This window comes from Ectothiorhodospira mobilis, assembly GCF_016584115.1.
Classification (GTDB): Bacteria; Pseudomonadota; Gammaproteobacteria; order Ectothiorhodospirales; family Ectothiorhodospiraceae; genus Ectothiorhodospira; species Ectothiorhodospira mobilis.
Genome location: NZ_NRSK01000009.1, coordinates 55,796 through 101,328 on the forward strand (window position 1 = coordinate 55,796; position 45,533 = coordinate 101,328).

35 protein-coding genes (1 of these 35 cut by a window edge) are annotated in these 45,533 nt (G+C 68.7%); 28 read left to right on the forward strand and 7 right to left on the reverse strand.

Annotated features, from left to right (window positions below; all coding sequences use genetic code 11):
* A protein-coding gene (gene gshA / locus CKO33_RS05680; RefSeq protein WP_200180184.1) for a glutamate--cysteine ligase crosses the window boundary here: on the forward strand, window positions 1-502 show its 3' end. The gene continues 1,073 nt to the left of window position 1, outside the view; 502 of the gene's 1,575 nt are visible here — the last part of the coding sequence; the start codon falls outside the window, past its left edge; its stop codon occupies window positions 500-502.
* A 66-nt stretch (window positions 503-568) separates the two neighbouring features.
* On the opposite strand, the gene CKO33_RS05685 is transcribed toward gshA, so the two are convergent.
* Both CKO33_RS05685 and kaiC read right to left on the reverse strand, forming a co-directional pair.
* Complete coding sequence (locus CKO33_RS05685) at window positions 569-850, reverse strand: circadian clock KaiB family protein (protein ID WP_200180186.1); 282 nt, start codon at window positions 848-850, stop codon at window positions 569-571.
* A complete protein-coding gene (kaiC, locus tag CKO33_RS05690) occupies window positions 847-2,520 on the reverse strand; it encodes a circadian clock protein KaiC (protein ID WP_338081735.1) in 1,674 nt (557 codons plus the stop codon). The genes CKO33_RS05685 and kaiC overlap by 4 nt, the downstream gene beginning before the upstream one ends.
* A gap of 197 nt (window positions 2,521-2,717) precedes the next feature.
* Between kaiC and CKO33_RS05695 the strand changes: the two genes are divergently transcribed.
* Genes CKO33_RS05695 through CKO33_RS05705 form a run of 3 tightly spaced genes read left to right on the forward strand, consistent with a single transcriptional unit; the run spans window position 2,718 to window position 6,978 of the window.
* The gene (locus CKO33_RS05695) at window positions 2,718-3,377 is read left to right on the forward strand and encodes an ABC transporter ATP-binding protein (RefSeq protein ID WP_200180241.1); all 660 of its coding nucleotides are present in this window, start codon (window positions 2,718-2,720) and stop codon (window positions 3,375-3,377) included.
* Window positions 3,377-5,740: an ABC transporter permease gene (locus tag CKO33_RS05700; RefSeq protein ID WP_200180190.1), complete on the forward strand. Its 2,364-nt coding sequence runs from the start codon at window positions 3,377-3,379 to the stop codon at window positions 5,738-5,740. Before CKO33_RS05695 ends, CKO33_RS05700 begins: the two co-directional genes overlap by 1 nt.
* 47 nt (window positions 5,741-5,787) lie before the next feature.
* Window positions 5,788-6,978: an efflux RND transporter periplasmic adaptor subunit gene (locus CKO33_RS05705; protein ID WP_200180192.1), complete on the forward strand. Its 1,191-nt coding sequence runs from the start codon at window positions 5,788-5,790 to the stop codon at window positions 6,976-6,978.
* 4 nt (window positions 6,979-6,982) lie between these two features.
* On the opposite strand, the gene CKO33_RS05710 is transcribed toward CKO33_RS05705, so the two are convergent.
* Window positions 6,983-8,209 (reverse strand): SAM-dependent methyltransferase, encoded by a 1,227-nt coding sequence (locus CKO33_RS05710; protein WP_242472484.1) that lies wholly within the window; start codon window positions 8,207-8,209, stop codon window positions 6,983-6,985.
* Window positions 8,210-8,366: 157 nt separating this feature from the next.
* On the opposite strand from CKO33_RS05710, the gene CKO33_RS05715 reads away from it, so the two are divergent.
* A complete protein-coding gene (locus tag CKO33_RS05715; RefSeq protein ID WP_200180194.1) occupies window positions 8,367-9,374 on the forward strand; it encodes a glutathione S-transferase family protein in 1,008 nt (335 codons plus the stop codon).
* Here the strand turns inward: CKO33_RS05715 and msrB are convergent.
* A complete protein-coding gene (msrB, locus tag CKO33_RS05720; RefSeq protein ID WP_200180195.1) occupies window positions 9,313-9,735 on the reverse strand; it encodes a peptide-methionine (R)-S-oxide reductase MsrB in 423 nt (140 codons plus the stop codon). The two genes, CKO33_RS05715 and msrB, sit on opposite strands and share 62 nt — an antisense overlap.
* A 128-nt stretch (window positions 9,736-9,863) precedes the next feature.
* Here msrB and CKO33_RS05725 point away from each other — a divergent pair, with 128 nt between their 5' ends.
* Genes CKO33_RS05725 through CKO33_RS05735 form a run of 3 tightly spaced genes read left to right on the forward strand, consistent with a single transcriptional unit; the run spans window position 9,864 to window position 14,533 of the window.
* Window positions 9,864-10,949, forward strand: coding sequence for an EAL domain-containing protein (locus CKO33_RS05725; protein WP_200180196.1), 1,086 nt, complete (start codon window positions 9,864-9,866; stop codon window positions 10,947-10,949).
* Window positions 10,950-10,983: 34 nt separating this feature from the next.
* On the forward strand, window positions 10,984-12,390 hold the full coding sequence (locus tag CKO33_RS05730; RefSeq protein WP_439099422.1) for a glycoside hydrolase 100 family protein: 1,407 nt from the start codon (window positions 10,984-10,986) through the stop codon (window positions 12,388-12,390).
* Window positions 12,356-14,533, forward strand: a complete 2,178-nt coding sequence (locus CKO33_RS05735) for an HAD-IIB family hydrolase (RefSeq protein WP_200180198.1) — start codon at window positions 12,356-12,358, stop codon at window positions 14,531-14,533. The genes CKO33_RS05730 and CKO33_RS05735 overlap by 35 nt, the downstream gene beginning before the upstream one ends.
* Window positions 14,534-14,767: 234 nt before the next feature.
* On the opposite strand, the gene CKO33_RS05740 is transcribed toward CKO33_RS05735, so the two are convergent.
* Window positions 14,768-15,784, reverse strand: a complete 1,017-nt coding sequence (locus CKO33_RS05740) for a CobW family GTP-binding protein (RefSeq protein WP_200180199.1) — start codon at window positions 15,782-15,784, stop codon at window positions 14,768-14,770.
* Between the two features lie 123 nt (window positions 15,785-15,907).
* Between CKO33_RS05740 and pepN the strand changes: the two genes are divergently transcribed.
* The 3 genes from pepN (at window position 15,908) to recQ (ending at window position 20,809) form a co-directional block, all read left to right on the forward strand.
* Complete coding sequence (gene pepN / locus CKO33_RS05745) at window positions 15,908-18,544, forward strand: aminopeptidase N (protein WP_200180245.1); 2,637 nt, start codon at window positions 15,908-15,910, stop codon at window positions 18,542-18,544.
* Between the two features lie 131 nt (window positions 18,545-18,675).
* Entirely contained in the window at window positions 18,676-18,903 is a 228-nt protein-coding gene (locus CKO33_RS05750) for a DUF2061 domain-containing protein (protein ID WP_200180200.1), read from the forward strand.
* Window positions 18,904-18,991: 88 nt separating this feature from the next.
* Window positions 18,992-20,809: a DNA helicase RecQ gene (recQ, locus tag CKO33_RS05755; protein WP_200180202.1), complete on the forward strand. Its 1,818-nt coding sequence runs from the start codon at window positions 18,992-18,994 to the stop codon at window positions 20,807-20,809.
* A gap of 341 nt (window positions 20,810-21,150) precedes the next feature.
* Here the strand turns inward: recQ and crp are convergent, their stop codons facing one another.
* Complete coding sequence (crp, locus tag CKO33_RS05760) at window positions 21,151-21,789, reverse strand: cAMP-activated global transcriptional regulator CRP (RefSeq protein ID WP_090483219.1); 639 nt, start codon at window positions 21,787-21,789, stop codon at window positions 21,151-21,153.
* A 191-nt stretch (window positions 21,790-21,980) separates the two neighbouring features.
* Between crp and CKO33_RS05765 the strand changes: the two genes are divergently transcribed.
* The 12 genes from CKO33_RS05765 to CKO33_RS05820 all read left to right on the forward strand — a co-directional run bounded on the left by CKO33_RS05765 (window position 21,981) and on the right by CKO33_RS05820 (window position 36,253).
* Window positions 21,981-22,397, forward strand: a complete 417-nt coding sequence (locus tag CKO33_RS05765) for an OsmC family protein (RefSeq protein WP_200180204.1) — start codon at window positions 21,981-21,983, stop codon at window positions 22,395-22,397.
* Between the two features lie 201 nt (window positions 22,398-22,598).
* Window positions 22,599-23,219 (forward strand): XrtA/PEP-CTERM system exopolysaccharide export protein, encoded by a 621-nt coding sequence (locus CKO33_RS05770; protein ID WP_200180206.1) that lies wholly within the window; start codon window positions 22,599-22,601, stop codon window positions 23,217-23,219.
* Window positions 23,220-23,293: 74 nt separating this feature from the next.
* Complete coding sequence (locus CKO33_RS05775) at window positions 23,294-24,859, forward strand: XrtA system polysaccharide chain length determinant (RefSeq protein ID WP_200180208.1); 1,566 nt, start codon at window positions 23,294-23,296, stop codon at window positions 24,857-24,859.
* Entirely contained in the window at window positions 24,856-25,935 is a 1,080-nt protein-coding gene (locus CKO33_RS05780; RefSeq protein WP_200180210.1) for an XrtA-associated tyrosine autokinase, read from the forward strand. Before CKO33_RS05775 ends, CKO33_RS05780 begins: the two co-directional genes overlap by 4 nt.
* Window positions 25,932-27,374 carry a TIGR03016 family PEP-CTERM system-associated outer membrane protein gene (locus tag CKO33_RS05785; protein WP_200180212.1) on the forward strand — a complete coding sequence of 481 codons (1,443 nt, stop codon included), beginning with the start codon at window positions 25,932-25,934 and terminating at the stop codon, window positions 27,372-27,374. The genes CKO33_RS05780 and CKO33_RS05785 overlap by 4 nt, the downstream gene beginning before the upstream one ends.
* Before the next feature lie 4 nt (window positions 27,375-27,378).
* On the forward strand, window positions 27,379-28,404 hold the full coding sequence (locus CKO33_RS05790) for an XrtA/PEP-CTERM system-associated ATPase (RefSeq protein ID WP_200180214.1): 1,026 nt from the start codon (window positions 27,379-27,381) through the stop codon (window positions 28,402-28,404).
* A gap of 23 nt (window positions 28,405-28,427) precedes the next feature.
* Window positions 28,428-29,258, forward strand: a complete 831-nt coding sequence (locus CKO33_RS05795) for an XrtA system polysaccharide deacetylase (protein WP_200180247.1) — start codon at window positions 28,428-28,430, stop codon at window positions 29,256-29,258.
* On the forward strand, window positions 29,251-30,315 hold the full coding sequence (locus tag CKO33_RS05800) for a FemAB family XrtA/PEP-CTERM system-associated protein (RefSeq protein ID WP_200180216.1): 1,065 nt from the start codon (window positions 29,251-29,253) through the stop codon (window positions 30,313-30,315). Before CKO33_RS05795 ends, CKO33_RS05800 begins: the two co-directional genes overlap by 8 nt.
* A complete protein-coding gene (locus CKO33_RS05805) occupies window positions 30,315-31,541 on the forward strand; it encodes a TIGR03087 family PEP-CTERM/XrtA system glycosyltransferase (RefSeq protein ID WP_200180218.1) in 1,227 nt (408 codons plus the stop codon). The genes CKO33_RS05800 and CKO33_RS05805 overlap by 1 nt, the downstream gene beginning before the upstream one ends.
* A gap of 22 nt (window positions 31,542-31,563) precedes the next feature.
* A complete protein-coding gene (gene xrtA / locus CKO33_RS05810) occupies window positions 31,564-33,165 on the forward strand; it encodes an exosortase A (protein WP_200180220.1) in 1,602 nt (533 codons plus the stop codon).
* Window positions 33,158-34,315, forward strand: coding sequence for a TIGR03088 family PEP-CTERM/XrtA system glycosyltransferase (locus tag CKO33_RS05815; protein ID WP_200180221.1), 1,158 nt, complete (start codon window positions 33,158-33,160; stop codon window positions 34,313-34,315). The genes xrtA and CKO33_RS05815 overlap by 8 nt, the downstream gene beginning before the upstream one ends.
* Before the next feature lie 42 nt (window positions 34,316-34,357).
* The gene (locus CKO33_RS05820) at window positions 34,358-36,253 is read left to right on the forward strand and encodes an XrtA/PEP-CTERM system amidotransferase (protein ID WP_200180223.1); all 1,896 of its coding nucleotides are present in this window, start codon (window positions 34,358-34,360) and stop codon (window positions 36,251-36,253) included.
* Window positions 36,254-36,427: 174 nt separating this feature from the next.
* Here the strand turns inward: CKO33_RS05820 and CKO33_RS05825 are convergent, their stop codons facing one another.
* Entirely contained in the window at window positions 36,428-37,489 is a 1,062-nt protein-coding gene (locus CKO33_RS05825; protein WP_200180225.1) for a 3-deoxy-7-phosphoheptulonate synthase, read from the reverse strand.
* Between the two features lie 258 nt (window positions 37,490-37,747).
* Between CKO33_RS05825 and CKO33_RS05830 the strand changes: the two genes are divergently transcribed.
* The 5 genes from CKO33_RS05830 (at window position 37,748) to CKO33_RS05850 (ending at window position 45,387) form a co-directional block, all read left to right on the forward strand.
* Window positions 37,748-40,981, forward strand: coding sequence for a DEAD/DEAH box helicase (locus CKO33_RS05830; protein WP_200180227.1), 3,234 nt, complete (start codon window positions 37,748-37,750; stop codon window positions 40,979-40,981).
* A gap of 89 nt (window positions 40,982-41,070) precedes the next feature.
* Window positions 41,071-41,832, forward strand: coding sequence for a class I SAM-dependent methyltransferase (locus CKO33_RS05835; protein WP_200180229.1), 762 nt, complete (start codon window positions 41,071-41,073; stop codon window positions 41,830-41,832).
* The gene (locus tag CKO33_RS05840) at window positions 41,829-43,172 is read left to right on the forward strand and encodes a phenylacetate--CoA ligase family protein (protein WP_200180230.1); all 1,344 of its coding nucleotides are present in this window, start codon (window positions 41,829-41,831) and stop codon (window positions 43,170-43,172) included. Before CKO33_RS05835 ends, CKO33_RS05840 begins: the two co-directional genes overlap by 4 nt.
* On the forward strand, window positions 43,172-44,401 hold the full coding sequence (locus tag CKO33_RS05845) for a glycosyltransferase (RefSeq protein ID WP_200180231.1): 1,230 nt from the start codon (window positions 43,172-43,174) through the stop codon (window positions 44,399-44,401). The genes CKO33_RS05840 and CKO33_RS05845 overlap by 1 nt, the downstream gene beginning before the upstream one ends.
* Window positions 44,398-45,387, forward strand: a complete 990-nt coding sequence (locus CKO33_RS05850; RefSeq protein WP_439099423.1) for a polysaccharide deacetylase family protein — start codon at window positions 44,398-44,400, stop codon at window positions 45,385-45,387. Before CKO33_RS05845 ends, CKO33_RS05850 begins: the two co-directional genes overlap by 4 nt.
* Window positions 45,388-45,533: the final 146 nt, after the last annotated feature.

Below are 45,533 nucleotides of genomic sequence, written 5' to 3' on the forward strand. Positions count from 1 at the left end.
CTTCGCCCTGCTGGACGACAGCCCCGAGATCGACGAACTGGAGCAGCTCTCCATCGACCACAATCAGAGCGCCACGGCCCATCGCGGCCGCGATCCGGGACTGAAACTGTTGCTGCGGGACGGGCAGCCCATCCCCCTGCGCGCCTGGGCGGAGCAGATCCTGGAGGCCATGGGGCCCCTGTGCCGGGTGCTGGACGGGGAGTCCCCCGGGCGCCCCTACACCACCGCGCTGCAGGCCCAGCGGGCCAAGGTGGCCAACGCTTCCCTCACCCCCTCGGCGCGCATGCTGGAGGTGATGGCCGCCCGCGAGGAGGGGTTCCATCAGTTTGCCCGGCGGATCTCCCTGCAGCATGCGGATTATTTCCGGGGCGTGGCCCTGGATGCGGCGCGGGAGGTGGAGCTGGAGGCGGCCGCCGCCCGCTCCATCCGCGAGCAGCAGGACCTGGAGGCGGCGGACGAGCCGGACTTTGCGGAATACCTGCGCCGCTACTTCGCCCAGTGAACGGCCTTTGCCCCTTCGGATGATGGGGTGCGCTCCGGGCGCCCCCTGAGGGGCGGGATGCCGGGGTCAGCGCTCCTGGATGTCCAGCCCCACCAGCAGGCGTTCCCGCTCCGACAGGTCCCCCACCACGCGGCGGATGGGGGGCGGGAGCTTGCGCACCACCACCGGGGTGGCCAGGATCCGTTCGTCCTCTGCCAGCTGGGGCCGTTCCAGGATGTCCACCACCTCCACGTCCAGCTCCATGCCGGCGTTGGCCAGGTCCCGGGACAGGGTCTCCAGGTTCTCCAGGGCCCGGCGGGCGGCGGGGGTCATGCCGGCGATGTAGAGCTTGAGCAGGTAGCGCTTCATGTGCGGCTCCGGCTGACCGTGGCGCGGGCCCGCTGGATGTTGGCCAGGCGGCGTTCCAGCTCGGCGATCTCCCGATCCACCTCCACCGCCCGGGCATCGTCTTCGGCCCGGGTGAGGCGCTCCCGGGCCTCGTGGATGGCATCCATCTCCTGGCGCAGGCGGCGGCGCCGGGTCAGCTCCTCCTCCAATTGCTCCTGGCGCTGCTCGTCCTCCGCCTGGCGGGCCTCCCGGGCTGTGCCATAGGTGATGCCCCCCTCGCCGATGTAGGGCTCCTGGATCACCAGGCCCTGGTCGCAGAGACGGAATTCCTTCACCTGGTTGGAGATGGGCAGGCCACGGGCCTTCACCACCTGGATCAGGCGGTTGAGTTCGCCATTGTCCTCGTGGCGGCGCAGCTTGATCCAGACATCGATCATGGAGGAGACGTCCAGCTGGCTCACCCCCTGGCTGTCGTCCGCCAGGAGCTCCGTGGTCACGGCGGTGATGCCCCGTTCCTTGATGAGATACATCAGCCGCAGCAGCATTTCCTTGGCCCCGTCCCCCACATGGCGGCTGGCCAGGCTGCTGACCGGATCCAGGACCACCATGTCCGGGCGGTGGCGATCCAGGGCGCGCATGATGCGCATCAGATGCTCCTCCAGCCCCATCTCCATGGCCCGCACCGGCTCCATCACCAGCCGCCGCCCGCCGGCTTCCCCGGCATGATGAGGCAGATCGGTGCCGATGCTGCGCTGGTTGCGCACCAGTTCGTCCACGCTTTCCTCGAAGCTGATGAACAGCACCTTTTCGCCGCGGCTGCAGGCCGTCTGTGCGAAGGTGGCGGCGATGCTGGTCTTGCCGGTGCCCGCCTGACCCGAGAGCAGCACGGTGGAGCCCTGGTAGGGCCCGTGCCCCCCCAGCATCCGGTCCAGGTCGGGGATGCCGCTGGCGATGCGCTGGTCGGAGATCCGGGCATTGAGCACGGCCCCGCTCACCGGCACCATGAAGATGCCCTGTTCATCCAGCAGGAAGGGGAACTCACCCCCGGCATGGGGGCCGCCGCGGCGTTTCACCACCCGCAGCAGGCGGGTCATGGCCCGGTGGGTCATGTCCTGCTGGAGGGCGATGACACAATCGGCCACGTAGTCCTCCAGGCCGAAGCGGGTGTTGAAGTCCTCGATCTCTCCCGTGGTGATCAGGGAGGTGATTTCCCGGTCGCGGATCCAGTCGAAGAGCCGGCCCAGTTCCCGGCGCAGGCTGCCCTGTCCCCCAAAGGCCCCTTCCAGGCCATCCACCGCATCCAGCACCAGGCGCCGTGCACCGGCCCCCTCCAGGGCATGGTCGATGCGTGCCAGTACGGCGGTCAGCTCCAGGCCCCCGCCCACCACCTCGTCCTGGTCGGGACGCATGTCCAGGATGCGCAGACGCCCTTCCTGCCGGTATTCCTCCGCCGGAAAGCCGAACCCCTGGGCATGGTGGATCAGGGCCTCGGGGGCCTCGTCGAAGGTGACCAGCACGCCGTTCTCCCCCTCCCGGATGCCCTGGCAGAGGAAGGTGAGGGCGATCACCGTCTTGCCGGTGCCGGGACCGCCCCTTACCAGGCTGGGCCGCCCCACAGGCAGGCCCCCCTGGAGCACAAAGTCCAGGCCCTGGATACCGGTGCCGGCATGGCTGGATGCTGGAGGATTCACTGCACTGCTCCCTGGATCGGTCGGGGCCCCCGGCGGGGCCCTGCGTCGTGGTTGATCTGGGCCCTGGTACGGGACCGGTCTGCGCGGGATACTGCGGCCTTGTTCCATGGTTTTTCAAGGGACGTGCCGTGCCAGTGATCCCCACGGCCGACGGCGACGGGGTGTTCTCCGCCCGCGGCGTCACCCGCACCTACGTCATGGGCGAGGTCCGCATCCAGGCCCTGCGGGGCGTGGATCTGGACCTGTACGCCGGCGAACTGGCGGTGATGCTGGGGGCCTCGGGCTCCGGCAAGTCCACTCTGCTGAATATCCTGGGGGGGCTGGACCGGCCCACCTCGGGCTCGGTGCGCTATCGCGGTCAGGAGCTCGCCCAGGCCCCGGACCGGGTGCTCACCCGATTCCGCCGGGAGCACGTGGGCTTCGTCTTCCAGTTCTATAACCTCATCTCCAGCCTCACGGCGCGGGAGAACGTGGCCGTGGTCACCGAGATCGCCCGCGATCCCATGACCCCGGAGGCGGCCCTGGCCCTGGTGGGGCTGGAGGCGCGCATGGACCATTTCCCCTCCCAGCTCTCCGGCGGGGAGCAGCAGCGGGTGGCCATCGCCCGGGCCGTGGCCAAGCGCCCGGCGGTGCTGCTCTGCGACGAGCCCACCGGCGCCCTGGACTCGGGCACCGGCACCCGGGTGCTGGAGGTGCTGCAGGAGATCAATACCCGCTTTGGCACCACCACGGCGGTGATCACCCACAACGCCGTCATCGGGGACATGGCCGACCGGGTGATCCGCCTGGCGGACGGCCGGGTCCAGGAGACCTGGCGCAACACCCGGCGCCGGGCCCCCACGGAACTGGTGTGGTGATGCACCCGCTGCATCGCAAGCTGCTGCGGGACCTGGACCGCATGAAGGGACAGGTGGCGGCCATCGCCGTGGTCATCGCCGCCGGGGTCATGGTCCTGGTCCTGGGGGGGACCACCCTGGACGCCCTTTCCCTGTCCCGGGATCGGTTTTACGAAACCTATCATTTTGCCCGGATCTTCGCCGATCTCAAGCGCGCCCCGGAGCGGGTGGCCCGGGAGCTGGCCGATATCCCCGGGGTCGACCGGGTGCAGACCCGGGTGCGGGCCGGCCTGCGCCTGGAAGTGCCGGGGTTCGATGAGCCGGTGCGGGGGCTGGCCCTGTCCATCCCCGACGGCGCCCAGCCCCGGCTCAACCGCCTCGCCCTGCGCCAGGGGGGGTTGCCCGCCCCGGGCCGCCACGACCAGGTGGTGATCAGCGAGCCCTTCGCCCGAGCCCATGACCTGCGCCCCGGCGACGGTTTCACCGCCATCCTCAACGGGCGCCAGGAACGGCTGGTGATCAGCGGCATCGCCTTGTCCCCGGAGTTTGTCTACCAGGTGGGGCCGGGGGATCTGCTGCCGGACTATCGGCGCTTCGGTGTGCTCTGGATGAACCGCAGCGGGCTGGCTCGGGCCATGGACCTGGACGGGGCCTTCAACAACGTGGTCCTGGGGCTGCGCCCGGGGACGGACCCGGAAACGGTGATCGGCGCCGTGGATCATCACCTGGCCCCCTATGGCGGCACCGGCGCCATCTCCCGGGCGGATCAGGTCTCCCATCGCTTTTTGGAGGATGAACTGGGTCAGTTGCGGGTGAGCGCCACGGTGCTGCCGGTGATCTTCCTGGGGGTGGCGGCCTTCCTGCTCAATGTCCTGGTGGCGCGGGTGATCCGTACCCAGCGCCAGCAGGTGGCCCTGCTCAAGGCCTTCGGATACGACTCCCGCCAGCTGGCCATCCATTACGGCCTGTTCACCCTGGTCATCGTGGCCCTGGGGGTGATCCTGGGGGTGGTCCTGGGGGCCTGGGCGGCCGGGGAGCTGGCCGGGGTCTATGCCGAGTACTACCGCTTCCCCCGGCTGGTGTTCCGGCTGCAGCCGGGGATCGTGCTCCTGGGGGCGGCGGTGGCCTTTGCCGCGGGCCTTCTGGGCACCGTCTGGGCGGTGGCCGGCGCCGTACGCATGGCCCCGGCCGAGGCCATGCGCCCACCGGCCCCGGAGCGCTTCCGCGCCGGCTGGGTGGATCGCACCGGCATCGGCCGCCTGCTCTCCCAGCCCTCCCGCATCATCCTGCGCAACCTGGGCCGCCATCGCCTCAAGGCCGGGCTGTCCATGGTGGGCATCGCCCTCTCCGGCAGTCTGCTCATGGTGGGCAGCTACCAGTTCGGTGCCGTGGATCAGCTGCTGGATCTCCAGTACCGCAAGGTGCTGACCATGGACCTGCAGGTGGGCTTCACCGAGCCCACCTCCGAACGGGTCCTGGCCTCCTTGCGCGCGGCTCCCGGGGTGGATTTCGCAGAGGGGTTCCGCAGTGTGCCGGTGCGCCTGGTCCACGGCCACCGGGAAGAGCGCAGCCTGGTCCTGGGCATGGAGGCGCGGCCGCGGTTGCGGCAGGTACTGGATGCGGATCAGGCGCCGGTGGCCCTGCCTCCCGATGGGGTCCTGCTCACCGGATACCTGGCCCGGAGCCTGCACCTGTCTCCCGGCGATACCCTGCAGATGGAGGTGCTGGAGGGGCACCGCCGTATCCTGGAGGTGGAACTGGCGGGGGTCATCCATGAGCCCATCGGCACCAGTGCCTACATGGAACGACGCGCCCTGAACCGCCTCATGCGGGAAGGGCCCGCCCTTTCCGGGGCCTGGCTGCTGGTGGACCAGGGGCGCATGGAAGACCTTTTCGACACCCTCTGGCGTGCGCCGCGGATCGCGGAGATCAGCCGCATGGATGTCCTGGAGGGCCGCTTCCGGGACTATATCCAGGGCACGCTGCTGGTGATGATGGGCATCCTGCTGGCCATGGCCGGATCCATCACCTTCGCCGTGGCCTACAATAATGCCCGCATCGCCTTCGCCGAACGGGTCCGGGAACTGGCCACCCTGCGGGTCCTGGGGTTCTCCCGGGGGGAGGTGGGCTGGATCCTCATCGGCGAGATGGGGCTGATCACCCTCCTGGCCATCCCCCTGGGGTGGCTGTTGGGGACGGGGCTGGTGATCTGGCTGAACCAGGCCCTGGCGGCGGATCTGTTCCGCCTGCCCCTGGCGATCACACCCCGCATCTACGCCTTTGCCGCCGCGGGGGTGCTGCTGGCCACGGCCCTGTCCATGCTGCTGATCGGTCGCCGGCTGTATCACCTGGATATGCTGTCGGCCCTGAAGACCACCGAATGAGCGTGAAGCGTCGAGCCCACTGAGCCGGACCCGGGGATGCCAAAGCCATGTCGCGCACGAGAAAGCTGATCATCGCCCTGGTGGCCCTGCTCATCCCGGTGCTGCTGCTCCTGGCCCTGCGGCCGGCGCCGGTGCCGGTGACCGTCACCCCCGTGGAACAGGGGCCCATGCAGGTCTTTGTGGAGGATGAGGGCTGGACGCGCCTGCGGGAGCCCTTCACCGTGACCGCGCCCATGGGGGGATACCTGCGCCGCGTCCCCCTGGAGCCGGGGGATCCCGTGGCGGCGGGGGCGCCCCTGTTCTGGCTGGAACCGCCGCCGGTCCCGGCCCTGGATGCGCGCGAACGGGAACAGGCCGCCCAGGCCGTGGCGGCGGCCCGGGCGCGGCTGGAGGTGGCCAACGCCCAACTGGAGGCGGCCCGTTCCCGGGAGCGCCTGGCCCTGACGGCGTTCGGGCGCATCCGGGATCTCCAGTCCCGTGGACTGGCCCCGGAGGAGGCCCTGGATCGGGCCACCAGTGACCGGGAGACCGCGGCCGCCGAGCGGCAGCGGGCGGCAAAGGCGCGGGATGCCGCCCGGGCCGAGTGGATGGAGTCCCGGCTGCGGCTGGAGATGCATGGGGGGGTGCGCAGCGGGGAGGCGGTGGCGGTGCCCGCGCCGGTGGACGGGGTGGTGATGCGCCGCCACCGGCGCAGCGAGGGCCCGGTGGCCGCCGGTGAGCCGGTGCTGGAACTGGGGGACCCCGCCGCCCTGGAGGTGCGGGTGGACCTGCTCTCCATGGACGCCGTCCAGGTCCGCCCGGGGATGCGGGTGATCCTGGAGCGCTGGGGCGGGGGCGAGCCCCTGGAGGGGCGCGTGCGCCGGGTGGAACCGTCCGGATTCGAGGAGGTGTCGGCCCTGGGGGTGGAGGAGCGCCGGGTCACGGTCTGGTCCGTCCTCACCTCACCCCGGGGGCAGTGGTCCCGGCTGGGGGATGGCTATCGCGTGGAGGCCCGTTTCGTCCTGTGGGAAGGGGAGGATGTGATCCAGGTCCCCACCAGCACCCTGTTCCGCCACGGGGAGGGGCAGGCGGTGTTCGTGGTGGAATCCGGCCGGGCGCGGCTGCGCCCGGTGGAGACGGGCCGCAGCAGCGGTCTGTGGACCCAGATCCTCTCGGGCCTGGACCCCGGCGAGTCGGTGATCCGCCATCCCGGCTCCCGGGTGGCGGACGGGGTGTCTGTGGCCCCCGAGCCGGGCTGAGACCTCAGGCCGCCGCCGTCTGCCGTGGCGGCAGGGCCTCGCCGGAAGCGCCATCCCCCCCGTAGAGGTAATCCCGGGTCTCCGGCACCACGCCGTGCTTGCGGGCCAGCTGTACCTGGAACACCACCTGGCCCCAGAAGAGGAAGGTGCCCTCGCAACTGGCCAGGTAGAACTCCCACATGCGGCAGAAACGCTCGTCCAGGTGCTGCGCCGCCTCGGCCCGCACCGCCTGGAAGCGCTGGTACCATTCCGCCAGGGTGTAGGCGTAGTGCCGGCGCCACACCTCCACGTCGGTGCTCATCAGCGGGGTCTTCTCCAGGGCCGCGGTCACCTCCGAGAGGGCGGGGGTGTAGCCGCCGGGGAAGATGTAGCGGCTGAGCCAGGGGTTGCTCTTGCCCGGCGGGTCCACCCGCCCGATGCTGTGCAGCAGGGCCACCCCGTCGGGTCGCAGCAGGTCGTTCATCTGCTGGAAGAAGCGCCGGTAGTAGGGTTGGCCCACGTGTTCGAACATGCCCACGCTGACGATGCGGTCGTACTGCCCCTGGTGTTCCCGGTAGTCCCGCAGATGGAAATGCACCCGGTCGGACAGGCCGCGGCGCTCGGCCTCCTGCTGCGCCACCCGCAGCTGCTCCCGGGAGAGGGTGATGCCGTGCACCTCCACGTCCGCGTGCTGCGCCAGGTGGAAGGCCATGCTGCCCCAGCCGCAGCCGATGTCCAGCACGCGCATGCCCGGCTGCAGCAGCAGCTTGCGGCGGATGAGGTCCGCCTTGGCCTGCTGTGCCTCCTCCAGGGAGACCTCCGGGCGTTCGAAGTAGGCGCAGGAGTAGAACATCTCCCGGTCCAGAAAACGCCGGAACAGCCATTCATCCAGGTCGTAGTGATGGGAGACGTTGTGGTAGCTGCGGGTGATGCGGTTGCCCTGTTCCCAGAGCCGGCGCAGCAGGTTCATCCACACCCCCCGCCGGCGCCGGAACACCGGCGCGAAGTTGCGCATGACCAGGTGGATCAGGGGGCGCAGGCCCTCGGGGCCGGGTTCCCATCCCCCCTCCATATAGGTCTGGCCGAACTCCAGACCCGGATCCCAGGCGATGCGGCGCAGGACGGCGGGGTCCTTCACGTGCAGACTGGCCTCGGGTTCACCCTGGCCGAAACGCCGCGATCTGCCATCGGGCAGGTGCAGCACCAGGGTGCCGTCGCGCATCTGCCGACGGAGCATGTTCTCGAGCCACATCGGGATGCCCTCCTCTTTCTCCGGGTGAGGATGACCGTCCAAAAAGTATAGTTGCCCCCGGGTGGACGGCAAGGCGGTCTGTGGGCAGGAACGATCCGGCGGCCACCGGGGTCCGAAGGGAGAGGACCACCGGGACCATGGTGGTCGGGGAGGGGACATGAGTCTGTTGGTCAAGGGCCGGTTGCAGGGCGACTGGCTTTCCGAGGAGACCCGGGACGGGACGTTCGAGCGCCAGGAATCCCGGTTCCGGCACTGGATCACGCCGGACGGTGCCCCCGGACCCACGGGGGAGGGGGGATTCCCCGCCGAGCCCGGCCGCTATCATCTCTACGTCTCCCTGGCCTGCCCCTGGGCCCATCGCACCCTCATCCTGCGGAGGCTGAAGGGTCTGGAGGATCTGATCGGTGTGTCGGTGGTGCACCCCATCATGCCGGACACCGGATGGCATTTCGCCCCGTATCCCGGGGCCACCGGGGACCGGGTGAACGGCTTCGAACACCTGCATCAGGTGTACACCCTGGCGGACCCGGAATACACCGGGATCGTCACCGTCCCCGTGCTCTGGGACACCCATCGCCGCACCATCGTCAACAACGAATCGGCGGACATCGTGCGCATGTTCAACGGGGCCTTCGACGCCTTCACCGACCGGCGCACCGATTTCTATCCCCCGGCCCTGTGCCCGGCCATCGACGCCCTCAACGCACGCGTCTACGAGGACGTGAACAACGGCGTCTACCGCGCCGGCTTTGCCACGGATCAGCGGGCCTACGAGACGGCCTGCCGTCGGCTGTTCGCCGCCCTGGACGATCTGGAGGCGATCCTGGGACGCCAGCCCTGGCTCGTGGGGGATCGGATCACCGAGGCGGACTGGCGCCTCTTCACCACCCTGGTGCGCTTCGATGCCGTGTACCACGGCCATTTCAAGTGCAATGTCCGGCGCCTGGTGGACTATCCGAATCTATGGGCCTATACCCGCGCCCTCTATCAGGTGCCCGGGGTGGCGGAGACCGTCCACATGGATCACATCAAGACCCATTACTACGCCAGTCACCGCCACCTGAACCCCAGCGGCATCATCCCCCTGGGACCGGAGCTGGACTTCATGTCCCCCCATGGCCGGGAGACCCCTCCCGGGGTTCAAAGCGCAGCGCCGCCGAGTTGATGCAGTAGCGCAGGCCCGTGGGCCAGGGGCCGTCGTTGAAGACATGCCCCAGATGGGCATCGCAGCGGCGGCAGCGCACCTCCACCCGTTTCATGCCCAGGCGATGATCGGCGTGCTCCTCCAGGGCCTGTTCGTCCACCGGCTGCCAGTAGCTGGGCCAGCCGCTGCCGGATTCGTACTTGTGCTCGCTGTCGAACAGGGGCGCGCCGCAGCAGATGCAGCGATACAGGCCCGGGGCCTCGTGGCCGTAGTAGCGGCCGGTGAACGGCGGCTCGGTGCCGCCCCGGCGGGTCACCTCGAAGGCCTCCGGAGAGAGTTCCGCCTGCCAGGCGGCTTCGGATTTGCGGATCTTGTCGTTCATGGTGCGGGCAATCGCCTTGTCAGGGTGTGGAAAGGATCGGGTATGATCATGGGCCGGTGGTGCTTGCCCCGGCCCGTGGGTATTGGACCACACTATCGCCCCCAGGCTCCCCGATTCCGGAATCATCCATGACCTGTCCCGACTGCCAGACCATTGAGCGTTGCCACCAAGGACCAGGGGAACTGCTGCTGGCCCCCTTCCTCTCCCATACCCTCAACAGCGTGCGCCGGGGCCTGGAGGCCCGGGGCCTGACCACGCGGGAGGCCAGCCCCGGGGTGCTTTCGGTGCACCTGCCCGACGGCGGACCGGCGGCGGTGGACGGACCCCTGCGGGAGCTCATGAGCGAGGCGGAGATCCGCGACTGCCGCGCCAGCTTCCTGCCCCAGGGGCACACCTTCGGCATCGCCTCCCTGCGGGACACCCACAGCCTGGAGACCCTGCTGGCCCGCGCCGGCAGTGGCTGGCTGGCGGACCTGATCGAGGCGGACCGCTTCGAATTCCACTTCCAGCCCATCGTCTCCTGCGCCGATCCGGGCCGGCCCTTCGCCTACGAATCCCTCATGCGCGGGGTGATCCCGGGCCAGGAGGCCCGCGTGCCGCCGGGCCGGCTCATCGCCCAGGCCCGGGCCTCGCAACTGCTCTTCCAGCTGGACCGGGCCGCCCGCATCAACGCCATCCGCCAGGCGGTGGCCCATGGCTTCGAGGCCCGGGTGTTCATCAACTTCAACCCCACCACCATCTACGACCCGGCCTTCTGCCTCAAGAGCACCCTGGAAGAGGTGGACCGCCTGGGGGCGGACGCCGACCGGCTGGTGTTCGAGGTGGTGGAGTCCGAGCACGTCTCCGACACACAGCACCTGCAGCGCATCGTGGACCACTACAAGCAGGCGGGTTTCCAGGTGGCCCTGGACGACCTGGGGGCGGGCTATTCCTCGCTGAACCTGCTCTCCAGCCTGCGCCCCGATTTCGTCAAGTTCGACCGGGAACTGGTCTCCCACGTGCACGAGGACACCTACAAGCAGACGGTGCTCTCCAAGCTCATCGAGATGGCGCAGGAGCTGGAGATCTGCACCATCGCCGAGGGGGTGGAGCAGGTGGGGGAGTGGGAGTGGCTGCGTGCGCGGGCGGTGGACTATGTGCAAGGCTATCTCTTCGCCCGTCCCGCCTCGCCGCCGCCCGACCCGGTTTCCCCCGGCGGCCCGGCCGGACCCTGATCCTCCCCATCCCCGACCCGAAACGGAGCGTCCATTGACCGATCCCATCGCCTCCGCCTACCGCCTGCTCGAGGCCTCCCTGGTGTACAGCGAGGGCCGGGAGGTGGGTACCATCGCCAGTCTGGACGCCCATGCCCCGGCGGAGAACTACGCCGACTGCTTCGTGCGTGACTTTGTCCCCTCGGCCCTGGTCTTCCTCCTGGACGGGCGCGGCGAGATCGTGCGCGATTTCCTGGCCCTGGTGCTGCGCCTGCGGGACCAGCAGGAGGAGGTGGAAGGGCACCGCACCGTGGCCAAGGTGATGCCCGCCAGCTTCCGCGTGCACTGCGACGAGACCGGCCGGGAGGAGATCCATGCCGATTTCGGTGACCGCGCCATCGGCCGCGTGGCCCCGGTGGACTCCATGATGTGGTGGCTCATCCTGCTGGTGGCCTACGAGCGCATCTCCGGCGACCGGGCCTTCACCCGTTCGGCGGAGTGCCAGCGGGGCATCCGCATGATCCTCAACATCTGTCTGCAGGACCGTTTCGAGATCTTCCCCACGCTGCTGGTGCCCGACGGCTCCTTCATGATCGACCGGCGCATGGGGGTCTACGGCCATCCCCTGGAGATCCAGGCCCTGTTCTTCGGCGCCCTGAAGGCGGCCCTGGCGATGCTGGACGACGCCAACCCGGAGAACCGGGGGGTGCGCGACCACTCGGACAAGCGCATCGCCCAGCTCACCGAATACGTGCGCCATTACTACTGGCTGGATGAGGACCGGCTGAACCGCATCCACCGCTTCCGCACCGAGGTCTTCGGCCACGACTCGGAGAATGCCCTGAACATCCACCCCGAGAGCATCCCCGACTGGGTGAGCGACTGGCTGCCGGTGGACGCGGGCTACCTGGTGGGCAACCTGGGCCCGGGGCGCATGGACTTTCGTTTCTTCGCCCTGGGCAATCTGCTCTCCGCCCTGTTCGGCCTCACCGATGCGGACCAGTCCCGGGCCATGATGCGCCTCTACGAGCAGCGCTGGGACGACCTCATGGGCATGATGCCGGTAAAGATCTGCTACCCGGCCATGCAGGGGGAGGAATGGCGCCTGAAGACCGGCTCCGACCCCAAGAATATCCCCTGGTCCTACCACAACGGCGGCAACTGGCCGGCGCTGCTCTGGGCCTTCGTGGCCGCGGCCCTGCAGGCCGGGCGCCCGGACCTGGCGCGGCGGGCCTTCGACAGCGCCGCCACGCGCCTGGCCCGCAACGGCTGGCCGGAATACTACGATGGCCGCAACGGCCGGCTCATGGGGCGCCGGGCTAACTTCAACCAGACCTGGTCCGCCACGGCCCTGATCGTGGCGGACAAGTTCCTCAACGATCCGTCCAGCCTGGACGTTCTCAGCCTCAAGGGATACGGGAAGACGCATGAAGAAGACCCAGAGCAAGGCGACGCGGGGTGAAGGTCTCTACATCGTCCTGGTGAGCATCCACGGCCTTATCCGTGGTGAGAACCTGGAACTGGGACGGGACGCCGATACCGGCGGCCAGACCAAGTACGTGGTGGAACTGGCCCGGGCCCTGGCCCGGCACCCGGAGGTGGGGCGGGTGGACCTGCTCACCCGCCGCGTGGAGGACAGCCGCGTCTCCGGCGACTACGCCCGGCCGGAGGAGGACCTGGGCCACGGGGCGCGCATCATCCGCCTGGACTGCGGCCCCCGCCGCTACCTGCGCAAGGAAAAGCTCTGGCCCTATCTGGACTGCTTTGCCGACAACGCCATCAAGCACATCCGCCGCGTGGGCCTGCGGCCCGACGTGGTCCACGGCCACTACGCCGACGCCGGCCACGTGGCCGTGCGCGTGGCCAACCTCCTGGGGGTGCCGGTGGTGCAGACCGGCCACTCCCTGGGCCGGGTCAAGCGCGAACGGCTGCTGGCCAAGGGGGTCCCGGAGCGGGACATCGAGTCCCGCTACAGCATCAGCCGCCGTATCGAGGCGGAAGAGGAGGTGCTGGCCAACGCCTACATGGTGATCGCCAGCACCCAGCAGGAGGTGGAGGAGCAATACGCCATCTACGATCACTACCAGCCGGAGCGCATGGTGGTGATCCCCCCGGGCACGGACCTGAAGCGCTTCCATCCCCCCAGGGCCCGCTCACCGCGCCCGCCCATCTACAAGGACCTGGCGCGCTTTCTCAAAAAGCCGGACAAGCCCATCGTCCTGGCCCTCTCCCGGCCCGATGAGCGCAAGAACATCCCCACCCTCATCCAGGCCTACGCCGAACACGAGGGCCTGCGGGAGATGGCCAACCTGGTGATCGTGGCCGGCAACCGGGACCGCATCCGCGACCTGGACCGGGGCGCCCGCGACGTGCTCACCGAGGTCCTCATGCGCATCGACGACCACGACCTCTACGGCCAGGTGGCCTATCCCAAGCACCACAGTCCGGACGACGTCCCCGACCTGTACCGTCTGGTGACCCGCACCCGCGGGGTCTTCGTCAACCCGGCCCTCACCGAACCCTTCGGCCTCACCCTCATCGAGGCCTCCGCCAGCGGCGCCCCCTTCGTGGCCACCGACGACGGCGGCCCGCGGGACATCCTCGCCCACTGCAACAACGGGGTGCTGGTGAACGCCCTGGACAGCGACACCATGGCCCGGGAGATCTTTTCCATCATCAGCGATCCCGAGCGCTGGAAACGCCTCTCGGACAACGGCCTCAAGGGGGTGCGCAAGCATTATTCCTGGGAAGGGCATGCCGACAAGTACGTCAAGCGCATCAAGGGCCTGCGCCGCGAGGCCGGGCGCATCCGCCGTGGCCAGCAGCGCCTCTCCGGCAAGCTCTCCCAGGCGGACCGGGCCCTCGTCTCCGACATCGACAACACCCTCCTGGGGGACCGGGGCGGCCTGCGCACCATGCTGCAGCGCCTCAAGGACGAGGGCCGGGACGTGGCCTTCGGCATCGCCACCGGCCGCCGCCTGGACTCCGCCATCCAGATCCTGCGGGAATGGGGCGTACCCACCCCCGACCTGATGATCACCTCCGTGGGGGCCGAGATCCACTACGGCCCGGAGATGACCGAGGACCTGGGCTGGGCGCGGCACATCGACTACCGCTGGGAGCCGGACGCCCTGCGCGCGGCCCTGCTGGAACTGCCGGGGATCGAACTGCAGCCCGAGGAGGACCAGCGCCGGCACAAGATCAGCTTCTTCGTGGACCCGGCCGAGGCCCCGGGCATGAACGAGATCGAGCGCCTGCTGCACCAGAAGGACCTGCACGCCAACATCATCTACTCCCACGACCACTTCCTGGACCTGCTCCCGGTACGGGCCTCCAAGGGCTTTGCCGTGCGCTACTTCGCCGACAAATGGGGCATCCCCGTGGAACGGGTCCTGGTGGCAGGGGACTCGGGCAACGACGAGGACATGCTCCGGGGCAGCACCCTCGGTGTGGTGGTGGGCAACCACGCCCGCGAACTGGAAAAGCTCTACGGCTTCAAACGCATCTACTTCGCCGACGCCACCCACGCCGGCGGCATCGCCGAAGCCTTCGACCACTACCAGTTCTTCGGCCGCTGCGGCCTCCCCGGAGAGGGAGGAACGTAGCCCCGGGAATGCCGGGCCCCACCCGGCCCCTGGGAACTCCGGCCCGGTAAACGTTTCTGGATGCGCGACGACTGGGACCGGTAGATCCGCGATCAGCGGCATCTGGATGCAGTCGTGGCGTATATCCACCGCAATCCGGTGAAGGCCGGCCTGTGCGGCAGTCCGGAGGAATGGTTGTGGTCCAGTGCGGCCAGGAGGACCGGGCCCGGCGCTGCCGGGGACTGACCCTGTCCGTCACCCCGTGCGCGTCACCGCCCGCAGCCGGGCCTCCACGTCCGTCCAGTCGGGCACGGCGTCCTCCGGCGCGATGAGTTCCAGGCGGCTGTCCCGCCGCCAGGTGATGGGGGTGATCTCCAGTCGGCCCTCGGCCCAGTCCAGGCGCTGCCATTCCCGGCCGGTGCGCACCACCCCCTTGGCCCGGGTCAGGGCATCGAAGGGGGGCGCGCCGAACAGGGCCTCCAGGCCCTTGCGGTCGAAGATCACCTCCGGGCCGAAGCACCAGCCCCGGGCCGTGTCCGCCTCGGGGGCCTGGCCGTGGTCGGGGAGGCCCGGGGCGGTCAGGGGGCAGGCCGCCTCCGCGCCGGCCGCCCCGGGCTGTACCGGGGTGAAGGCACCGCCGGGCCGGGCCCGGCCCGCCAGATCCAGCAGGGCCGGGTCCACCTCCCCGCGGGTGGTGCGCACCACCGCCAGTTTCGGGGGATACAGCCCGGCCAGATGGGTCTCCAGGGCCCGCATCCGGTCCTCGGGGGCCACGTCGGTCTTGTTGAGGACCACCACATCCGCCAGGGCCAGCTGGTCGGCGTAGATCAGGGATTTCTCCAGGCGCTCCTCACTGAAGCCCGAGGGGTCCACCACGGTGAGGATATTGCCCAGGCGCACCGCCCCCGCCAGCCAGGGGTCGCGCAGGGTGTCGACGATGCCGGCGGGGTGGCCCAGCCCCGTGGGTTCCAGCAGCAGCCGGTCCGGTCGCACCTCCCGCAACAGGCGGGTGAGGGCGACGCGCAGGTTCATGGCCCCGGTGCAGCAGATGCAGCCCCCGGAGACCTCGCGCACGGGGATGCCGCCGCCGGCGTCCTCCAGTACGCCGCCGTCGATGCCCACCTCGCCGAACTCGTTCACCAGCACCGCCCAGCGTTCGCCGGGGGCGTGATGACGCAGCAGGTGCAGGATGGCGGTGGTCTTGCCGGCGCCGAGAAAGCCGCTGATCAGGTTCAGCGTGGTGCGGGGGGTGGGGTTCTTCGCTGCGGTCATGGGGGATGGGGTTGGGGATGGACCCCCATTCTGACATGAAGCCTCCGCCTTGGCCGCCCCTTTTCCGGGCGCTATAGTTGGGATTGATCCACGATCCACTGTGCAAGGACATCCCCCATGCCCATGAAAGACGCCGCCCCCCGCGCCATCCGCCTCGAGGACTACGCGCCGCCCCAGTGGCGGGTGGACGCGGTGTATCTGGACTTCGCCCTGGATCCGGAGCAGACCCGCGTGCGCTCCCGGCTGGAGCTGACCCGGCTGGTGGACGACCCGGCCCCGCTGGTGCTCAACGGCCAGGATCTGGGCCTGGAAGGGCTGCAGGTGGACGGTCACGACTGGCCCGAAGACCGGCGCACCCTGGAGGCGGAGCGCCTGCTGCTGCACGACCTGCCCGCCACCTGCGTGGTGGAGCTGGAGACGGTGATCGAGCCCCGGGCCAACACGGCCCTGGAGGGGTTGTATGTCTCCGGGGGGAATTTCTGCACCCAGTGCGAGGCCGAGGGGTTCCGGCGCATCACCTGGTTCCCGGACCGGCCGGACGTGCTCACGGTCTACACCGTGCGTCTGGAGGCGGACCGGGCCACCTGCCCGGTCCTGCTCTCCAACGGCAATCCGGTGGAGTCGGGGGATCTGCCCGGTGGCCGCCACTACGCCATCTGGCACGACCCCTTCCCCAAGCCCAGCTATCTCTTCGCCCTGGTGGCCGGGGATCTGGTCTGCCAGCAGGATCGTTTTATCACCCGCTCGGGCCGGGAGGTGGACCTGCGCATCTATGTGCAGCGGCACAACCTGGACCAGTGCGACCATGCCATGGCCTCGCTGAAGAAGGCCATGCGCTGGGACGAGGAGATCTTCGGCCGGGAGTACGATCTGGAGATCTACATGATCGTGGCCGTGGATGACTTCAACATGGGGGCCATGGAGAACAAGGGCCTGAACGTGTTCAACTCCAAGTACGTCCTGGCCCGCCCGGAGACGGCCACCGACGACGACTTCGTGGCCATCGAGGGGGTCATTGCCCACGAGTATTTCCACAACTGGTCGGGCAACCGGGTCACCTGCCGCGACTGGTTCCAGCTCTCCCTCAAGGAGGGGCTCACCGTCTTCCGCGACCAGGAATTCACCGCCGATCAGAGCCTGCGGGCGGTCAAGCGCATCCACGACGTGCAGCGCCTGCGTTCGCTGCAGTTCCCCGAGGATGCGGGTCCCATGGCCCATCCCGTGCGTCCCCATTCCTATATCGAGATCAACAACTTCTACACCATGACGGTGTACGAGAAGGGGGCCGAGGTGGTGCGCATGATCCAGACCCTGGTGGGCCGGGAGGGATTCCGCCGCGGGCTGGATCTGTACTTCCAGCGCCACGACGGCCAGGCGGTGACCACGGAGGACTTTGTGCGGGCCATGGAGGATGCCACCGGGCGCGATCTGGGCCGGTTCCGTCTCTGGTACGAGCAGGCCGGTACGCCGCGGCTGGAGGTGGACGGCCATCATGACGCCGCCACTGCCACCTACCGGCTCACGGTGCGCCAGTCCTGCCCGCCCACCCCGGAGCAGCCGGAGAAGCGGCCCATGCACATCCCCCTGCGCATGGCGCTGCTGGATCCCCGGGGCCGGCCCCTGCCGCTGCAGTTGTCCGATGACACGGACGGGGAGGCGCCGCCCCGGGAGCGGGTGCTGGATGTCACCGAGGCCGAACAGACCTTCGTCTTCCAGGGCGTGGAGGCGCCGCCGGTGCCCTCCCTGCTGCGGGGCTTCTCCGCCCCGGTGAAACTGCACTTCCCGTACACCCACGAGGACCTAGCCTTCCTTATGGCCCACGACGGCGATGACTTCAACCGCTGGGAGGCGGGGCAGCAACTGGCCCTGAAGGTGCTGCTGGCGCAGATCCGCGCCCTGCAGGCGGGGGAGGAGCCCACCCTGGACCCGGCCCTGGAGACCGCCTTCGCCCGCGTGCTGGAGGACGAGACCCTGGACGCCGCCCTCGTGGCCGAGGCCCTGACCCTGCCCGGCGAGGGCTATCTGGCGGATCAGATGGAGGAGGTGGACGTGGATGCCATCCACCGGGCCCGGCGGTTCACCCGGCAGTCTCTGGGGCGGGCCCTGGCGGAGCGCTGGCGGGCGCGTCACGACGCCCTGGTGGACAGCCGGGGCGGGGACACGGCGGCCATGGGCCGGCGGCGCCTGCGGGATCTGTGCCTGGCCTACCTGTGTGCCCCCGGGGAGCGGGAGGCCCTGGCGCTGGCCCGGTCCCGGTACGAGCAGGCCCGGGACATGACCGGGGCCATGGGGGCCCTGCGGGCCCTGATGGACCATCCGGGCCCGGAGCGGGACGAGGCCCTGGCGGATTTTGAGACCCGCTGGCGCCAGGACCCCCTGGTGCTGGACAAGTGGTTCGCCCTGCAGGCCGCCTCCGGGGCCCCCGGCACCCGGGAGCGGGTGGAGGCCCTCATGGCCCATCCCGGCTTCTCCCTGCGCAACCCCAACCGGGTGCGGGCCCTGCTCGGGACCTTCGCCATGGCCAACCCGGTGCATTTCCATGCCGCGGACGGCGAGGGCTACCGCCTGGTGACCGGGGCCATCCTGGAACTGGACGCCCTCAATCCCCAGGTGGCCGCGCGTCTGGCCACCAGCCTGCTGCGCTGGCGGCGCTTCGATGCCTCCCGGCGGGAGCACATGCGGGCCGCCCTGGAGCGCATCGTGGCCCGGCCGGGGGTGTCGCCGGATGTCTACGAGGTGGCCTCCCGCGCCCTGGCCTGAGCCGGGCGCAGGACCGCCCGCCGGGGTGATAGCCGGGGTCAATGGGATCGATGGCAAATCTCAATTTCAAGAATGGTTATCAACTGCGTATTATTCTCAGTAAAGAAATTCAGCGCAGAGAGGAATCCGCCATGATCAAGACCATCAGCTTTGCCATCGCCCACTTCACCGTGGCCTTCTCCGTCACCTTCGCGCTCACGGGCAGCATCGTCATCGGCGGACTCGTGGCCCTGGTGGAGCCCACGGTCAACACCGTGGTCTATCACTTCCACGAGAAGCTCTGGGATCGCATCCGCGCCCGCCGGGCCCGGACCCAGGAGGCCCCCCAGGGGGTGGCCGGGATGACCGTCGGGGGGTGATCCCCCGACGGCCCGGCGCTTTTGCTTCCCGGCCCCAGGCTGTATCTTGAGGGAGGACCTGTATCGCAAGCCCCGGATTCCGTCCTCCATGCAGCCACCCAGCGCGGATCCCCTCCGCATCCTCCAGGATACCTTCGGTTACACCTCCTTCCGTCCCCCCCAGGACGCCGTGATCGAGACCCTCATGGGCGGCGGCGATGCCCTGGTGATCATGCCCACCGGCGGCGGCAAGTCCCTGTGCTACCAGATCCCGGCCATGGCCCTGCCCGGCACGGGGGTGGTGGTGTCGCCGCTGATCGCCCTGATGCAGGATCAGGTGGCGGCCCTGCGCCAGGCGGGGGTGCGTGCCGCCTGTCTCAATTCCACCCTGGACCTGGATGAGGTGCGCCAGGTGGAGCGGGACCTGCTGGAGGGGGATCTGGATCTGCTCTATGTGGCCCCGGAGCGCCTGCTGGCGGAGCGCACCCTGGAGCTGCTCTCCCGGGCCCGCATCAATCTCTTCGCCATCGACGAGGCCCACTGCGTCTCCCAGTGGGGGCACGACTTCCGTCCTGAGTACATCCGTCTGTCGCTGCTGGCCCGGCACTGGCCCCGGGTGCCACGCATCGCCCTCACCGCCACCGCCGACGCCCGCACCCGCGATGAGATCCGCGAGCGCCTGGGTCTGGAGGGGGCGCGGGCGTTCATCAGCGGTTTCGATCGTCCCAACATCCGCTACCGCATCCACCAGGGTCGGGGCAATGCCCGCCAGGCCCTGTTGCGCTTCATCCGCGAGACCCATCCCGGGGAGGCGGGGATCGTTTATTGCCTGTCCCGCAAGCGGGTGGAGGAGGTGGCCACCTGGCTGCAGGAGGCGGGACTCGATGCCCTGCCGTATCACGCGGGCCTGGGGTCCCAGGTGCGGGAGGCGCATCAGCGGCGGTTCCTCAACGAGGAGGGGGTGATCATCGTCGCCACCATCGCCTTCGGCATGGGCATCGACAAGCCCAACGTGCGCTTCGTCGCGCACCTGAATCTGCCCAGGAGCATCGAGGCCTATTACCAGGAGACGGGGCGCGCTGGCCGCGACGGGCTGCCGGCGGATGCCTGGATGCGCTACGGCCTGCAGGATGTGATCACCCTGCGGCAGATGCTGGACGCCTCCGAGGCGGACGATGCCCGCAAGCGCCTGGAGCGCCACAAGCTGGACGCCATGCTGGGGCTGTGCGAGACCACCGCCTGCCGCCGCCAGGCCCTGCTGGCCTATTTCGGTGAGACCCTGGAGGCCCCCTGCGGTAATTGTGACAACTGCCTGGAGCCGCCGGAGACCTGGGATGCCACGGTGGCGGCGCAGAAGGCGTTGTCCTGTGTGCACCGCACGGGGCAGCGTTTCGGGGTGAATTATCTGGTGGATGTGCTGCGTGGTCGGGAGGATCCGCGCATCAAGCATTTCGGCCACGATGGCCTGAGCGTCTTTGGCATCGGTGCGGATCTGGCCGTGGAGGCCTGGCGCGGGGTATTCCGCCAGCTCATCGCCCGGGGTCTGCTGGCCGTGGATGTGGAGGGGCACGGGGCGCTGCGGCTGGATGAGTCCTGCCGGCCGGTGTTGCGGGGGGAGACGCAACTGCTGCTGCGCCGGGAGGTGCGGGCCCCGGCCGGGAGACGCACGGCGCGGCGTACGGCGGCCTCGGCCCTGACGGACCCGGCGGACCGGGACCTGTTCGAGGCCCTGCGGGACTGCCGGCGGCGGCTGGCGGAGGCCCAGGGGGTGCCCCCCTATGTGGTGTTCCACGATGTCACCCTGATGGAGATGGCGCGGCGCCGGCCGTCCACCCTGGCGGATCTGGCGGAGATCCCCGGGGTGGGGGAGCGCAAGCTGGAGACCTTCGGGGGGGATTTTCTGGCGGTGATCGCGGGGGAGGGATGATCCTGAGTCAGGCAGGGGGCGTCGCGGGCCGGGGGGCCTTGCGCGGGACGCCGTGAATCCAGTCCCGTGGGGGATCGCTGGGAGCACCAAGTACCCGCTTGGCTCAAGTGCGATGCCGAGCTAGGGCTCGGCGTTCCCAGGGGGCCGGGTAAGAGCCCGGCGTTCCTGATGGGGTTGCTGGGAGCGCCAAGCCCCAGCTTGGCTCAGTGCAATGCCGAGCTGGGGCTCGGCGTTCCCAGGGGGGCGGGCGGCCCCGGGGTTCCCAGCTGCCCATCCGCTCCGGACTACGGCTTATGGCGAGGGCGATCGGGGAGCCTTTGGGTGAAAGGGGTCGGGAGGCCTCAGCGGGCGTTGAAGACGACGATGGTCTTGCCGCGGGCGGTGATCAGCCCCCGTTCCTCCAGGTCCTTGAGCACGCGTCCGGCCATTTCCCGGGAGCAGCCCACGATCTTGGCCAGTTCCTGGCGGGTGACGCGGATCTGCATGCCGTCGGGGTGGGTGAGGGCGTCGGGCTGCTGGGCCAGTTCCATGAGGGTGCGGGCGATGCGGCCGGTCACGTCCAGGAAGGCCAGGTCGATGACCTTGCGGCTGGTCTCCCGCAGGCGGTCCGCCAGCTGGGTGGCCAGCAGGAACATGATCTGCGGGTCGTCCATGGCCAGTTCCAGGAATTTGGCATAGTGGATCTCCGCCGTCTCCGTGGCGCTGCGGGTCGTGATACCGGCACTGCGGGCCTGGGAGGCGAAGATGCCCATCTCGCCGAAGAACTGTCCGGGATTGAGATAGGCCAGCACCATCTCGTGCCCCAGTTCGTCCTCCATGATCACACTCACCGAGCCCTGGACGATGTAGTACAGGGTCTCGGGCCGGTCGCCGGCATGGATGATGGTGCAGCGGGCGGGGTATTGTCTCCGGTGGCTGTGTGCCAGGAGTTTTTCCAGGGCCGGGTCCGGGGTCTGCTTCTGTACGGGCAGGCGACTCATGCTCCACCTCACCAGGAGGGACGTGTGGGTGGCCGACATCCAGGGCGGCCTGGCAAGGTCGCAAACCCGGTGCAGCACTGGATCTGTGGCGGTTGTGGGTGCTTTTCGATCGCCATCAAGGAGTTTATGGTACCGGATTGGGCTTGTCGAATGCTGGGCGGCACCGCAGCCGCCGGGGGAGAAAGCGAGGCATGAAAACACGGATTCAATGGCTGGAAAATGTTGCCTTTGTGGGGGAGTCCCCGAGCGGTCATGCCCTGGTGATGGATGGTGCCCCGGAACAGGGTGGACGCAATCTGGGGCCACGTCCCATGGAGATGCTGCTGCTGGGGCTGGGGGGGTGTACCGCCTTCGATGTGGTGCAGATCCTGCAAAAGGCGCGTCAGCCCATCTCGGACTGTGAGGTGGAGATCTCCGCCGAGCGGGCGGAGGACTTCCCCAAGGTCTTTACCGCCATCCATGTCCACTTCATCGTCACCGGGGACAAGCTGTCGGAGAAACAGGTGGCCCGGGCCGTGGATCTTTCCGCGGAGAAGTACTGCTCCGCCTCCATCATGCTGGGCAAGACCGCCCGCATCACCCACGATTTCGAGATCCGCACCGCGTGAAACGGCCCGCCGGCCCCCGGGGGGTTCTGCTAGACTCCAGCCAGGGACGCGGGGCATCCGTTCCCCGGATCGGGGGGGGGGTGAAATGTGATGCAGTTCCCGTTTTCTGTGCTAGTGTCCCTTGTGAAGGATCCCCGTCCCCCGGGCTGGATGGCCTCGCCGCCGGGTCCGGCACGCCGACCGATGGAGGAAGTTCGGAACATGTGTCAGTCAAGCGGTCTTGTCCGGTCCCTCGCGTTCCTCGTCCTTGTGGTCTTTCTCGGGGGCTGTGCCAGTTCCCCCTACCCCCCCCTGGAGGCCATCGACTACGAGGAGGACCCGGACTACATCATCGGCCCGGGGGATAACGTCAATATCTTCGTCTGGGGGCAGCCGGAGCTGTCCATGTCGGTGCCGGTGAGGCCGGATGGCAGGATCACCACCCCATTGATCGAGGACGTGCAGGCCGCCAACAAGACCCCCACGCAGTTGGCCCGGGACATGGAGGAGGTCCTCCAGGTCTATGTACGCGACCCCGTGGTGACCGTGATCGTCACCGGATTCCGCGGGCCCTATGATCAGCAGATCCGGGTGGTGGGGGAGGCCACCAATCCCCAGGCCATCCCCTATAACGAGCACATGACCCTGCTGGATGTCATGATCGCCGTGGGGGGGATGACCGAGTTCGCCGCCGGTAATCGCGCCACCATCGTGCGCAAGATCAACGGCGAGACCGGGCAGTACCAGGTCCGTCTGGATGACCTGATCCGGGATGGGGATATCGAGGCCAACGCGCCGGTGTATCCGGGGGATATCCTCATCATCCCGGAATCCTGGTTCTGATCCGGAATTGATCCGAATCCGTCCCGGAGCGCGTCCGCACTCCGGGAACACATTGGCGGGGGCGGAAGGCCAGCATGCAGGACATCCTCAATCAGATCCTGGGTTATGTCAGGGACACCTGGCGCTATCGCTGGATCATCCTCCTCGTCGCCTGGGCGGTGAGCCTGGTGGGCTGGGCCTATGCCACCCGCCTCCCGGATGTGTATGAGGCCTCCGCGCGGGTACATGTGGACACCGACTCCATGCTGCGCCCCCTGCTGCGGGGGCTGGCGGTGGATTCCAACCCCGGCCAGCGGGTGGCCTTCATGACCCGGACCATGCTCACCACCCCCAACCTGGAATCGGTGGCCCGGGCCACGGACCTGCACCTGCAGGCCCGCAACGATGCCGACATGCAGCGCATCGTGGAGCAGTTGCGCAGCGGCATCCGCATCTCCGCCGGTGGTCGCAACGACAACAACATCTACAGCATCAGCTACACCCATGCCGATCCCCAGCGGGCCTATGATGTGGTGCAGGCCCTGCTCAACCGTTTCGTCGAGGGGGCCCTGGGGGAATTCCGCAGCGGCACCGACCAGGCCCAGCGTTTCCTGGAGGCCCAGATCGAGGCCTACGAGCAGCGCCTGCAGGCCGCCGAGGAGCGCCTGGCCGAATTCCGCCGCGAGAATGCGGGGATGCTGCCGGATGACCGGGGGGATTACTACGCCCGCCTGCAGTCCGCCCGCAATGCCCTGGAAGAGACCCGCCTGAAGATCCGCGAGGCCGTCAATCGCCGGGACGAGATCCGCCGGCAACTGGTGGGCGAGGCCCCCACCTTCGGCATCATGGGCGGGGCTGGCACTTCGGCCACGGCGGCCATCGATGCCCGTATCCGCAACCTGCACCAGCGCCTGGACGAACTCCTGCTCACCTATACCGAGCGCCATCCGGATATCCAGAGCATCCAGCGCACCATCGAGGATCTGGAGGCGCAGCGGGAGGAGACCCTGCGCCTGGCGCGGCAGTCCGGTCCCAGCGCCGAGCAGTTGGACACCAACCCCGTCTACCAGCAGATGCGCATGAGCCTCTCCAGTGTGGAGGTGGAACTGGCCAGTCTGCGGGCCCGGGAGCGCCAGCAACAGGCCGAGGTGGAGAAGCTGCAGCGCCTGGTGGATGTCATCCCCGAGATCGAGGCGCAGCTCAAGCGCCTGAACCGGGACTACGAGGTCAATCGGGAGCAGTACCAGCAACTGCTGCGCCGGCGGGAGATCGCCAACGTCAGCGAGCGCCTGGAGGAGCAGGGCAACCAGGTGCAGTTCCGCGTCATCGAGCCGGCGCGTGTGCCCTCCACCCCGTCCGCCCCCAACCGGCCGGCCCTGTTCACCCTGTCCAGCCTGGGGGGGATCGCCCTGGGGGCGGGACTGGCCTTCCTCATCGGCCAGCTGCGGCCGGTGTTTCATAACCGCCGCAGCCTCAACAGCGTCACCGGCTTCCCCGTGCTGGGCACCGTCTCCCGCATCACCGGGCCCCAGGTCCGTATACGGGAACGGGTGGAACTGGGGGCCTTCACCGTGGGCGGGCTGTTGCTGCTGGGGGCCTATCTGGCCGTGGTGGCGGCGGGCGGTATCCATTGGTCCATCGCGGAGCGGCTTCTCGGATGAGCGGAAAAGAGGGAAAAGAGAACGATCTGAGCCTCATCGAAAAGGCCGTGCGCCGTCTGGAGACGCGCCGCCCGGGGGAGGAGGCGTCTGCAACCCCGGTGGAGGCAGCGGATCCATCCCCCGCGCCCGGCACGGCGGCAGAGGCATCCTCCCCGCCTTCCGGATCCGGGGCACCTGCCCGGGAGTCGGCTGCCGAGGCCGGCGGTGCCCCCCGGCAAACCCCGATGGGGTCCCGGCATACGCCCGAGCCCCTGCCGGAGGTGCCGCCGCCACCGCCGGATGTGGACCCCCAAAGGGACCGCTACACGGAGCTGAACCTGACCAGGCTGAAGGAACAGGGCTTTGTCACCGCCGAGGCCAGCCGCAATCCGGTGTCCGAGGAATTTCGCATGATCAAGCGGCCGCTTTTGGCCAACGCCTTCGGCCAGGGGGCGGATCTGGTGCGCAACGGCAACCTCGTCATGGTCACCAGCGCCCGCTCCGGCGAGGGCAAGACCTTCACCGCCATCAATCTGGCCATCAGCATCGCCATGGAAATGGACAAGACGGTGCTGCTGGTGGACGCGGACGTGGGCCGTTCCCGTGTGCACGAGATCCTCGGCACCCCCATGGGGCCCGGGCTCATCGATCTGCTCCTGGACCGGGACCTGGACGTGGGGGACGTGATGATCAAGACCAACATCCCCAAGCTGCGGGTCATCCCCATGGGGCGCTACCATCCCCATTCCAATGAACTGCTGGCCAGCGGGGACATGGAACGCCTCGCCCAGGAGCTGGCGCAGCGCTATCCCGACCGCATGGTGATCTTCGACTCCCCGCCGCTGCTGCTCACCAGCGAGGCGGTGGTCCTGGCGGGCCTGCTGGGACAGATCGTCTTCGTGGTGGAGTCCAGCCGCACCCTCCAGGGCGCGGTAAAGGAGGCCCTGGCGATGCTGGACACCTCCAAGCCCATCGGTCTGGTGCTCAACAAGATGCGCAACCCCTTTGGCGGCCGTTACGCCGGTTATGGCTATGGCTATGGCTACGGTTACGGCTACCACCACGACGAACCGGCTGCCCAGGGTCCCGCCGCATGACTGCTATGCCAGGGATCGGCCTGCTTCTGGCCTGCGGCCTGCTGCTCACCGGCGGCGCGGCCCCGGCCCTGGCCGGGCCCTGGGAGGTCACTCCCCGCGTGCGTTTCTCCCACACCGTCACCGATAACGTAAACCGGGCGGCCACCTCCCGGGAGGCGGAATCCGACTCCGTAAGCCAGGTCAATGCCGGGCTGACGGCCCGCCGTGCCGGGGGGCGAACGGCCCTGGACCTGGCCTACAACCTCCGGGGCATGGCCTATTGGGACGACGACCAGCGCAACCGGGTGGATCATCAATTTCGCGCCAATAGCACCACGGAGTTGCTGCGGGAAAGCCTCTTTCTGGATGCCTCCGCCAGCTATGACCAGCGCATCCTGGATGCCCGGGAGGGGCTGGGGCAGGACGCCATCACCGCCGGGGACAACCAGACCGACGTGTTCCGTTACCGGCTCAGCCCCTACTGGCGCCGGGCCTTCGGGCGTGTGGCCATGGCCCAGGTGCGCTATGGCCACGAAGGGGTCGATTACGTCGAGGCCGAGGCGGATGCGGCGGACAGCACCACCCACCGCCTGCAGGCGAGCCTGAACAGTGGCCCCATGTTCACCACCCTGGGCTGGGGGCTCAGCTACAACCGGGAAGAGAGCGACTATGAGGACGGTTCGGCAGTCACCTTCGAGACCCTGGAGGCCCTGTTGCGCCTGAATCTGTCGCCGCGATTCAGCCTCTACGCGGCCGGTGGGGAGGAGCGCAACGACTTCGAGCAGGACCCGGGTCGGGCCCGGCCGGACGACACCTTCTGGCGCGCCGGCTTCGACTGGGCGCCCACGGTGCGCACGAGCCTGGGGGGCTTCTATGGGGAACGCTTCTTCGGCGACACCTACGGTCTGGATCTGCGTCACCGCTCGCGCCTGGCCAACTGGCGCCTGAGCTATGCCGAGACCGTGGACAGCCTGAGCGGCTACGAGCGGGTGGACACGCTGCAGGAGCTGCAGGGCGAGGATGTCTTCATCATCTTTAACCCCGAGACCTTCACCTTAGAGGCCTGGGCGCTGGTGCCGGATACCTATGTCTCCAAACGCCTGGATTTCACGGTGTCCGGGGAGCGCCGCCGGCTCTCCTGGTCCGTCACCGCCCTGCGGGACGATCGCAGCTTCGAGACGGGGCGGGGGGATGAACAGATCGAGGCCCTGCGGTTCAACCTGGGCCTGGAGGTGGCCCCCCGCACCCAACTGCGCGCCAATGGCGGTTGGCAATGGGCCGAGTATCGCCCGGAGGGTCGCGAAGACGATCTCCTCACCCTGGGGCTGGGCGTCACCCGGCAGCTGGGGCCCCGCACCACGGCGGCCCTGGACCTGCGCCGACAGGAGCGGGATTCCACCACGGCCGGCGGGGATTACGAGGAAAACCGCCTCACCGCCAGCCTGACGGCCACCTTCTGAGCCCATGTACGAAGCCTACTTCAATCTGGATCGCAAGCCCTTCCAGCTCAGCCCGGACCCGCGTTTCTTCTTCGGCAGCCGCATCCACAAGCGGGCCCTGGCCTATCTGCGCTACGGTTTGAGTCAGGGGGAGGGCTTCATCGCCATCACCGGGGACGTGGGCACGGGCAAGACCACCCTGGTGCGCACGCTCTTCCAGGACCTGCCCCAGGAGGAGCTGTTCGCCACCCAGATCGTCACCACCCAGCTCCACGCCGACGACCTGCTGCGCATGGTGGCCATCGCCTTCGGCCTCCAGGTGGCGGAGAACGAGACCAAGGCCAGTCTGCTGCACCGCATCGAGGGCTTTTTGGTGGAGAAGGCCCGCGAGGGGCGGCGCGTCCTTTTGGTGATCGACGAGGCCCAGAACCTGCCGCCCCATGCCCTGGAGGAGTTGCGCATGCTGTCCAATTTCCAGGTCTCCGGGCAGCCGCTGTTGCAGAGCTTCCTGCTGGGGCAGAACCAGTTCCGCCGCACCCTGCAACTGCCGGAACTGGAGCAGTTCCGGCAGCGTTTCCTCGCCGCCTGCCATCTCACGCCCCTGTCGGCAGAAGAGACCCGGGACTACATCCTCTACCGCCTGGAGAGCGCCGGCTGGCGCCAGGATCCGGCCCTGGGCGACGATGCCTTCCACGAGATCCAGGCCCGCACCGGGGGCATCCCCCGGCGCATCAACAGCCTGGCGGACCGGCTGCTGCTCTATGCCTTCCTGGAGGAGCGCCACGCCATCGACGCCGGTGTGGTGGAGACCGTGGCCCGGGAACTGGAGGCGGAACTGAGCGCGGCCTCCGACGATGCCGGGGATACGGATCCGGATGGTGGCCTGGATCGTGGGCTCTACGATGCCCAGGGCCGCCCGGCGGGGTATTCCTGGGGGCACATTGACCTGCGGGTCTCGGCCCTGGAGAGCCGCATCCAGACCCTGGAGCGCACGGTCTTCCGGGAACTGTCCATCCTGCGCCGCGCAGTGAAGCAACTGCTGAAGGAGTAGAGCCCGTGGAACCCCTCAATGCCATGACCGTGGACGTGGAGGACTATTTCCAGGTCTCGGCCTTCGAACCCCATATCTCCCGCGGGGATTGGGACGACCTGCCCCACCGCGTGGAGGACAACGTGGATCGGATCCTGCAGCTCTTCGCCGATCACGGTGTACGGGCCACCTTCTTCTACCTGGGCTGGATCGCCCGGCGCTATCCCGCCCTGGTGCGCCGCACAAGAGACGCGGGCCACGAGATCGCCAGCCATGGCTGGTCCCATATCCGCGCCACGGAGCAGACGCAGGAGGCCTTTCGCCAGGACGTGACCCGCACCCGGGCCCTGCTGGAGGACACGGCAGGGGCCCCCGTGCAGGGCTACCGCGCCGCCAGCTATTCCATCGGCCGGGACAACCTGTGGGCCCTGGACCGGCTGCAGGAGGCGGGCTATCGCTACAGTTCCAGCATCTATCCCGTGCGCCACGATCTCTATGGCATGCCCGAGGCGCCGCGCTTTCCCTTCCGGCCGGGGGACGGCGACCTGCTGGAGATCCCGGTGACCACCGTGGCCTGGAGGGGGCGCAACTTTCCCTGCGGCGGCGGGGGCTATTTCCGTCTCTATCCCTATGCCCTGTCCCGCTGGGCGCTGCGCCGGGTGAACCGGCACGATGGGCAGCCCGCGGTGTTCTACTTCCACCCCTGGGAGATCGACCCGGACCAGCCCCGTCAGGGGGGCATCGGGCTGAGGACCCGCATACGCCACTATCTCAACCTGGCGCGCATGGAATCGCGCCTCGGGCGATTGCTGGAGGATTTTCGCTGGGACCGCATGGATCGTGTGTTCCTGGAACCGGGCACCGCTGATGACTGAGGCGGGACCGATCCTCCGGGGCGCCGGGGAGCTCAGCGTCCGCCACCTGGATGCGTCGGCGGAACCCGCCTGGGAGGCCTTCGTGCAGGATTGCCCCGAGGCCACGTTCTTCCACCGGGCCGGCTGGAAGCGGGTGCTGGAACAGGCCTTCGGCCATCCCGGCCATTATCTCTATGCCGAGTCCGGCGGGCGCATCCGGGGGGTGTTGCCCCTGGGGCAGGTGAAGACCCTCTTGTTCGGCAACGCGCTCGTGTCGGTGCCCTTTTGCGTCTACGGTGGCGTGGCGGCCGAAGACGCCGAGGCCGAAGGGGCCCTGATCCGGGCGGCCCGGGACCTGGCCGAATCCCTGCAGGTGGATTACCTGGAACTGCGTCACCGGCAACGCCGCCTGCCCCACTGGCCCTGCAGGGAGGATCTGTACGTCACCTTCCGCAAGGCCATGGATCCCGATCCGGAGGTCAACCTCAAGGCCATACCCCGCAAGCAGCGGGCAATGGTGCGCAAGGGCATCCAGCGGGGGCTCACCTCCGAGGAGGAGGCGGGCATCGACCGGTTCTTTCCCATCTACGCCGACAGTGTGCGCCGTCTGGGGACCCCGGTCTTCGCCCGGCGCTACTTCCGGGATCTCATGGACACCTTCGGTGACGCCGCCCGGGTGACCACGGTGCACCATCAGGGGCGGCCGGTGAGCGGCGTGCTCAGCTTCCTCTTCCGGGACGAGGTGCTGCCCTATTACGGTGGCGGTACGGTGGAGGCCCGGGGTCTGGCGGCCTTCGATTTCCTCTATTGGGAGGTCATGCGCCGGGCCTGCGAGGACGGGTACCGTCTCTTTGATTATGGCCGCAGCAAGCGCGGCACCGGCTCGTTCCACTTCAAGAAGAACTGGGGCTTCGTGCCGCAGACCCTCTACTATGAATACCACCTGGTGCGGGCCCGGGCGATCCCGGATATCAATCCCCTTAACCCCCGCTACCGGCTGTTCATCCAGGCCTGGAAGCGCCTGCCCACCCCCGTGGCCAACCGCATCGGCCCCCGCATCTCCCGGGGGTTGGGCTGATGCCGGAATCCAGTCTGCTGTTTCTGGCCCACCGCATCCCCTATCCCCCCAACAAGGGGGACAAGATCCGTTCCTTTAATCTGCTCAAGCATCTGGCGGGGCGGTACCGCATCCACCTGGGGTGTTTCGTCGATGACCCCCACGACTGGGACTACCGGGAAGACGTCGCCGCCTATTGCCATGATCTCTGTCTGCAGCGGCTGGACCCCACCAGGGCCCGGCTGAAGAGCCTGCGCGGCCTGCTGGACGGCCGTCCCCTGACGCTGCCCTACTACGCCGACCACCGTCTGCGGCGCTGGGTGCGGGAAACCCTGGATGCCGGCGTGGGGCGGGTGCTGGTCTTCTCCTCGGCCATGGCCCAGTACCTGGAGCCGCAGGACTATGCGCGCTGCCATGTGGTGGTGGATTTCGTGGACGTGGATTCCGATAAATGGCGCCAGTACGCCCCCTCCCACCGCTTTCCCATGAACCGCCTGTACGCGCGGGAGTCCCGGCGGCTTTTGGCCTATGAACGCCATGTCGCCGCCCGGGCCGGCGCCGGGGTGTTCGTCAGCGCACAGGAGGCCGATCTGTTCCGGCGGCTCTCTCCCGGGACCGCCTCCACCACCCACGCCATCGACAACGGTGTGGACGTGGACTATTTCTCCCCCCGGGGGGTCCAGGGTGAGCCCTTCGCGCCCGGTGAACGCCACCTGGTGTTCACCGGCGCCATGGACTACTGGGCGAACGTGGATGCGGTGCGCTGGTTCGCCGGGGAGGTCTTCCCCCGGGTGCGCGCCCGCTGTCCCGAGGCCCGGTTCACCATCGTGGGGGCCCGCCCCGGCCCGGAGGTGAAACGGCTGGGGCGGATCGAGGGGGTGCAGGTCACCGGCGCGGTGCGGGACGTGCGCCCGTACCTGGCCCAGGCCGTGGCCGCCGTGGCCCCGCTGCGCATCGCCCGGGGGGTGCAGAACAAGGTCCTGGAGGCCATGGCCATGGCCCGTCCGGTGATCGCCACCCCCCAGGCCATGGACGGGTTGCGCCTGTGCGCGGACCTGGAGCCCCTGGTGGCGGAAGACCCCGGGGATCTGGCGGCGCTGTCCCTGTCGGCCCTGACGGGGGCGCTGCCGGCGGATGCGGGGGACCGCAACCGGGCCTGCGTGTGCCGTCACTACAGCTGGGCCGAACACATGGGGCGTTTCGCGGATCTTCTGGAGAGGGCGACCGGGGACGGATCGCCGGGATGAAGGGCAAAAGGAGGGCAGGGTGATGGATGCCAAAAGGGATACGTCGATGCATACCCCGGAGACCGCCTCCCTTTCCCCTTCGCCCCAGGGGGGGGGCGGGATCCCCTGGCCCTGGGCCCTGGCGGGACTCGTCCTGGGTCTGTGGCTTGCAGGGTGGCTCTACTGGCCGGGTGTGGAGCGTCTGGTGCAGATCTGGACCCATTCCCAGACCTATGCCCACGGCATGATCATCCTCCCCATCAGCCTTTTCCTGGTCTGGACCCGGCGCCATGCCCTGGCGCGGACCACCCCCGAGCCCAGCCTCCTCGGCGCCCTGGGGATCCTGATCCTGGGAGGCGTCTGGTTTCTGGGCCGGGCGGCCGACATCACCACGGTGCAGACCTTCGTGGTGGTGGCCCTGATCCCCGCCCTGGTGCTGGCCCTGCTGGGACGTCAGGTCTCCCGGGTGTTGATCTTCCCCCTGGCCTACCTGTTCTTCGCCTGGCCCGTGGGGAACTTCCTGGTGCCGATGCTGCAGGATTTCACCGCCTGGATCAGTGTGGCGCTGCTGCGCCTCTCGGGCATCCCCACCTTCAGCGAAGGCCACTACATCAGCATCCCCGCCGGGGATTTCGTGGTGGCGGAGGTGTGCAGCGGAATCCGCTATCTCATCGCCTCCGTGGCCCTGGGGCTGGTCTATGCCTATCTGGTCTACCGCAGTCTCTGGCGGCGCCTGGCCTTCGTGGCCCTGTCCATCCTCGTGCCCATCGTCGCCAACGGCCTGCGCGCCTACGGCATCATCCTGATCGCCCACTGGACCGACATGGAACGGGCCGTGGGGGTGGATCACCTGATCTACGGCTGGCTGTTCTTCGGCTTGGTCATGTTCCTGTTGTTCTGGACCGGCACCTTCTTCCGGGAGGATCATTTCCAATCCGCCTCACCCGACCGGGGGGGCGCCCCCTTTTCCGGGGCCCCGTCGGCCCGCCGTCCGGCGGCCCGCATCCTGCCGCTCCTGGCCGCGGTGGCGGCCCTGGCTTTGGCGCCGGCGGGGGAGGCCTGGATGGACCAGCGCATGACCGCCCGGGGTGGGGATGCGCGGCCCGTGGCGCCGCAGGTGGCCGGATGGCGGGGACCACTTCCCCTGGAGGCCCCGGTCTGGACCCCTGACTGGGCCGAGCCCGATGACCGTATCCAGGTGGCCTATGCCAGCGATGCGGGGGAGGTGGCATGGCAGATCTACCACTATCGCCACGATCGGCCCGGAACCGATCTGATCCGCTATGACAACCGCATCCAGGATGGGCGGCAATGGCGTCGGATCCGGCAGCACATCCGCTCCGTTGCCCTGCCCGACGGGAGGCAACAGGATGTGCGCGAGACCCTCCTGCGGGGAAGGGCAGGGGAGGACCGCCTGGTCTGGCACTGGTATCAGGTGGCCGGCCGCACCACCGTGCGCCCCGTGGAGGTGAAACTCCTGGAGTCCTGGGCCCGGATCACGGGGCACCGGCAAGGCTCCCTGCTGGTGACGGTGAGCACCGGGTTCCGGGATAGGCCCGACCCGGCCCGGGAGATCCTGAAGGGATTCCTGGGGCAGGCCCCCCGGCGGGTGTCCGTGGAGACGGGGGATAGCCGCGATGGCTGATGTGCCTGCGCAGCCCCCGCCCCTGGTGGCCCATGTCATCCATCGCCTGGATGTGGGGGGCATGGAGAACGGCCTGGTGAACCTGATCAATCACATGCCGCCGGATCGCTATCGCCATGCCATCCTCTGCATGACCGGCTACACCGATTTCGCCCGGCGTCTGCAGCGGGAGGAGGTCTCCCTCCACGCCCTGCACAAACGCGAGGGCAAGGATCCGGCGGTGCACCTTCGCCTGTGGCGCCTGCTGCGCCGGTTGCGGCCGGCGATCGTGCATACCCGCAACCTGGCCACCCTGGAGGTCCAGGCCACGGCGGCCCTGGCGGGGGTGCGGCGCCGTGTCCATGGCGAGCACGGCTGGAACGTGGGCGACCTGGACGGCTCCGGCGAGGGCCCCCGCCGCATGCGCCGCCTGTTCCGCCCGCTGGTGGGGCAGTACATCGCCCTTTCGCGCCATCAGATGGACTATCTGGCTGGTCCCATCGGTGTGTCCGCCGTCCGCTTGAACCACATCTGCAACGGGGTGGATACGGGACGCTTCCACCCCCCGCAGGACCGGGCGGCGGCGCGGGCGGTGCTGCCCCCCGGATTCGCCCCGCCGGGGACGCCGGTGCTCGGGGCGGTCATGCGCATGCAGGCGGTGAAGGCCCCGGAGGTCCTGGTGCAGGCCTTCCTGGGGTTGCTAGGGCAGGCCCCGCCGGGAGGCGAGCCGCGCCTGGTGATGGTGGGGGACGGACCGCTGCTGCAGGACCTGCGCGCCCGCCTGGAGGCGGCCGGGGCCGCCCACCTGGCCTGGCTCCCCGGGGCCCGGGATGACATCCCGGAAGTCCTGCGCGCCCTGGATGTGCTGGTCCTGCCCTCCCTGGCGGAAGGGATCTGCAACACCGTCCTGGAGGCCATGGCCACCGGACTGCCGGTGGTGGCCACCCGCGTGGGCGGCAATCCGGACCTGATCCGGGACGGACACACCGGCCTGCTGGTCCCTCCCGGGGATGCCGATGCCCTCGTGGCGGCGCTGGCGCGCTGCCTGCAGGATCCGGCATGGGCCCGGGCCCTGGGGGCGGCGGCCCGGGTGCACGCGGAGCGGGAATTGAGCCTGGAGGCCATGGTGCAGGGCTATCTGGCGGTCTACGACCGCCTCGTGGCGGGCTGAGAGCGGCCGCGCCCCATCCACACGATCCATCGAGACGTCCCCATGTGCGGCATCACCGGCATCTTCGACACCCGCGATCGGCGCCCCGTGAACCGGGCCCTGCTGGAGGCCATGAACCAGGCCCAGTTCCATCGCGGTCCGGACGAGGGCGGGGTGCACCTGGAGCCCGGGCTGGGACTGGCCCACCGGCGGCTGTCCATCATCGACCTCTCCAGTGGCCGCCAGCCCCTGTTCAACGAGGATGGCAGCGTGGCCGTCACCTACAACGGGGAGATCTACAACTTTGCCGAGCTCACCGCGGAACTGAAGGCCGCCGGGCACCGCTTTCGCACCCACTGCGACACCGAGGTGATCGTCCACGCCTGGGAACAGTGGGGGGTGGACTGCGTGCGCCGCTTCCGCGGCATGTTCGCCTTTGCCGTATGGGACCGGAACAGCGGCACCCTCTTCCTGGCCCGGGACCGGCTGGGCATCAAGCCCCTGTACTACGCCCTGCTGCCCGACGGCCTGTGCCTGTTCGCCTCGGAGCTGAAGGCCCTCATGGTGCATCCCCATCTCCCCCGGGACCTGGACCCCCGGGGGGTGGACGACTATTTCGCCTATGGCTATGTCCCCGAGCCCCGCACCGTGTATCAGGCGGTGCGCAAGCTGCCCCCGGGCCACACCCTCACCCTGCGCCGCGGTGCGCCGCCGGCCGAGCCCCGGGAATACTGGGATGTGCCCTTCGCCCCCCCCATCGCCCTGAACGAGGCCGAGGCCGCGGAGGAGCTGGTGGCGCGTCTGCGCGAGGCGGTGCGCATCCGCCTGGTGGCGGAGGTCCCCCTGGGGGCCTTCCTCTCCGGCGGGGTGGACTCCAGCGCCGTGGTGGCCCTCATGGCCGGGCTGGGGGACGCGCCGGTGAACACCTGTGCCATCGGTTTCAACGTGCCCCGCTACGACGAATCCGCCTTCGCCGCCCAGGTGGCCGCCCATTGCCATACCCGCCACCGCACACGCCAGGTGGACCCGGATGACTTCGGCCTGCTGGACCGCCTGGCGGGGCTCTACGACGAGCCCTTTGCCGACAGTTCGGCCCTGCCCACCTACCGGGTGTGCGAACTGGCCCGCCAGGAGGTGACCGTGGCCCTCTCCGGGGACGGCGGCGATGAGAACCTGGCAGGCTATCGCCGCTACCGCTTCCATGCCGCGGAGGAGCGCTGGCGCAGCCGGATGCCTGCGGGCCTGCGCCGGCCCCTGTTCGGCGCCCTGGCGCGGGCCTACCCCAAGGCCGACTGGGCGCCGCGGGTGCTTCGCGCCAAGGCCACCTTCCAGGCCCTGGCACGGGATGCGGTGGAGGGCTACTTCCACAGCGTCGCCGTGGTCCGGGACGAGCAGCGGGACCGGCTCTACAGCGAGGCCTTCCGGCGCCAGCTGGACGGCTATCATCCCGTGTCGGTGTTGCGCCATCACGCCGCCCGCGCCCCAACGGACGATCCCGTCTCCCTGGCGCAGTACCTGGACCTGAAGACCTATCTCCCCGGGGATATCCTCACCAAGGTGGACCGGGCCAGCATGGCCCATGCCCTGGAGGTGCGGGTGCCCATCCTGGATCATCCCCTGGTGGAATGGATCTCCGGGCTGCCGTCGCAGATGAAGCTCCGGGGCGGGGAGGGCAAGTACCTGTTCAAAAAGGCCATGGAGCCCCATCTGCCCCATGACATCCTCTACCGGCGCAAGCAGGGTTTTGCCGTTCCCCTGGACCAGTGGTTCCGGGGCCCCCTGGCGGGGCGTCTGAAGGAGACCCTGCTGGGGGAACGCATGGGGGACTGCGGGCTCTTCAACCCGGACACCCTGCGCCACCTGGTGGAGGCCCACACCAGCGGCCGCCGGGATTACAGCGCGCCGCTGTGGTCGCTGTTCATGTTCGAGGCGTTTTTGCGGCGCAATGAGGGGGGTTAAACCCGTTCCCGTCTCACATCCGTTGCGCGATGCGACTTCTCCTGGACCGCCAGGACGGGTCTCTCACCGGGCAGGAGGGGTGGATGCAAATCTCGCGGACGGGCCCGTGGGGGCAGCCCGATCCGCGAGATGCCCCTCTGCGTCAGGACTGAGCTGGATGGAGGGAGCGACGCCCTATTTGCGCACCTTGCGCAGCGCCTCGGCGCCGTCCCGCAGCATCTGCTCGGTGGTGGACCAGTCCACGCAGGGGTCGGTGATGGAGCAGCCGTAGCGCAGCCTGGCACGGTCCTCCGCCATGGGCTGGTTGCCCGCCTCCAGGAAACTCTCGATCATCAGCCCCACCACGGAGCGGTTGCCCTCCCGGATCTGGTGCAGGACATCCTTCATCACCAGGGGCTGGAGCTCGGGCTTCTTGGAGGAGTTGGCGTGGGAGCAGTCCACCACCAGGTTCTGGGGCAGACCCGCCTTGGCCAGGGCCTGCTCCGCCAGGGCCACGGAGACGGTGTCGTAGTTGGGCTGGCCGTTGCCCCCCCGCAGCACCATATGGCCGTAGCGGTTGCCCCGGGTGCGCAGGATCACCGACTGGCCGTTGCCGCCGATGCCCAGGAAACTGTGGGGGTGGGAGGCGGAGAGGATGGCGTTCACCGCCACCCCCAGGTCGCCGTCGGTGCCGTTCTTGAAGCCCACCGGCGTGGACAGCCCCGAGGCCATCTCCCGGTGGGTCTGGGACTCGGCGGTGCGCGCACCGATGGCGGTCCAGCTGACCAGATCCCCGTAGTACTGGGGGGCGATGGGATCCAGGGCCTCGGTCCCGGCCGGCAGCCCCAGTTCGTTCACGTCCATGAGGAACCGCCGCGCCCGGGCCATGCCCTCATCGATACGGAAGCTGTCGTCCAGATAGGGGTCGTTGATGAATCCCTTCCAGCCCACGGCCGTGCGCGGTTTTTCGAAATAGACCCGCATCACCACCATGAGGGCGTCAGAGACCTCGTCCGCCAGGGCCTTGAGCCGACGGGCGTAATCCAGGCCCGCCTCCGGATCATGGATGGAGCAGGGGCCCACCACCACGAACAGGCGCGGATCCTTGCGGTCCAGGATGTCGCAGAGGGCGCGGCGTCCCTCCAGGACCGTCCGGGCGGCCTGATCGCTCATGGGGATCTGGGCCTTCACCTCCTGGGGCGAGGGCATGTAGTCGGTGGCGGCGATATTGAGGTTGTCGGTCTGTGAGGTGCTCATGGGGCGGTCCGGCAGATGGATGACAATGCCCCCAGTCTAACGCGAATCCGCCCCTTGTGCGCCGCCGCAGGGTGGGCCCCATGGGGTGTGGAACGGCCATCGCCCTCCGCTGGATCAGCGCAGCGCCCGACCGGCCGGATCCACGCTGTAATGGGGCGCGTGTGGTCGTGAGCGCGGGGATGGATGACCCTGGTGCCCTTAATCGATTCCGTGAGGACGGGTATCCTGTGCAAAACGCCCATGTCGACCCTGTACGCAATGACCCAAACCCGAGAATGGATCACCCCCACCCTGCTTCAGCAGGAATGTGGTCAAAACGCCTATACCCGCGGTCGGCGCTACTTCAGGGAAGGGGCCACCTTCCGGGTGGAGCGGGTGCGGCAGACCCCCACGGAATTGATCTTCCAGGCCCGTACCCAGGGTAGTGGCCGCAGGCCTTACCAGCAGCATGTGCGTATCTTTCTCGTGGAGGGGGATCCGGATCCCCATGTGGAGGGGGATTGCTCCTGTCCCATGGGCTTTAACTGCAAGCACGTGGTGTCCGCGGCCCTGACCTATCGGGAGCAGGTCCCGGCGGGTGAATTACAGATCCAGGACCGGAATGGATTCGTGCACTGGTTGGACCGGATCCAACAGCGTGAGGCGCGGCGGGAGTATCGACTCACCGAGGAATGCCTGGCCTATCACCTGCTGCCCATGCACAGTGGTGCTCTGGTGCAATTCCGGGTGGCCCGCCCGCGCAAGGATGGCACCCTGGGCAAGGGCCGGATGGTGTCCATGGGCACCCTGGCTGAACCCTACCGAAACACCAGCTGCCTGTACATGACCGAAACCGATCGGGAGATCATCCAGCTGCTGTTCGTGGCCAATGACATGGACGGGTACCGGGATCCGGAACTCAAGGGGCATGCCGGGGCCATCGCCCTGGAACGGATGCTTGACACGGGCCGGGTCTTCGCCGCCACCGAGACGCCCAGACCCCTGAATCGGGGTGCGCCACGGGAGCTGACCCTGGAGTGGCAGCGGGAGGGGGACCAGTACCGACTGCGAATGCGGATGGACCCGGCAGGGGGGATTGCCCTCCCCACGGAACCGCCGGCCTATCTGGACATGGACCGGTTCGAGATGGGTCACCTGGTATTGCCCGAGGAGCTCGATCCGCAATGGCTCACCCGGATCCCCGACTCGCCACCCGTGGATGCCCAAGAGGCCGAGGCGGTCAGCCGCCGCCTGGCCCTGGAGTTCCCGCAGATGCCCACCCCCACGCCCGTACAATGGCGGGAGGTGCGCGAGCCCCCCGTCCCGTCCCTGGCGGTCATGCTCTACGACGAGGATCTGCTGCAGTCGGGCCTGCTGCTGCACTTCCTCTATGGCGATACGGCGGTCTGGTCCCATGCCCCGCAGGAGGTGGTCAGTGGCGAGACGGACGGGGAGTTGGTGCGTGTGTACCGGGATGTGGCCGCCGAGGCCAAGGCCATGGAAACGCTGCGATCCGCGGGATTGCTGCCTTTTGCCGATCATCCCGAACTCTACGCCCCTTCCATGGAGGATACCGATCGCGGAACCGCCATCGGGCGGTGGCTGAATGTCCTGGACAGCCTCCTGCCACGCCTGGAGGCAGAAGGGTGGCATATCGAACATGTGCAGGGGACCCCTCCGCAACTGACCGGTGCCGACCATCTCCGGGCCCAGGTGGAGGAGGGACAGGGCTGGTTCGATCTCCATTTCGATCTGGAGGTGGATGGACGGAAGATCCCCCTGCTGCCTCTGGTGAGTCAGCTCATCGAGGGCTATACCCCCGGCAGCCTGCCGGAACATCTCTGGCTCCAGTTGGACACGGGGGAATACGTGAAGGTGTCCCGGGAGCAGATCGAACCGGTGCTGCAGACCCTGATGGATCTGCACGAACAGATCGCTCCCGACGCTTCGGCCCTGCGCCTTTCCCGCCTGGATGCCCCCCGCCTGCTGGAACTGGGGGACCTGCCGGTGCAGGGCGGGGCCTCGCTCCAGGACATGGCCCGGAAGCTGACCCAGTTCGAGGCGATCCAGGAGATCTCCCCATCCCAGGGGTTCACGGGGGACCTGCGCCCCTATCAGCAGCGGGGGGTGTCCTGGCTCCAGTTCCTGCGGGAATACGGTCTGGCCGGCATCCTGGCGGATGATATGGGGCTGGGCAAGACCATCCAGACCCTGGCCCATCTGGCCCTGGAGCGGGAGGCGGGCCGCCTCTCCGATCCCGCCCTGATCGTGGCGCCCACGAGTCTATTGAGCAACTGGCGGCGGGAGGCGGCGCAGTTCACGCCGGACCTGCGCGTGCTGGTGCTGCATGGCCCCCAGCGCAAGGACCATTTTCACCGCCTGGCGGAGCACGATCTGGTCCTGACCACCTATCCGCTGCTGCCCCGGGACCGGGAGGTCTTCCTGGAGCAATCCTTCAGCCATCTGATCCTGGATGAGGCCCAGCAGATCAAGAATCCCAAGGCCCAGGCCGCCCAGGTGGTCCGTCGTCTGCAGGCGGAACACCGCCTCTGCCTCACGGGGACCCCCATGGAGAACCACCTGGGGGAACTCTGGGCCCAGTTCGATTTCCTCCTGCCCGGATTCCTCGGCACCCAGGAGGCCTTTTCCCGCACCTATCGCACCCCCATCGAGAAACATGGCGATCAGGAGCGGATGCAGCGCCTGAATCGCCGCATCGCCCCGTTCATGCTGCGCCGCACCAAGGATGTGGTGGCCGCGGAATTGCCTGAGAAGACGGAATTGCTGCGCAGTGTGCCCATTGCCGGCCGCCAGGCGGCCCTGTATGAGAGCATCCGCCTGGCCATGGAGCGCAAGGTGCGGGATGCCATCGCCCGCAAGGGACTGGCCGGGAGTCAGATCACCATCCTGGATGCCCTGCTCAAGCTGCGCCAGGTCTGCTGTGACCCGCGTCTGCTGCCGGCATCCGTGCGCCGGGACAACGAAGCGGTTCCCTCCGCCAAGCTGCGCATGCTCATGGAACTATTGCCCGAGTTGCTGAGCGAGGGCAGCCGCGTGCTGGTCTTCTCCCAGTTCACCACCATGCTGGGTCTCATCGAGAAGGAGCTTAAGACGGTCGGGATCGCCTATTCCAAGCTCACGGGGCAGACCCGCAAGCGGGACGAGGCCATCGGTGCCTTCCGGGAGGGCCGGGTGCCGGTGATGCTGGTGAGCCTCAAGGCCGGGGGCGTGGGGCTGAACCTGACGGAGGCGGACAGCGTCATCCACTACGATCCCTGGTGGAACCCTGCCGTGGAGGCTCAGGCCACGGACCGCGCCCATCGCATCGGCCAGGACAAGCCCGTATTCGTCTACAAACTGGTCACCGAGAACACCGTGGAGGAAAAGATCCTCGCCATGCAGGCCCACAAGCAGCAGCTGGCGGACCGGGTCTACCGCACCGGCGAGCGGGCCCCGGATCAGCCGCCCATCGACGCCGACATGATCGAGGCTTTGTTCTCCGCCGGGGAGTGAATCCCCGAGCCAAAGGAAGGAGGGGGTGGGGCATTCCCCCCGGGCCCCCGGCGCGCTACAGTGGCGCAAAAACCGATGAATCATCGCCCATGACGCGCCCCGGTTTCGAAGAGCAGTGGCGCCGGCGCTTCGTCCAGCGGGGCAGCCGCTTCGACGACGACGCCGGCATCGCCGGCTGGACCCCTTCCGGTCTGGAGACCCGGCTGCGTAACTTCCGGCGTGTCTGGCCCGGCGACCGGCCCGGGGCCCTGTGGCTGGATGCCGGTTGCGGTGCGGGGAGCTACACCCGGCACCTGGCCGCCTGCGGGGTATGCCCCGTGGGCCTGGATTACGCCCTGCCTTCCCTGCGCAAGGCCCGCCAGCGCAGCCCCGGGGACATCCCCTGGGTGGTGGGGGATGTCACCCGTCTGCCGGTGGCGCCGGGGAGCCTGGATGGCGTCCTCTGTCTGGGGGTGATGCAGGCCCTGTCCCGGCCGGAGGCGGCGGTGGCCGGGCTGGTGGCGGCGGTGCGCCCCGGTGGCCAGATCTGGATCGACGTGCTCAACGAGGGCTGCCTGGTCACCCGGCTGCAGCGGGGTCTGGCCCGCCTGCGGGGCCGGGGAATGGGACTGCGCTATGACCGGCCCCGGCAGGTGGCGCACTGGCTTCGGGCCCACGGCGCCAGGGATGTGTGCATCCATTGGGTCCCCATCCTCCCGGGGCGCCTGCGGCGGTTTCAATCCTGGGTGGAGACCCCGATGGTACGCCGGGTGCTGGCCACGGTCCCCGGGCTCGGGGCCCTGGCGAGCCACGCCGTGCTGGTCACGGCGGTGAGGGCGGGGGCGCAGCCCGCCCATGGGGCCGGCTCGTGACCGCCCCCCGGGAGTTCCTGGCGCGGCATCTGCTGCTACCGCTGCACGAGCGCCTGCGGGGCCGTTCCACCCTTCTCCAGTGGCGGCGGCTGTACGCCGCGGACCGCCTGGACCCGGGCACCTGGGAGGCCCGGCGTCTGGAAAAGCTGCGTGCCCTGCTGGTCCATTGTCTGCGGGAGGTCCCCCACTACCGGGAGCAGTTGTACGCGGCCGGGCTGGTGCGGCCGGAGGCGGCCACCCTGGAGGATCTGGCCCGGTTGCCGGTGCTGGAGCGCGACACCCTGCGCACCCAGGCCGACCGGCTCATCGCCCCGGCCTGGCGGGACCGGCTCATCCGCTACAGCACCGGGGGCTCCACCGGTCAGCCGCTGGTCTTTTACACCGACAAGCACCGCGAGGCCTGCCTCAACGCCCAGAAGCTGCGGGCCCGGGCCTGGTTCGGGGTGTTGCCGGGGGACCGCCAGGTGGATTTCTGGGGCTCCCCCATCGAGATGGACCGCCAGACCCGGATACGCCGGCTCAAGGACCGCTGGCTGCTGAATCAGGTGGTGCTCTCGGCCTCCCACCTCACCCCGCAGCGCATCGCCGGGTACCTGGACTTCCTCGGGCAGTTCCGCCCCCGCCTGATCTACGGCTACCCCACGGTGATCTATCGTGTGGCCCAGCATCTGCTGGACCATCCGGGCCTTCTGGGCGATTACCGCCCGCGCCTGATCGTCTGCACCTCCGAGATGCTCCTGCCCCACCTGCGCGAGACCATCGCCCGGGCCTTCGAGTGTCCCGTGGCCAATGAATACGGCTCCCGGGACGGCGGCATGATCGCCCACGAATGTCCCGAGGGGCATCTGCACCTCTTCGGGGAGCAGGTGATCGTGGAGGTGGACCGGCCGGATGCGGACGGGATCGGGGATCTGCTCATCACCAACCTGGATGGCTACGGCATGCCCTTCATCCGCTACCGCATCGGCGACCGGGGGGCGCTGACCGACGAGCCCTGCCCCTGCGGACTGCCCCTGCCGCGACTGCGGAAGATCCAGGGTCGGGCCAATGACTTCCTGGTGGGACGCGGGGGCCGCCTGATCCATAGCTCCACCGCCAACTACATCCTCCGGGAGGTCCCCGCCCTGCGGCAATACCAACTGCGCCAGCGCGCCGATCACAGCTTCGACCTGATCCTGGTGCCCTCCCGCCCCCTGACCGCGGGGGAGCAGGAGCAGATCCGCAACGGGTTGTGTCGCATCCTGGATGAGGCCGTGGCAGTGCGCTTTCAGCCTACCGACAGCATCCCCCCCGAGAAATCGGGGAAGTACCGCTGGGTGATCAGCGAGGCCAGATGCTGATGGCTGCCGATTCCACGCCAGCGCTGGTGGTGTTCACCCATGTATTCCCGAATCGTGCACATCCCACCTACGGCATCTTCGTGCGCGAGCGCATGTTCCGCGTGGCCGGGACCCTGCCGGTGACCGTGGTGGCGCCGGTGCCCTGGTTCCCCGGTCAGGGGATCCTGCGGCGTTTCCGGCCGGGGTATCGCCCGCCCGTGCCATATCATGAAGTACAGCAGGGGATCGAGGTCTATCATCCGCGTTTCCTGTCCATCCCCCGCTATTTCAAGTTCCTGGATGGGGTATTCGAGGCCCTCTTCTGCTGGCCCTTGCTGCGACGGCTTCAGCGCCAGGGCCGGCTGGATATCCTGGATGCCCACTTTGTGTATCCCGATGGGGTGGCCGCCTGGTTCCTGGGGCGATGGCTCCGGGTGCCCCACACCATCACCCTGCGGGGCACCATCCTGCGCATCTCCCGCACCCGTCTGCGCCGCTGGCTGGCCACACGGGCCATGCAACGGGCCGCCCGGGTGTTTTCGGTGGCGGACTCCCTGCGCCGCACGGCCCTTTCCATGGGGGTGCCCGCGGATCAGGTCCAGGTGGTGGCCAATGGCATCAACCTGGAGTTGTTCCAGCCGGAGGACCGGCAGGCCTGCCGGCGGCGGTTGGGTATCCCCGCCAATGCCCGGGTGCTCATCACCGTGGGCACCCTGAATGAACGCAAGGGCTTCCATCGGGTGATCGAGCAGATGCCGGCCCTGCTGGAGCGCTATCCCGATCTGATCTATCTGGCGGTGGGGGGAGAAAACCCCGACGGAGACCGGCGGCGGTTGCAGGAACTGGCCGCTGCCTTGGGGGTGGCGGGCCGTGTGTATTTCGTGGGGCAGCAGCCCCCCGATGCCCTGCGTTATTACTACTCCGCCGCCGATCTGTTCGTGCTGCCCACCCGCTTCGAGGGTTGGGCCAACGTGTTTCTGGAGGCGGCGGCCTGCGGTCTGCCCACGGTGACCACCCGGGTGGGGGGGAATGCGGAGGTGATCTGTTCCCCCGTGCTGGGGGATCTGGTGCCCCTGGGGGATGGACAGGCCCTGCGGGAGGCCATCGTGAAGGCCCTGGAAGGGGAGTGGGATCGCGGAGCCATCCTCGCCCATGCACGGGCCCAGTCCTGGGAGCGGCGCATCCCTGTACTGCTGCGCGCCTTCGAGGGGCTGGCGGCCCGGCGCACCGGCGCGGCCTCGCGCCCATGACGCCCCCCTTCGCAGTGCGCATGATGCGCCCCGTGGCCGCTCTTCTGGCCCCCGGTGGAAACCGGGCCCGCCTTTCCATCCTGATCTACCATCGGGTACTTCCTGTACCGGATCCGATGCTCCCCGGGGACCCGGATGCGGCCCGCTTTCGCTGGCAGATGGAGACGGTCTCCGGGCTGTTCCGCGTGCTGCCCCTGGCGGAGGCGGCCGCGCGTCTGCAAAACGACACCCTGCCGCCCCGGGCCGCCTGCATCACCTTCGACGACGGCTATGCGGACAACCACGACGTGGCCCTGCCCATCCTGCAGTCGCTGGGATTGCCGGCCACCTTCTTCGTGGCCACCGGCTTTCTCGATGGCGGCATGATGTTCAATGACCGCATCATCGAGGCGATCCGCCGGCTGTCGCCGGGGTTACAGGATCTGGGCTTTCTGGGGCTGGGGATGCGGGAGATCCCGGTGGAGATGGAAGCCCGCCATGCCCTGGCCATGGAGGCGATCCGGAGGGTGAAACACCTGCCCGGGGAGGAGCGGGCGCAACGGGTGGCGGCACTGGAGGCCCAAAGTCCGGCGCCATTGCCCCGGGACCTGATGATGACCAGCGCGCAGGTCCGGGCCCTGGATGCCGCCGGTATGGAGATCGGCGGTCACACCCACAGTCATCCGATCCTGGCGCGCCTGACGGATGATCAGGCCCGGGCGGAGATCCTCCAGGGCAAGGAGACGCTGGAATCCATGCTGGGGCACCGGATCCGTGTGTTTGCCTACCCCAACGGTAAGCCCGGTAAGGACTATCGTCGAGAGCACGTGCCCATGGTCCGGGACTGCGGTTTTGACGCGGCCGTGTCCACGGTCTGGGGGGTGTCCACCGCATCCCGGGATCCTTTCCAGCTGGCCCGTTTCACGCCTTGGGATATTACGCCCACCCCATTTGGACTCAGGCTGTTACGCAATCTGCTCCGGACCACGCCGGATCAGGCCCGGTGAGATCGGGCCTTCCCCATCTTTTCGACCTGAATTCAACCAATAACCGCAACGCCCCGTCATGCGGCGCGTTGCCGCTGTAAAGACCCCACCAGGACCTCGATCGGGGCCCGGTACCCGAGCCGCTTGCGAGGCCGAAGGTTGAGCCG

Excerpts from the sequence above, each read along its gene's own strand:
- CKO33_RS05695 (WP_200180241.1), top strand. The coding sequence starts at position 2,718 with ATGGGCGAGGTCCGCATCCAGGCCCTGCGGGGCGTGGATCTGGACCTG.
- CKO33_RS05830 (WP_200180227.1), top strand. The coding sequence starts at position 37,748 with ATGACCCAAACCCGAGAATGGATCACCCCCACCCTGCTTCAGCAGGAA.
- CKO33_RS05820 (WP_200180223.1), top strand. The coding sequence starts at position 34,358 with ATGTGCGGCATCACCGGCATCTTCGACACCCGCGATCGGCGCCCCGTG.
- CKO33_RS05700 (WP_200180190.1), top strand. The coding sequence starts at position 3,377 with ATGCACCCGCTGCATCGCAAGCTGCTGCGGGACCTGGACCGCATGAAG.
- CKO33_RS05770 (WP_200180206.1), top strand. The coding sequence starts at position 22,599 with ATGTGTCAGTCAAGCGGTCTTGTCCGGTCCCTCGCGTTCCTCGTCCTT.
- CKO33_RS05835 (WP_200180229.1), top strand. The coding sequence starts at position 41,071 with ATGACGCGCCCCGGTTTCGAAGAGCAGTGGCGCCGGCGCTTCGTCCAG.
- CKO33_RS05845 (WP_200180231.1), top strand. The coding sequence starts at position 43,172 with ATGGCTGCCGATTCCACGCCAGCGCTGGTGGTGTTCACCCATGTATTC.
- msrB (WP_200180195.1), bottom strand. The coding sequence starts at position 9,735 with ATGAACGACAAGATCCGCAAATCCGAAGCCGCCTGGCAGGCGGAACTC.
- CKO33_RS05795 (WP_200180247.1), top strand. The coding sequence starts at position 28,428 with ATGACCGTGGACGTGGAGGACTATTTCCAGGTCTCGGCCTTCGAACCC.
- CKO33_RS05800 (WP_200180216.1), top strand. The coding sequence starts at position 29,251 with ATGACTGAGGCGGGACCGATCCTCCGGGGCGCCGGGGAGCTCAGCGTC.
- CKO33_RS05850 (WP_439099423.1), top strand. The coding sequence starts at position 44,398 with ATGACGCCCCCCTTCGCAGTGCGCATGATGCGCCCCGTGGCCGCTCTT.
- CKO33_RS05775 (WP_200180208.1), top strand. The coding sequence starts at position 23,294 with ATGCAGGACATCCTCAATCAGATCCTGGGTTATGTCAGGGACACCTGG.
- CKO33_RS05735 (WP_200180198.1), top strand. The coding sequence starts at position 12,356 with ATGAAGAAGACCCAGAGCAAGGCGACGCGGGGTGAAGGTCTCTACATC.
- recQ (WP_200180202.1), top strand. The coding sequence starts at position 18,992 with ATGCAGCCACCCAGCGCGGATCCCCTCCGCATCCTCCAGGATACCTTC.
- CKO33_RS05815 (WP_200180221.1), top strand. The coding sequence starts at position 33,158 with ATGGCTGATGTGCCTGCGCAGCCCCCGCCCCTGGTGGCCCATGTCATC.
- CKO33_RS05785 (WP_200180212.1), top strand. The coding sequence starts at position 25,932 with ATGACTGCTATGCCAGGGATCGGCCTGCTTCTGGCCTGCGGCCTGCTG.
- CKO33_RS05790 (WP_200180214.1), top strand. The coding sequence starts at position 27,379 with ATGTACGAAGCCTACTTCAATCTGGATCGCAAGCCCTTCCAGCTCAGC.
- CKO33_RS05765 (WP_200180204.1), top strand. The coding sequence starts at position 21,981 with ATGAAAACACGGATTCAATGGCTGGAAAATGTTGCCTTTGTGGGGGAG.
- crp (WP_090483219.1), bottom strand. The coding sequence starts at position 21,789 with ATGAGTCGCCTGCCCGTACAGAAGCAGACCCCGGACCCGGCCCTGGAA.
- pepN (WP_200180245.1), top strand. The coding sequence starts at position 15,908 with ATGAAAGACGCCGCCCCCCGCGCCATCCGCCTCGAGGACTACGCGCCG.
- CKO33_RS05710 (WP_242472484.1), bottom strand. The coding sequence starts at position 8,209 with ATGTGGCTCGAGAACATGCTCCGTCGGCAGATGCGCGACGGCACCCTG.
- CKO33_RS05780 (WP_200180210.1), top strand. The coding sequence starts at position 24,856 with ATGAGCGGAAAAGAGGGAAAAGAGAACGATCTGAGCCTCATCGAAAAG.
- CKO33_RS05725 (WP_200180196.1), top strand. The coding sequence starts at position 9,864 with ATGACCTGTCCCGACTGCCAGACCATTGAGCGTTGCCACCAAGGACCA.
- CKO33_RS05805 (WP_200180218.1), top strand. The coding sequence starts at position 30,315 with ATGCCGGAATCCAGTCTGCTGTTTCTGGCCCACCGCATCCCCTATCCC.
- CKO33_RS05715 (WP_200180194.1), top strand. The coding sequence starts at position 8,367 with ATGAGTCTGTTGGTCAAGGGCCGGTTGCAGGGCGACTGGCTTTCCGAG.
- CKO33_RS05825 (WP_200180225.1), bottom strand. The coding sequence starts at position 37,489 with ATGAGCACCTCACAGACCGACAACCTCAATATCGCCGCCACCGACTAC.
- CKO33_RS05740 (WP_200180199.1), bottom strand. The coding sequence starts at position 15,784 with ATGACCGCAGCGAAGAACCCCACCCCCCGCACCACGCTGAACCTGATC.
- CKO33_RS05705 (WP_200180192.1), top strand. The coding sequence starts at position 5,788 with ATGTCGCGCACGAGAAAGCTGATCATCGCCCTGGTGGCCCTGCTCATC.
- CKO33_RS05750 (WP_200180200.1), top strand. The coding sequence starts at position 18,676 with ATGATCAAGACCATCAGCTTTGCCATCGCCCACTTCACCGTGGCCTTC.
- xrtA (WP_200180220.1), top strand. The coding sequence starts at position 31,564 with ATGGATGCCAAAAGGGATACGTCGATGCATACCCCGGAGACCGCCTCC.
- CKO33_RS05685 (WP_200180186.1), bottom strand. The coding sequence starts at position 850 with ATGAAGCGCTACCTGCTCAAGCTCTACATCGCCGGCATGACCCCCGCC.